Annotated in this window: 55 protein-coding genes (1 of these 55 cut by a window edge); 30 read left to right on the forward strand and 25 right to left on the reverse strand. The window is 69.1% G+C overall.

Annotation, left to right across the window (positions count from 1 at the left end; genetic code table 11):
• Positions 1-277 (forward strand): hypothetical protein (locus tag D187_RS34680; RefSeq protein WP_043432958.1); only part of this gene is annotated, 277 nt, incomplete at its 5' end.
• On the opposite strand, the gene D187_RS34685 is transcribed toward D187_RS34680, so the two are convergent.
• Complete coding sequence (locus tag D187_RS34685) at positions 257-1,738, reverse strand: hypothetical protein (protein WP_002624671.1); 1,482 nt, start codon at positions 1,736-1,738, stop codon at positions 257-259. The two genes, D187_RS34680 and D187_RS34685, sit on opposite strands and share 21 nt — an antisense overlap.
• A 187-nt stretch (positions 1,739-1,925) precedes the next feature.
• Between D187_RS34685 and D187_RS34690 the strand changes: the two genes are divergently transcribed.
• On the forward strand, positions 1,926-2,459 hold the full coding sequence (locus tag D187_RS34690) for a DUF6580 family putative transport protein (protein ID WP_043432963.1): 534 nt from the start codon (positions 1,926-1,928) through the stop codon (positions 2,457-2,459).
• 29 nt (positions 2,460-2,488) lie between these two features.
• Here the strand turns inward: D187_RS34690 and D187_RS34695 are convergent, their stop codons facing one another.
• From D187_RS34695 to D187_RS34710, 4 genes are all read right to left on the reverse strand, one after another.
• The gene (locus D187_RS34695) at positions 2,489-4,792 is read right to left on the reverse strand and encodes a serine/threonine-protein kinase (RefSeq protein ID WP_002624674.1); all 2,304 of its coding nucleotides are present in this window, start codon (positions 4,790-4,792) and stop codon (positions 2,489-2,491) included.
• A gap of 150 nt (positions 4,793-4,942) precedes the next feature.
• A complete protein-coding gene (locus D187_RS34700; RefSeq protein ID WP_002624675.1) occupies positions 4,943-5,788 on the reverse strand; it encodes a hypothetical protein in 846 nt (281 codons plus the stop codon).
• Positions 5,785-6,951 (reverse strand): endonuclease/exonuclease/phosphatase family protein, encoded by a 1,167-nt coding sequence (locus D187_RS34705; RefSeq protein WP_081713977.1) that lies wholly within the window; start codon positions 6,949-6,951, stop codon positions 5,785-5,787. Before D187_RS34705 ends, D187_RS34700 begins: the two co-directional genes overlap by 4 nt.
• 71 nt (positions 6,952-7,022) lie before the next feature.
• Entirely contained in the window at positions 7,023-7,727 is a 705-nt protein-coding gene (locus D187_RS34710) for a type 1 glutamine amidotransferase domain-containing protein (protein WP_002624677.1), read from the reverse strand.
• Positions 7,728-7,836: 109 nt separating this feature from the next.
• Here D187_RS34710 and D187_RS34715 point away from each other — a divergent pair, with 109 nt between their 5' ends.
• Positions 7,837-8,754, forward strand: coding sequence for a LysR family transcriptional regulator (locus D187_RS34715; protein WP_002624679.1), 918 nt, complete (start codon positions 7,837-7,839; stop codon positions 8,752-8,754).
• Between the two features lie 6 nt (positions 8,755-8,760).
• Here the strand turns inward: D187_RS34715 and D187_RS34720 are convergent, their stop codons facing one another.
• From D187_RS34720 to D187_RS34735, 4 genes are all read right to left on the reverse strand, one after another.
• Positions 8,761-9,999 (reverse strand): cytochrome P450, encoded by a 1,239-nt coding sequence (locus D187_RS34720; protein ID WP_002624680.1) that lies wholly within the window; start codon positions 9,997-9,999, stop codon positions 8,761-8,763.
• A 16-nt stretch (positions 10,000-10,015) separates the two neighbouring features.
• The gene (gene rd, locus D187_RS34725) at positions 10,016-10,180 is read right to left on the reverse strand and encodes a rubredoxin (RefSeq protein ID WP_002624681.1); all 165 of its coding nucleotides are present in this window, start codon (positions 10,178-10,180) and stop codon (positions 10,016-10,018) included.
• A gap of 73 nt (positions 10,181-10,253) precedes the next feature.
• On the reverse strand, positions 10,254-10,994 hold the full coding sequence (locus D187_RS34730; RefSeq protein ID WP_002624682.1) for a Mut7-C RNAse domain-containing protein: 741 nt from the start codon (positions 10,992-10,994) through the stop codon (positions 10,254-10,256).
• Complete coding sequence (locus D187_RS34735; RefSeq protein ID WP_002624683.1) at positions 10,991-11,335, reverse strand: hypothetical protein; 345 nt, start codon at positions 11,333-11,335, stop codon at positions 10,991-10,993. Before D187_RS34735 ends, D187_RS34730 begins: the two co-directional genes overlap by 4 nt.
• A 134-nt stretch (positions 11,336-11,469) precedes the next feature.
• Between D187_RS34735 and lspA (D187_RS34740) the strand changes: the two genes are divergently transcribed.
• From lspA (D187_RS34740) to D187_RS34775, 7 genes are all read left to right on the forward strand, one after another.
• On the forward strand, positions 11,470-12,090 hold the full coding sequence (lspA, locus tag D187_RS34740) for a signal peptidase II (protein ID WP_002624684.1): 621 nt from the start codon (positions 11,470-11,472) through the stop codon (positions 12,088-12,090).
• A gap of 10 nt (positions 12,091-12,100) precedes the next feature.
• Positions 12,101-12,718 (forward strand): signal peptidase II, encoded by a 618-nt coding sequence (lspA, locus tag D187_RS34745; RefSeq protein ID WP_002624685.1) that lies wholly within the window; start codon positions 12,101-12,103, stop codon positions 12,716-12,718.
• Positions 12,719-12,797: 79 nt separating this feature from the next.
• On the forward strand, positions 12,798-14,087 hold the full coding sequence (locus D187_RS34750; RefSeq protein WP_002624686.1) for a prolipoprotein diacylglyceryl transferase: 1,290 nt from the start codon (positions 12,798-12,800) through the stop codon (positions 14,085-14,087).
• A gap of 50 nt (positions 14,088-14,137) precedes the next feature.
• Positions 14,138-15,118, forward strand: a complete 981-nt coding sequence (locus tag D187_RS34755; RefSeq protein WP_051256675.1) for an MXAN_5187 C-terminal domain-containing protein — start codon at positions 14,138-14,140, stop codon at positions 15,116-15,118.
• A 12-nt stretch (positions 15,119-15,130) separates the two neighbouring features.
• Positions 15,131-15,640, forward strand: a complete 510-nt coding sequence (locus D187_RS34760) for a KdsC family phosphatase (protein ID WP_002624688.1) — start codon at positions 15,131-15,133, stop codon at positions 15,638-15,640.
• Positions 15,641-15,840: 200 nt separating this feature from the next.
• Complete coding sequence (locus tag D187_RS34765; RefSeq protein WP_002624689.1) at positions 15,841-16,179, forward strand: nucleotidyltransferase family protein; 339 nt, start codon at positions 15,841-15,843, stop codon at positions 16,177-16,179.
• A gap of 311 nt (positions 16,180-16,490) precedes the next feature.
• Positions 16,491-17,432, forward strand: coding sequence for a tetratricopeptide repeat protein (locus D187_RS34775; RefSeq protein ID WP_002624691.1), 942 nt, complete (start codon positions 16,491-16,493; stop codon positions 17,430-17,432).
• 1 nt (position 17,433) lies between these two features.
• On the opposite strand, the gene D187_RS34780 is transcribed toward D187_RS34775, so the two are convergent.
• The gene (locus tag D187_RS34780; protein ID WP_043432974.1) at positions 17,434-18,363 is read right to left on the reverse strand and encodes a DUF6929 family protein; all 930 of its coding nucleotides are present in this window, start codon (positions 18,361-18,363) and stop codon (positions 17,434-17,436) included.
• 384 nt (positions 18,364-18,747) lie between these two features.
• Here D187_RS34780 and hemL point away from each other — a divergent pair, with 384 nt between their 5' ends.
• The 9 genes from hemL (at position 18,748) to D187_RS34825 (ending at position 28,398) form a co-directional block, all read left to right on the forward strand.
• Positions 18,748-20,043: a glutamate-1-semialdehyde 2,1-aminomutase gene (gene hemL / locus D187_RS34785; RefSeq protein WP_002624694.1), complete on the forward strand. Its 1,296-nt coding sequence runs from the start codon at positions 18,748-18,750 to the stop codon at positions 20,041-20,043.
• Positions 20,027-21,403 (forward strand): serine/threonine protein kinase, encoded by a 1,377-nt coding sequence (locus tag D187_RS34790; protein ID WP_155893811.1) that lies wholly within the window; start codon positions 20,027-20,029, stop codon positions 21,401-21,403. The genes hemL and D187_RS34790 overlap by 17 nt, the downstream gene beginning before the upstream one ends.
• 178 nt (positions 21,404-21,581) lie before the next feature.
• Positions 21,582-22,445, forward strand: coding sequence for an STAS domain-containing protein (locus tag D187_RS34795; protein WP_002624697.1), 864 nt, complete (start codon positions 21,582-21,584; stop codon positions 22,443-22,445).
• Positions 22,446-22,460: 15 nt separating this feature from the next.
• A complete protein-coding gene (locus D187_RS34800) occupies positions 22,461-22,862 on the forward strand; it encodes an STAS domain-containing protein (protein WP_002624698.1) in 402 nt (133 codons plus the stop codon).
• 4 nt (positions 22,863-22,866) lie between these two features.
• Complete coding sequence (locus D187_RS34805) at positions 22,867-23,247, forward strand: anti-sigma regulatory factor (protein WP_002624699.1); 381 nt, start codon at positions 22,867-22,869, stop codon at positions 23,245-23,247.
• Positions 23,238-24,254 carry an ATP-binding SpoIIE family protein phosphatase gene (locus D187_RS34810; protein ID WP_043432980.1) on the forward strand — a complete coding sequence of 339 codons (1,017 nt, stop codon included), beginning with the start codon at positions 23,238-23,240 and terminating at the stop codon, positions 24,252-24,254. Before D187_RS34805 ends, D187_RS34810 begins: the two co-directional genes overlap by 10 nt.
• Complete coding sequence (locus D187_RS34815) at positions 24,251-26,014, forward strand: ATP-binding response regulator (RefSeq protein ID WP_002624701.1); 1,764 nt, start codon at positions 24,251-24,253, stop codon at positions 26,012-26,014. The genes D187_RS34810 and D187_RS34815 overlap by 4 nt, the downstream gene beginning before the upstream one ends.
• A 21-nt stretch (positions 26,015-26,035) precedes the next feature.
• Entirely contained in the window at positions 26,036-27,949 is a 1,914-nt protein-coding gene (locus D187_RS34820; RefSeq protein WP_002624702.1) for a hybrid sensor histidine kinase/response regulator, read from the forward strand.
• Between the two features lie 56 nt (positions 27,950-28,005).
• Positions 28,006-28,398, forward strand: a complete 393-nt coding sequence (locus D187_RS34825) for a hypothetical protein (protein WP_002624703.1) — start codon at positions 28,006-28,008, stop codon at positions 28,396-28,398.
• A 52-nt stretch (positions 28,399-28,450) separates the two neighbouring features.
• Here the strand turns inward: D187_RS34825 and D187_RS34830 are convergent, their stop codons facing one another.
• Positions 28,451-30,079, reverse strand: coding sequence for a fumarate hydratase (locus D187_RS34830; protein WP_002624704.1), 1,629 nt, complete (start codon positions 30,077-30,079; stop codon positions 28,451-28,453).
• Between the two features lie 235 nt (positions 30,080-30,314).
• Between D187_RS34830 and D187_RS34835 the strand changes: the two genes are divergently transcribed.
• Complete coding sequence (locus D187_RS34835; protein ID WP_002624705.1) at positions 30,315-32,009, forward strand: dipeptidase; 1,695 nt, start codon at positions 30,315-30,317, stop codon at positions 32,007-32,009.
• Positions 32,010-32,040: 31 nt separating this feature from the next.
• On the forward strand, positions 32,041-32,787 hold the full coding sequence (locus tag D187_RS34840; protein ID WP_002624706.1) for a PP2C family protein-serine/threonine phosphatase: 747 nt from the start codon (positions 32,041-32,043) through the stop codon (positions 32,785-32,787).
• Positions 32,788-32,801: 14 nt separating this feature from the next.
• On the opposite strand, the gene D187_RS56500 is transcribed toward D187_RS34840, so the two are convergent.
• From D187_RS56500 to D187_RS34850, 3 genes are all read right to left on the reverse strand, one after another.
• Positions 32,802-33,152, reverse strand: coding sequence for a hypothetical protein (locus tag D187_RS56500; protein WP_076606288.1), 351 nt, complete (start codon positions 33,150-33,152; stop codon positions 32,802-32,804).
• A 3-nt stretch (positions 33,153-33,155) separates the two neighbouring features.
• Positions 33,156-33,611, reverse strand: a complete 456-nt coding sequence (locus D187_RS34845; protein WP_051256677.1) for a hypothetical protein — start codon at positions 33,609-33,611, stop codon at positions 33,156-33,158.
• 107 nt (positions 33,612-33,718) lie between these two features.
• A complete protein-coding gene (locus D187_RS34850) occupies positions 33,719-36,094 on the reverse strand; it encodes an FdhF/YdeP family oxidoreductase (RefSeq protein WP_002624708.1) in 2,376 nt (791 codons plus the stop codon).
• 218 nt (positions 36,095-36,312) lie between these two features.
• On the opposite strand from D187_RS34850, the gene D187_RS34855 reads away from it, so the two are divergent.
• The gene (locus D187_RS34855; RefSeq protein ID WP_002624710.1) at positions 36,313-37,017 is read left to right on the forward strand and encodes an endonuclease V; all 705 of its coding nucleotides are present in this window, start codon (positions 36,313-36,315) and stop codon (positions 37,015-37,017) included.
• A 62-nt stretch (positions 37,018-37,079) separates the two neighbouring features.
• Here D187_RS34855 and D187_RS34860 read toward each other — a convergent pair whose 3' ends face one another.
• Positions 37,080-37,397 carry a hypothetical protein gene (locus D187_RS34860; RefSeq protein ID WP_002624711.1) on the reverse strand — a complete coding sequence of 106 codons (318 nt, stop codon included), beginning with the start codon at positions 37,395-37,397 and terminating at the stop codon, positions 37,080-37,082.
• A gap of 43 nt (positions 37,398-37,440) precedes the next feature.
• Entirely contained in the window at positions 37,441-39,006 is a 1,566-nt protein-coding gene (locus D187_RS34865; protein WP_002624712.1) for an SH3 domain-containing protein, read from the reverse strand.
• Positions 39,007-39,208: 202 nt separating this feature from the next.
• Here D187_RS34865 and D187_RS34870 point away from each other — a divergent pair, with 202 nt between their 5' ends.
• The 3 genes from D187_RS34870 to D187_RS34880 are packed head-to-tail and all read left to right on the forward strand — an operon-like array spanning position 39,209 to position 41,360.
• Positions 39,209-39,808, forward strand: a complete 600-nt coding sequence (locus D187_RS34870) for a TetR/AcrR family transcriptional regulator (RefSeq protein WP_002624713.1) — start codon at positions 39,209-39,211, stop codon at positions 39,806-39,808.
• A 35-nt stretch (positions 39,809-39,843) separates the two neighbouring features.
• Positions 39,844-40,884 carry a hypothetical protein gene (locus tag D187_RS34875; RefSeq protein ID WP_002624714.1) on the forward strand — a complete coding sequence of 347 codons (1,041 nt, stop codon included), beginning with the start codon at positions 39,844-39,846 and terminating at the stop codon, positions 40,882-40,884.
• On the forward strand, positions 40,881-41,360 hold the full coding sequence (locus D187_RS34880; RefSeq protein WP_002624715.1) for a hypothetical protein: 480 nt from the start codon (positions 40,881-40,883) through the stop codon (positions 41,358-41,360). Before D187_RS34875 ends, D187_RS34880 begins: the two co-directional genes overlap by 4 nt.
• A 55-nt stretch (positions 41,361-41,415) precedes the next feature.
• On the opposite strand, the gene D187_RS50825 is transcribed toward D187_RS34880, so the two are convergent.
• A complete protein-coding gene (locus D187_RS50825) occupies positions 41,416-42,027 on the reverse strand; it encodes a hypothetical protein (protein ID WP_002624716.1) in 612 nt (203 codons plus the stop codon).
• A gap of 418 nt (positions 42,028-42,445) precedes the next feature.
• Here D187_RS50825 and D187_RS55710 point away from each other — a divergent pair, with 418 nt between their 5' ends.
• Positions 42,446-42,847 (forward strand): hypothetical protein, encoded by a 402-nt coding sequence (locus tag D187_RS55710; protein ID WP_043432983.1) that lies wholly within the window; start codon positions 42,446-42,448, stop codon positions 42,845-42,847.
• Between the two features lie 195 nt (positions 42,848-43,042).
• Here the strand turns inward: D187_RS55710 and D187_RS34895 are convergent, their stop codons facing one another.
• On the reverse strand, positions 43,043-43,483 hold the full coding sequence (locus D187_RS34895) for a YbjN domain-containing protein (protein WP_002624718.1): 441 nt from the start codon (positions 43,481-43,483) through the stop codon (positions 43,043-43,045).
• Positions 43,484-43,829: 346 nt separating this feature from the next.
• Here D187_RS34895 and D187_RS34900 point away from each other — a divergent pair, with 346 nt between their 5' ends.
• Both D187_RS34900 and D187_RS34905 read left to right on the forward strand, forming a co-directional pair.
• Complete coding sequence (locus D187_RS34900) at positions 43,830-44,594, forward strand: hypothetical protein (RefSeq protein ID WP_002624719.1); 765 nt, start codon at positions 43,830-43,832, stop codon at positions 44,592-44,594.
• The gene (locus D187_RS34905) at positions 44,591-45,775 is read left to right on the forward strand and encodes an RCC1 domain-containing protein (protein ID WP_002624720.1); all 1,185 of its coding nucleotides are present in this window, start codon (positions 44,591-44,593) and stop codon (positions 45,773-45,775) included. The genes D187_RS34900 and D187_RS34905 overlap by 4 nt, the downstream gene beginning before the upstream one ends.
• 199 nt (positions 45,776-45,974) lie before the next feature.
• Here D187_RS34905 and D187_RS34910 read toward each other — a convergent pair whose 3' ends face one another.
• Positions 45,975-46,571, reverse strand: a complete 597-nt coding sequence (locus D187_RS34910) for an HD domain-containing protein (protein ID WP_002624721.1) — start codon at positions 46,569-46,571, stop codon at positions 45,975-45,977.
• A gap of 157 nt (positions 46,572-46,728) precedes the next feature.
• On the opposite strand from D187_RS34910, the gene D187_RS50830 reads away from it, so the two are divergent.
• Complete coding sequence (locus tag D187_RS50830) at positions 46,729-47,175, forward strand: hypothetical protein (RefSeq protein WP_002624722.1); 447 nt, start codon at positions 46,729-46,731, stop codon at positions 47,173-47,175.
• Positions 47,176-47,355: 180 nt separating this feature from the next.
• Positions 47,356-48,144 carry a hypothetical protein gene (locus tag D187_RS50835; protein ID WP_002624724.1) on the forward strand — a complete coding sequence of 263 codons (789 nt, stop codon included), beginning with the start codon at positions 47,356-47,358 and terminating at the stop codon, positions 48,142-48,144.
• A 93-nt stretch (positions 48,145-48,237) separates the two neighbouring features.
• Here D187_RS50835 and D187_RS34925 read toward each other — a convergent pair whose 3' ends face one another.
• The 6 genes from D187_RS34925 to D187_RS34950 form a co-directional block, all read right to left on the reverse strand.
• On the reverse strand, positions 48,238-50,007 hold the full coding sequence (locus tag D187_RS34925; protein ID WP_002624725.1) for a M1 family aminopeptidase: 1,770 nt from the start codon (positions 50,005-50,007) through the stop codon (positions 48,238-48,240).
• A gap of 104 nt (positions 50,008-50,111) precedes the next feature.
• Positions 50,112-50,954: a Hint domain-containing protein gene (locus tag D187_RS34930; protein ID WP_211241608.1), complete on the reverse strand. Its 843-nt coding sequence runs from the start codon at positions 50,952-50,954 to the stop codon at positions 50,112-50,114.
• A gap of 126 nt (positions 50,955-51,080) precedes the next feature.
• Positions 51,081-51,917 (reverse strand): Hint domain-containing protein, encoded by an 837-nt coding sequence (locus tag D187_RS34935; protein WP_002624727.1) that lies wholly within the window; start codon positions 51,915-51,917, stop codon positions 51,081-51,083.
• A gap of 57 nt (positions 51,918-51,974) precedes the next feature.
• Entirely contained in the window at positions 51,975-53,567 is a 1,593-nt protein-coding gene (locus D187_RS34940) for a M4 family metallopeptidase (protein WP_002624728.1), read from the reverse strand.
• Positions 53,568-53,793: 226 nt separating this feature from the next.
• Positions 53,794-54,666, reverse strand: coding sequence for a hypothetical protein (locus D187_RS34945; protein WP_002624729.1), 873 nt, complete (start codon positions 54,664-54,666; stop codon positions 53,794-53,796).
• Between the two features lie 53 nt (positions 54,667-54,719).
• Positions 54,720-55,960, reverse strand: the 3' portion of a protein-coding gene (locus D187_RS34950) for a M1 family aminopeptidase (protein ID WP_002624730.1). It continues 562 nt past the right edge of the window; the window shows 1,241 of its 1,803 coding nt (coding positions 563-1,803); the start codon falls outside the window, past its right edge — the gene reads right to left on this strand; it ends in the stop codon at positions 54,720-54,722.

Consider the following 55,960-nt stretch of genomic DNA (forward strand, 5'->3'; position numbering starts at 1 on the left):
GGTGGTGCTGCGCGGCCATGAGGGAGGGGTGAGGTCCGCCACCTTCAGCCCGGACGGGCAGCGGGTGGTGACGGCCTCCCTTGATGGGACCGCCAGACTCTGGACTCTGTCCATTGACAGAGTCCGCCAGCGGCTGCGCGAGGCCAACAATGATTGCCTCTCTGTCGGCGACAGGATGACCTACGTCGGCGAGACGGAAAACCAGGCCCGCGAGCACTACGAAGCCTGCGAGCGCTCCTACGGCCGCGTTCCACTGTCAGAGGCCAGCGCTCCGTAAACACAGACGTGCCGCTGGATCTCCCAGCAGCACGTAGCCACGCAAGTCATTGCGCTCCATCCAGCGAGCCGCGTGCTCGACCGGATCGACAGGGTCCGGCCTGCCCTCGAGCCGGGCATCCTGCCGTTCCTGGTACTCCGCCATCAGGCCGTCGTTCACCTCGCGGTACGCACGCATCAGCGCGTCCAGCGCCACGCCCGCCCGGCTGCCATTCACCATCACCTCCAGCGCTCCGGCAATTCGCGAGGCCCGGCTTCGGGTGGAGGCACCCGCGGCAGTGAAGCTGTAGGCCCAGGCCAGGTCGCTGTGGCCGATGACGGCCAGCGGGCCTCGTGGGTTGGCCAGGGCCGCTTGGGGGAGGGCTGCGAGGAAGGGACGCTCGCCTTCCCTGGGCAGGCTCTCCAGCACCTCCCGGGAGCGGTCCTTCTGGCCTCCCTCCCGAGCCAGGAGCGTCAGCCACGCATGGAAGGCGCTGCGCGGGGGCGTGGCCGCTCCGAAGCAGGCCAGGCAGAACCACATGCCGTCGGGGAGGAAGGGCGTGTCACGCAGTTCCTCCGCGGTGAGCACCTCTCCGCTCGTCAGAGACAGGGCCCCCTGCTGGGCGCGCTGCTGCTCCAGGGAACTCCACCCCTGGCGTGGCTTGCCGAGGCCATGGCTCACCGTGAGCATCACCCCCGAACGCGCCGCGCCTCCCCCATGCAGCAACTCCTCGCGGGCCACGCGCTCCTCTCGCCATACCCGCAGGCGCAGCGCGGGGTGGCGCCGCTTCCACCGCTCCTCCACCTGCCGTGCGCAGGGCTCCACCAGCAGCCAGCGCCCCAGGGCCGTGGCACGAGTGCCATCGTCCGCGCAGTACAGCAGCACCTCAGCGGCCTCGTCCGGCTCGGTCCGGCCCTCGCTGGCCAGCACCTTCTCCGCGTAGGCCCGGTAGCCCGCGAGGTCTGGCTCCCCCGAGGGGGTGGCCACGTGCAGCCGTCCGACGAAGGCCCCGTGGGCCAGCACGTGCTGCAACTCCATGGACACCTGGTGCAAGTCCCCGAGGAGCAGCAGGTACCTCGGCCGCTCCTCCTGGGGGACCGCCTCGTGCTGGTACACCTCCCGGCGCCAGGCCACCGCCTGTTTCGCGTCCATGTTCGCGGGCACCCGGTACACCCGCACGGGCGCGCCCTGTTGCCGCTCCCGGTGCTCCATCAGTGGCGCGAGGGCTCGCAGCAGCGCCTCTCCTTCCTCTCCCTCCGGTGCCACCACGCCCCAGCGCTGGGCTGGCAGGTCGTTCGGATTCGCATCCGGCGCTTCCATCGAGGGCACCTCGGCCCGGACTGGGAGTTTCTCGGGCTTGGGTGCCTCTCGGGCCGTCTCCTCGGGCAGGCCGGAGGGCAGCAGGGGTTGCCGGTCATCCGCCCTGGCCAGCAGCAGGTGCAACCCGCCCGGTACGCTCCCCGCTTGTTCCTCCCGCGCCATTGCTGGTGCCCCTCCCGCCTCGACCTTCGCACAGTCAACCCCACTCCACTCGTCGTCCTCTGCTTCCCACTCGGAAGCCAGGGAGTGTCGACTCCGGGGGTCAGGCGCTACGACGCATACCCAGGCTCAGTTGACCGGTAGGGAGACGGGGGATAAAAGTTCCAGGTTCGCACGTCTGGAGGAACTCATGAAAGCATGGATGACCGAGGTGGGGATGTTCTTGATGTTGGTGGCACTCGGCGTGGCCGGTCGCCTGCTCCCCCATGAGCCCAACTTCACGCCCATCGCCGCGACGGCCCTGTTCTCCGGCTACTTCATGCGGCACGTCTCGTTCGCCGCCTGCGTGCCCCTGGCGAGCATGCTCATCAGCGACGCGGTGCTGGGTGTCTATGATTACAAGGTCATGGGCGTGGTCTACCTGTGCCTCATGGCCCCCGTGCTGCTGAGCGCCGTGCTCAAGCGCCGCCTGGCGGTGACCACCGTGGGCGCCGGCGCCGTGGGCTCCTCGGCGCTCTTCTTCGTGGGCACCAACTTCGCCGTCTGGCTGTCCTCCGGCATGTACGAGTACTCCCTCTCGGGGCTCGTGAGCTGCTACGTCGCCGCCCTGCCGTTCCTGCGCAACTCGCTCCTGGGCGATCTCTTCTGGTCCGGGATGCTCTTCGGTGCCTGGGCGCTCGTCGGCTCCGCCCGGCGCTCGGCCGTCGCCCGCGCCACCGCCTGAGCCCTCACTGAATCCTCACGTCTGGGCCCTCACCCGGCCCAGATGGCCTCGACTCGGGCGCGCACCTTGCGGCGCCCTTCCATGAAGCCCGGCACGGCGCGCAGCGGCTCGAGTGCCGGGCAGTGCTCGATCCACTCCAGGTCGATGAGCACCGTGTCCGCGGCCCGCTGGAAGTAGCCCAGGGCCTTGTCCGGCTCGCCGCACAGGCACAGCACCTCCGTGGTGAGCTGGCACAGCAGGGCGACGAACCGCGGGCTGTTGTTTTGAAGCAGCCGCTCGTCCACCTGGGCCGCGACCTCGGAGACGGGCAGCTCGCCCAGCATCGCGGCGGTATAGAGGCTCACCAGGTGTGAGATGGGATGTCCTCCACCCGTGACGGAATCCCGGTGGCGCCGCAGCTCCTCCAAGTCCCGGTTCCACGCGGCGACGCGCAGCCGCAAGGCCGCCGTCGCGGAGTGGTGGGGTGGCGAGGCCGCCAGCCGTTCCACCGCCCAGTGGTAGTCCTCCATCCGTCCGCGCAGCGCACTGCAGCGGGCGAACTCGTAGAGCGACATCGTCAGGGAGGGGGACAGCTCGTGGGCGAGCCGCAATCGCACGAGCCCCTCATCCGCCTGGCCCGACTCGCACTGCATGTTGCCCAGGTACAGCATCGACGGCGCATGGTAGGGCGCGATGTCCAGGGCCTTGCGCACGCCGCGCACCGTCTGGCGCCAGTCATTCTCCTGGGCCGCGAGCATCGCCCGCGCCAGATGGGTCTCCACCATGTCGGGCGCCAGGTGCAGCGCCCGCTCGATGCTGTCACGCGCCGTCTGGCCCAGGTTGTCGCTGGAGTTCCTCGTCCCCATGAACCACGTGCGCGCGCTGGCGACGGCGTGCAGCGCCAGGGCGGGCGGGAAGTCCGGCGCCAGCTCCAGGCATGCGTTGATCATCGCCAGGGGGCCCTCGTTCAGGCTCCAGAACGAGCTGTAGAGCTGCTGGTTCGCCTGGCGGTAGAGCGCCAGCGCCTCGGGGGACAGGCTCGTGCTCCAGGTGGAGAGCACCCCCTCTACCCGGAGCTGCTCGGAGATGCGGGGCGCCAGCTTGTCCTGGAACTCGAACACATCCGTGGAGGGGAACTCGAACCGGTCGTTCCACAACTGCGTCCCCGAGCGCGCCTCGAGCAGCCGGATGGCGACACGCACCGCCTTGCCCGTGCTCTGCATCGTCCCATCCACCACCAGCTCCACCTTCAGCTCGCTGCCCACGGTGCGCGGGTCGCGCGTGTCGCGAAAGCGCGCCGTCACCCCGCTGCCGAGCACCCGGAAGCCCCGCGCGCGCGAGAGCTGATCGATGAGGGAGTCGGTCAGCGCTTCCGCGAGGAACTCGGACTCGCGAGGGCCCTGGTAGCGCAGGGGCAGGATGGCCACGCCTCGCATGACCGGGGTGTGAGCGGAGCGGGGCGTGGCGCGAGGCGTGGGCGGGCCGGACGTGGAGGGCCACTGCTGCACGGTGGGCTCGGGGCGGGTGTACCCCGGCTCGGCGAGCTGTCCCTCGCTGGCGAGCCAGTCGCGCAGCTGCCGCGCCGTCTCACTCGCGCTCTCGGGCCGATCCTCGGGGGCGCGCGCCAGGCAGCGGTTCACCAGCTCGGCGAGCGGCGCGGGGATGCCCGGGTGCTGGCGGAGATCGGGCGCGGGCTGGCGCAGGCGGGCCATGGCGACCGCCCAGGGCTCGTCCGAGCCGAAGGGCAGCTGGCCCGTGAGCATCTCGTAGAGCAGCAGTCCCACGGCGTAGAGGTCCGCGCGGGCATCCACCAGCTCTCCCGCCACCTGCTCCGGCGCCATGTACATGGGCGTGCCGATGGCGCCCTGGGTGCTCGAGGCGGCCTCCCGGGCCAGCGCGCGGGCGATGCCGAAGTCGGTGAGCACGACGCGTCCCTCGGACTCCAGCAGGACGTTGGCGGGCTTGAGGTCGCGGTGCACCACGCCGGCGGCATGGGCCGCGGCGAGTCCCTCGCAGACGGCGAGGGCGATGCGCGCGCCGTGGGGTGCACTCAGCGTGCGCTCGCGGGCGAGCCGCGAGCGGAGGTCCTCGCCCTGCACGTACTCCATGGTGAGGAAGGCCTGGCCCTCGTGGGTGCCCAGGTCGTGCATCCGCGCCACGTGGGGGTGGGTGATGCGGCGGGCGAGCCGGACCTCGCGGCGGAAGCGCTCCAGCGCCTCCGGGCCCGCGTGTTCGCCGAGTTGCAGCACCTTGAGCGCCACGAGGTCGCCCACCAGGCTGTCGCGTGCCTGGTACACCGTGCCCATGCCTCCCCGGCCCAGCGTCCGCAGGAGCGTGTAGCGTCCGGCGAACAACGTGCCCCCCCCTTCTTCCGGGGATGGGGGGCGGATGACGGTGCGGTCGCCTTCGTCAGGGAGGGGGCGGGGGGACGGAGGTGTCTCGGCCAAGGGGCGTGGAGCTTAACGTGTCCCCCCTCTGCTTCGCCATGGAGCCTCAGGGGTGCCTCAGGGCCCCGCCCAGATGAAGTCCAGCGTCGGCACGATGTTGTTGCCGCGCACCCGCTCACGCTCCGAGTATCCGTCCGGACCCGTCACCAGGCGGGTGGCGCCCTGGTCCGCGTTGGCCCACAACACACCCACGGTGAAACGGCTGTGTTTGAAGACGGCGACGTCGAGTCCCACGTGGGCGGTGACGATGAGCGGAGACAGCTCGGCGATGGGCCCCACGTCCGTTCCCGACACGGTGAGCCGGCCCTGGGGGCCGGTGGCGTAGATGTTGAGCTCACCGCGCAGGCGCAGCCGCTCGGAGAGGGCGTGGTCGTACGCTCCGCCCACGCGGTAGCAGGAGCCCGTGAGCGGCGCGGCGAGCAGGATGTCCATGGGGGCGAGGAAGGAGTGGAGCTGGGTGGCGCTGTTGGGTCCGAGCGGCGCGCGCCAGGCGCCATCCGCCTTGAGCGTCCACACGTCGTGCCGGCCCACGTCTCCGGACAGCAGCAGCCCCGCGCGCGGAATCAGCATCCAGCCGATGTCGTTCTCGCTCGTGGCCCATGCCGGGAAGAGGTAGCCCTTGGTGAGCCGCAGGCCGAAGGTGGGCAGCGACACCCCGGCCTCGACCGTGAGCCGCACCGACGAGCGCACCAGGGCGAAGCGGGCGTCCAGGTTGGGGGCCACGAGGAAGACGAGGGGATGGGTCTGGAGTTCGAGCCCGTCGAGGATCGCCAGGCGCAACGGGTTGAACACGCCCATGCTCCAGGAGCCCCGCGGGCCCACGTCCGCGGTGTTCCTCGCGGGACGGGGATCGGCGGCGGCGAGCGTGCCGGCCAGGAGTACGGAGAGAAACAGCGCCTTCATGGCAGCCTCCAGGTTCCGACGACGGGGGCATGATCCGACAGCCGCAGGGCGTCGCTCTGGATGCCAAACGAGCTGTTGGGCCCCTGGATGACGTCGGTGTCCGTCCACTGCTCGCCCTTGCGGATGAAGAGGTAGTCCAGCGTGCGGTTCCAGTACCCGGGCACGCCCTGGTCGTTCACGCTGTCCGGGCCGAGCACCGAGTGCGTGAAGTAGCGCCGCTGGTTGTCTTCGCCCACGCCGTAGCGGGAGAGGGGAATGGAGGGCTCGAAGTCGTCGTAGTACTGCTTCATGACGCTGGGCGTGTAGGGCGGCTGCTCGAAATCGGTGCCCCTGCTGCTCTCGCGCTCGTCGAGGAAGCCACTCAGCCGCAGCTTGCCCTCACAGGACTCGGGAGTGCCCGCGGCCGCGCGCTCGTCGCACACGGGCGGCAGCTCGTTGAAGTCTCCGCCGATGACCCACGGCAGCGTCTCCGCCTTCAGGACGTCGTGGATCTGCTGGATCTGCTTCTGCTTGGTGCCGTCCTGGTCATACGCCTCGGTGTGCACCACGTAGGCGGCGACCCTGCGCCCCTGGCCCACGTCCAGCTCCACCCGGCCGATGGCGCGCTTGATGTAGAAGGTCGACGTGAGCGGATCCTGATCCGTGCGGTCCTCCTGGCGGATGCGCTCGGCCTTGAGGATGGGGTAGCGCGAGAGGATGGCGTTGCCCAGGTCCATGCGGCCCACGCCCTCGGACGGCACGTAGCGGGCCTTCCAGGTGGACATGTAGCCCGCGTAGCGCAGGTTCGTGTTCTCCAGCAGGAAGCGCACCTGGTCGATGTAGGCGCTGCGCTTGGAGTCGACCTCGATCTCCTCCGTCATGAGGATGTCCGGGTCGTACTCGCGGATGAGCGCCGCGACCCGGGTGAGGCAGTCCGTCACCTCGGTGGAGGACATCTGGACGCGGTCGCCCCAGAAGTCGAACCAGAAGTCGATGCGGCAGGCACCGTACTTCACGTTCCACGACATCACCTTGAGTGACGTGGGGTTGTCCACCGGCGCGGGGTGGTCCGCGTGGGCCTTGAAGCGGGGGACTTCTTCCCGGGTGAAGGACAGGGGGTCGGCCACCCATTCGCAGCCGGCCAGCAGAGGCATCAGGAGGAGCAGCGGGCGGAGTCGTCTCATGCGCGGCGGATGCTACGACGGTACGGGGCGAGTGCCAGGGGGAATGCCGCTCCCCCTGGAAGAAGCGGGGGCTACTTCTTCTCGTTCTTCTCACGCAGCGCGGTGATGACCTCGCGCGCGGTGGCCACGGACGAGGCCGGGTTCTGGCCGGTGATGAGGTTGCCGTCACGCACCGTGAAGCTGCCCCACAGGGGGCCGGACTCGTGGCGGGCGCCCTGCTCGCGCAGCCGGGTCTCCAGGAGGAAGGGCATCACCGTGTCGAGCTTCCCCGCCTTCTCCTCCTCGTTGGTGAAGGCCGCCACGCGCTTGCCCGCCACGATGGGCTTGCCATCCGGGGCCTTCACGCCCACGAGCGCCGCCGGCCCGTGGCAGACGGCCGAGACCACCGCGCCCCGGGCATACGCCGTCGTGAGCAGCGAGTGCAGCGGCGTGTGCGTCGCCAGGTCCCACATCACGCCGTGGCCGCCCACCACGAAGTAGGCGTCATAGGTGTCCTTCACCTTCTCCAGCACGAGCGTGTTCGCCAGCTTCTTCTTCGCGCCGGCGTCCGCGAGGAAGGCGCGGGTGGCCTCGTTGGGCTCCTTCTCGCTCTTGGGATCCGCCACGGCCTTGCCGCCCAGGGGCGAGGCGATGTCCACCTGCGCGCCCGCCTGGGTGAACTCGGCGTAGGGCGCCGTCAGCTCCTCGAGCCAGAAGCCGGTGGGCTCCTTCGTGTTTCCCAGCTGCGTGTGGCTGGTGACGATCAACAGGATCTTCACGGCGGTCAGGGCCTTCATGGTGCGTGCTCCTTCATCGGGCCCACCGGGTTCGGGGGCCAACGGAACGAACAAGTACCGCCGCCCCGGGCTGAAGAAAATCGAGGGGCTCTTCGCATAATGTGAAGCCATGCTTGGCAATCACGAGGCGCTGTGGACGCTCTGGGAGGTGAGCCGCGCGGGGACCCATGCCGCGGCGGCCGCGCGCCTGGGCATCACCCCATCCGCCGTGGGACAGCAGCTCAAGGCGCTGGAGGCGCGCGTGGGCGTGGCGCTGTTCGAGCGGGTGGGGCGGCGTGCCCGGCTCACGGCCGCGGGGGCGGCGCTCGTCGCGCGGCTCGGGGAGCACCTGCCCGCGCTGGACGCGGCGCTCGAGGAAGCCTCCGAGGCCCACCGCGCCGTACGGGGCGAGGTGTCCCTGGGCGGGCCCTGGCCCTTCTTCCGGTTCTGGTTGCGTCCGCGCCTGCCAGGGCTGTTGGAGCGCCATCCGGAGCTGCGCTTGAACGTGCGCTTCGACGTGCCGAGCCTGCTCGTGCGCCGGCTGCTCGCGGGCGAACTGGACGTGGCCCTCGTGGGCGTGTTGCCCGAGGCGCCGGGGCTGGAGGTGCGGCGGGTGGGTCAGGAGGAGTTCGTGGCCGTGGCCTCGCCCGACCATGTGCGGCGGTGGGGCACGCCCCGCACGGCCCGGGAGTTCGCCGCCCAGCGCTTCATCGCGTTCGACGCGGACCTGGCGATGCTCGGCCCGTGGTGGCGGGCGGCCTTCGGTGCACGCGAGCCGCTGCCCACGCACGTGGTGTGCCGCATCGCCAACCTGGATGAGATGCTGGCGCTCGCCGAGGCGGGCAGCGGCATCGCGGTGCTGCCGGACTACCTGGTGGCGCCGGCGATCCGCGCGGGGCGCGTGGTGGTGCTCGCGCCGGAGTCTGGCCGGCGCTCGGGCCGGCGTCCCCGGGGGACGCTCTGGGTCGCGTGGCGCCGGGCCGCGGCGCCCACCGCGCGCTTCCTCGCCGTGCGCGACTGGCTCCTGGAGGGGACTCCAGGAGCTTGAGCCGCGTCAGCTCAGGGTGACCTCGAGCCGCGTCAGGGCGCGCATGATGGGGTGCGGCTGCAACTGCGGCTCCTGGCTCAGGCGCATGTGGGGGAAGCGCCGCACCAGGGTGCCCACGACGAGATCCAGCTCCTGCCGGGCCAGGGCGGCGCCGAGGCAGAAGTGCTGGCCCGCGCTGAAGGCGATGGTCTGGCTGACGTCGCGGCGGATGTCGAAGCGCTCCGGCTCGGGGAACACCTCGGGGTCGTGGAGCGCGGCGGGGATGAAGGGCATCACCATCTGGCCCTTGCGCAGCTTCGTTCCCGCGAACTCCATCTCCTCCCGGGCGAACTTGGGCAATCCGCCCTTGCCGAACAGGTCGTAGCGCAGGGTCTCCTCGATGGTGTTGCGGATGAGCGAGGGATCATCGCGCAGCAGGGAGAACTGGTCCGGATGCCGCAGGAGGCTGTAGAGCGCCCAGTTGGCCGCGTGCACCGTGGTGTCCGAGCCGGCGACGATGAGCGCGTGGACGAGGGAGATCATCTCGTCCTCGGTCAGCTTCTGGCCCTCGTCGCTCGCGGTGATGAGGGTGCTGAGCAGATCGTTCTCGAGCAGGTGCTCGCGGCGCTCGGCGATGACCTCGCGCAGCATGCGGATCCACCGGGGCATCGGGGCGATGAGTTCGAAGAGTTCCTCGGCCTTGTTGAAGAGGACGGAGCTACGGATGGAGGCCTGGCCGAAGGCACGGAACTCGCCGCGCAGGTTCTCGGGAATCTTGAGCATGTCGCTGACGACGCGCATGGGCAGCGGCTCGGTGATGGTCGTGAGATCGACCCGCTCGCCCTTCACGTGCTCGGCGATGATGTCGTCGACCGCCTTCTGGATTTCATCGCGCATGCGCTCGGCGGCGCGCGGCGTGAAGGCGGGGCTGACGAGCTTGCGCACCCGCAGGTGGTCGGCGTCGGCCAGGCCGAAGAGCCCGTTGTCCATGATGGACTTGTACTCGGCGTGCTCGGCGGGCCACTCCTCCTTCCGGGCGAACTCCCACATCCGGTAGTCGTTGCTGAAGCGGCGGTCGAGCACGAGGGCCCGCACGTCCTTGTGGCGGCTGAAGACGATGGCATCGCCGCGGGCCTTCCACCGGTAGGCGGGGGCCTTCTCCCGGAGCCACGCGTACGTGGGATAGGGATCGCGGACGAAGGCCGGGTCCTCCAGGTCGAGCACGAAGTCGGGCCCGTGGTCGGGCGTCGGTGTTTTCTGAAGCATGGGTCTCCCTTGCGTCTCAGCCGTCGTACGGCTCGAAATCATCCTTCGTCGCGCCGCAATCCGGGCAGTACCAGTCCGCCGGCAGATTCTCGAAGGCCGTGCCAGGAGGAATGCCGGTGTCCGGGTCGCCTACCGCGGGATCGTAGATGTGACCGCAGGGGATGCAGCGATACTTCTTCATGAGGACCTGCTCCTTGGGCGCGGCACCTGCCGGCGAGCCGCCGGGGGCCGAGAGGGGGGGCGGAGAGGGACTACTACACCCCGCGCAGTGAGTCGATCAGCGCCCGCATGCGCTCGTGGTGGGAGCCCGCCCAGAAGACGCGCTGGCAGCCGGGGCAGTGCTGGAAGCTCGAGAACGTCGCGAGCACCCGCTCGGGCACACGTCCGCGCACCTCCTCGGGGGACGCGCCGACGAGCGGCGTGTTGCAGGCGAGGCAGCGGGTGAAGGGGCGCATGCGCGGGACGAGGCCGTAGCGCCGCGCCACCTCGGGCAGTTGCCGCGAGGGGTCCGTCTCGCGGGGGAAGTAGCCGTGCACCACCTCGGAGCGCTTGAGCACGCCCAGGTCCCGCGTGAGGAGGATGCGCTGCTCGTCCCGCGAGCGCCGGGCCAGGACGTCATCCGCGAAGTCGTTGCGCCACACGGTGTCGAAGCCGAGCATGCGCAGCAGGGACGCGAGCCGGCCCAGGCCCACGTCGAGCAGGAAGCGGGGCTCGCTCAAGGCGGGCGGTCCCACGCGGAGGGAGGGCGTCTGGTCGGGAGGGCTGCCGGGGGGGTGGACGGCGATGCGCTGGCCGTGCTGGACCCGGTGGGAGAAGTTCACCGCCTCGCCCTCCACGAGCACCACGTCCACCTCGGGGTGGGGCGGCCCGAGCGACTCGATGAGATCCTTCACCGAGCACGGCGCGGGCAGGGGATGGGCGAACTCGACGCCCCGGCGCTCCGGGGCGAGGAAGTCGTTGAGGGGGCCGTGGAAGCGCAGCCAGAGAGGGCTCACGGCGCGGGGGGCGGTGGTTGCTTCTTCTGGCGTATCCGCTGGATGAGCCGGTCGATGAGCGGGGTGACGGCGAAGGTAAGGGCGAAGCGGGGAATCTTGATGGCCTGGCAGGCGAAGTAGGCGCCCATGAAGGTGCTCGCGGCGCCCGCGGCGCTCTCCACCTTGAAGCCCGCGTGGATGAGCAGCATGAAGCCCACGAGGAAGAGGCTGAAGAGGCCCCAGTGCACCACGATGGCCAGCATGCCATAGCGGGTGATGAACTCCTGGAGTCGCTCCATGAGCTTCGGCTTGGACTTCAAGGAGGCCGGGGGAGTGGGCGTCGCGTCTGGATTCGGAGTCACGGGAGGTTCAACAGTCGCCATTGCCCCCACCATGCCCCACTTCAGGGAAGCCAGCGAGCGAGCCCGACGTCGTCCGGCTCCAGGGGGGCGCGGATTGTCAGGATCCAGGCGGCCGGGGTAGAGGTAGGGGCCTCATGGTGAAACGCTTTCGTGTCCTCATCCTCGTGGGCCTCGCCACCCTCGCCGCCGACCAGGTGACCAAGTACCTGGCCGTGGCCCATCTGACGGAGGCGCTCGACGGGCGCACGGGCCTGGCTCGGTTGGAAGGCTTCGTGTCCGAGCAGAACCTGGACAACGATCCGCCCGTGGAGGGAGCGTTCCGCCGCTCGACCCGGCCCTACCGCTTCATCGAGGACTACTGGCACTTCCGCTACGTGGAGAACCCCGGGGCGGCCTGGGGGATGTTCGCCAACCTGCCCGACGGGGTGCGCCGGCCCTTCTTCCACGGGGTGAGCCTCATCGCGCTCGGCTTCATCCTCTACATGTACCTGAAGCTGACGCCGGATCAGGCCCGGTCGCGCTGGGCGCTGGCGCTCGTCACCGGCGGCGCGCTGGGCAACTTCGTGGATCGGCTCCTGCGCGGCTACGTCATCGACTTCATCGACTGGCACTGGCGCAACCAGCCGGGGATGCGCTGGCCCACCTTCAACGTGGCCGACGCGGCCATCTGCGTGGGGGTGGGGCTGCTGCTGCTCGACTCCTTCCAGACGCGCCAGCCCGTGGAATCCGTGACGCCGGGGGGCCAGGTGGTGTAAGCCGGCTGCCGTGCCCCGTAAATACCTTCTCCTGTTGTCGGTGGCGCTCGGCGTCATCGTTCTGGATCAGTGGACGAAGTACCTCGTCGTGCGCGAGCTCACCACGCGCTTCGATGACCGGCCCACGCTGGGCGAGCGGTTGTCGGCGATGTATGGAGATCCGCCCCCGCAGGGCTATGACGGACTGCACTACCGGTCCAAGCGGCACATCGAGATCCTCCCCTCGTTCTTCCGCCTGCGCTACGCGGAGAATCCAGGCGCCGCCTGGGGCTTGTTCCGCTCCCTGCCGCCCCACATCCGGGGACCGCTCTTCCACGTGGTGAGCCTGGGGGCCGTGGTGTTCATCACCTGGTACTTCAGCAAGCTCAGTGGGAAGGATCCGAAGGAGCGCTGGGCGCTGTGGGGCCTGCCGCTGGTGCTCGGCGGCGCGTTGGGCAACTACATCGACCGGATCGCCCGGGCCTTCGTCATCGATTTCCTCGAGGCCCATTGGTACGACAAGGCCGCGTGGCCCTCGTTCAACGTGGCTGACTCGGCCATCGTGGTGGGCGTGGGGCTGCTGCTGGTGGATGCCTTCGTGCGCAAGGAGACGCCCGAGGAGCGCAAGTCCGCGGAGCTCGGCTCCTGAGTCACCGGGCGGCCCTTTTCTTCCGGGCGCCCTGACCGGCTAGGCTGTCGGGCCGCGCGCTTCCCGAGGCTCCCCCATCATGCTTCCCGTCCTCCTCCACTTCACCTTCACCTCGCTCGCCTCGCAGCTCCTGCTGTTCGCGGTGGCGCTCGTCATGGTGGTGTCCATCGCCCGGAACGGCTGGCTCGGCGCCGAGGGTCCGTCGCCCACGTCCGGGCAGCGGCTCACGCGCGCGCTCGGCTATGGCGCCGTCGCGGGGGGGCTGGCCTTCGTCGGTCTGCGCTACGCCCTGCCCGCGGACGCCATCCCCGGAGGTCAGGGCCAGGGCATCCCCGTGCACTCCTACGGGTTGCTGCTGGCCGCCGGTTTCCTCACGGCGATGTCGGTGGCGTCGCGGCTGGCCCAGGACGAGTGGCGCTCGGTGTCGTGGGTGCCGGACGCGTCCGGGGGCGGCCAGTGGGTGGACACCGAGGGGCCGCGCAAGCGCGAGGCGGTGTTGGACCTGGGCTTCCACGTGCTCGTGGGCGGCCTGGTGGGCAGCCGCGTCCTCTTCGTGCTCGTCAATTGGAAGGACTACGCGCGCGACTGGACGCAGGTGTTCTCGCTGGGCGGCGGGCTCGTGTTCTACGGCGGCCTCATCGGCGCGGCCCTGGCGGCGTGGCTCTTCGCGCGCCGCCACGGCATGGACTTCCTGCGTCTGGCGGACGTGGCCATTCCCACGGTGTCGCTCGGCCAGTGCCTGGGCCGGCTCGGGTGCTTCTCCGCCGGGTGCTGCTGGGGCGATGTCGCCGCGTCCGGCGCGCGTTTCATGGCCCGCTTTCCGGGCGCCGGGCTCGCCCAGGACTTGTTCGGCCGGCTCTCGGGCTCCGCCAGCCTCGCCTTCCAGTCCCAGGCCCAGGATGGGCGCTTCGTCCTGCCGGACTCCGGGCTCATCCTCCACTACCCCGTCCCGGGCGCGGTGCGCATCTCCGAGTGGGTGGCCCAGCACGGCACCACCCTGCCGGTCCATCCCACGCAAATCTACGAGTCCGTCGGGCAGCTCGTGCTCTTCTGTGTGCTCCTGTACGCGCGGCGCTACCGGCGCTTCCATGGGCAGATCTTCGCCCTGTGGCTCATGTGCTACGCGGTGCTGCGCACCACCGTGGAGCTGTTCCGCGGGGACACCGAGCGCGGCACCCTGCACGGCCTGCTCGAGTCGCTTGGCGCGGCGCGTCTGGCTGACGCGGTGCCCCTGGAGGCCTGGTACAACATCTCCACCAGCCAGTTCATCTCGCTGTGCATGTTCACTTTTGGCGCTACTTTGTTGTACCGGCGGATCCGCCAGTCCGGTGAGCTGCCGGGCGTGGGACCGACTCCCAGCCCCGCGTGAGGCTGCGAGGTTGATCGGAAAGCGCGTCTTGGGGACACTCGTGGGTGCCCATGGCGTACGAGTCCGCGAAGTCATCCACGAAGAATCAGGCCACGAAGGTCGGTACCTCGGCCAAGTCCGCCGCCAAGTTGGCCGCCACCAGCGGCGACACGAAGTCCGGCATGCCCACGATGTCGGGCAGCGAGGTGACGTTCCAGGAGTGTGACGCCATCGAGGAGGAGATCGCGGCGCTCAAGGTGGCCTATGAGCACTACTTCCTGGGCACCGAGCGCGTCCCGCCGACGCGGCAGTACGAGGACCTGAAGAAGCGCGTGATGCGGCTCAAGGGCAGCTTCGTGCGCAACACCTCGGCGAAGTTCCGCGTGCAGTCCATCCACGGCAAGTTCGTCACCTACGAGCGGCTGTGGCAGCGCACGATCCAGGAGATCGAGAACGGCACCTACAAGCGGGACGTGGTCAAGGCCCGCCGCCGCATCGAGAAGAAGCCGGGCGACAGGCCGCGCACCCAGGGCTCGGTGGAACTGCCCGACGACGAGCTGGACTCGCTGGACGGGCCGTCGCTGCCCGTGCGCGGCGTGCCGTCGGTGGCCCCGTTGGTGCCGTCGGTGGCGCCCCTGGTGCCGTCGGTGGCGCCGGTGACGCCCGCGGTCAAGCCCCTGGTGCCCTCCGTGGCGCCCGTCATTCCGGCCATCGCGCCCCTGGTGCCGTCGGTCAAGCCGCTGGTGCCCTCCGTGGCGCCCGTGGCGGCCCGCCCCGCGGGGGCTCCCCGTGCCGCTCCACCCGCGGCGCGTCCCGCCGCCGCGTCCGGGAACAACGACCTGTCCGACGCCCGGCTCAAGTCCGTGTACGACGCCTACGTGGCCGCCAAGCGCAACAACAAGGAGGACACCTCCAAGATGAACTACGACTCCGTGGCCGCCTCGCTGCGCAAGCAGGTGCCGGAGTTGATGAAGCAGCACAAGGCGAACTCGGTGGAGTTCAAGGTCGTCATCAAGGATGGCAAGGCCGTGCTCAAGGCCGTGCCCAAGTAGGCGCCCGCGCGGATGAACCAGGATCTCGAGTCGCTCAAGGCGCGGGTGAGCCAGTTGTCGGTGATGATCTTCGACATCGACGGCACGCTCACGGACGGACGCATCTTCTGGGTGCCCAACTCGGGCTGGACGCAGATGTACAGCGTGCGCGACGGCATGGGCATCAAGCGGCTGCAGGAGGTGGGCATGGAGGTGGCGGCCATCTCCGGCGGCGACAGCCTCTCGGCGCAGATGCGGATGCAGTCGCTGGGCATCAAGCACGTGCACTTCGGCAGTCAGGACAAGGTGGCGCACTTCGAGACGCTGCTGGAGCTGCTCGAGGTGACGCCGGAGCGGTGCGGCTACATGGGGGATGAGCTGGTGGACCTGCCGCTGCTCCAGGCGGTGGGCTTCTCGGCGGCGCCCCCCGAGGCCCCGGACGAGGTGCGCTCCCGGGTGCACTATGTCGCGCAGCGGGCGGCGGGCTTCGGCGCGGCGCGTGAGGTGTGTGAGTTCATCCTCCGACACCGCCGCGTGCCCTGATTCTGTCGGGTGTTGAGCCTTCTCCCCTCCCAAAACGTCAACCCCCCGCACGAAGTGGTTCCCCCCAGGCGGGGGCATCCCTAGGTTGCGCGCCGCGCGAGGGGCCTCCCGGCCTTCGCGGACGCGAACGGGCAGTTGGACCGGACAACCTGAGGTGGGAGATGGCTGGAGGGACACGACGCTGGAGGCTCGCGGGGGCGATGGTGGTGCTCTGGCTGGCGAGCGGATGCGTGGTCGACTTCCCCCCGGACGAGGCCCAGGCGCGGCTCGCGTTGCTCGAGGAGGATGATCGGCGCATGGACGCGGCGTTCGATGCCGTGGAGGTCCGGTTGCTGGGCAATCAGGCCCGGATGCACCTGTGGCAGGAGCTGGAGCAGCGGCACGGCCAGGTGTCCGCCATCCAGTGCCAGGTGTCCGAGGAGCATCTGAGGGGCATGGCGAACCTGCTGAAGCGGCAGGAGGAGAAGGCGCGCGCTCAACGCATGGCGTCAGCCGGCACGGTCCTCTCCTCGGCCTTCCAGGGAGCGATGAGCCGCTAGGCCCCTGGCGGGTGTCGCGCGCGTGACGGAGCGGCTGAATCCGGCTAGAACTCCGGCCTCGTGAGAACCCGGATCACAGCGCTCCTCCTCGCCACCGTGATCGGGCTCGCGGGCTGTGGTCCCTCCGACTCCGCGGCGTGCCAGCCCGTGCACGTGTCCGATGAGCAGGGCGGGGTCTACCGCTGTGTCGCCTCCGAGGACTGTCCCCGTTCCCCGACCATGACGCTGTGCGTGAGGGACATCCCGGGCCCCTTGGAATGCATCCGTTGTCAGGACACCTACTGTGTCCGCGTCCCGCCGGAGACCTGCTAGTGCGGCGTTCCCTTCTCCTCCTGGCCCTCGTGCTCGCCCCGGGTTGCTCCCGGGATGGCGCCACCGATCACCTGCAGCGCGCCCGCGACTCCATCTACGAGAAGCGTCCCGACGAGGCGCTCGTGGAGTACCGCAAGGCGCTGGACGCGCTGCGGCTGGATGACTCCCCGCAGGCGCCGGTGCTCAAGGCGCGCGCGCTCAAGGGCGCCGCGGACGTGTACTGGCTGGAGCTGCGCAAGGTGAAGGAGGCGGTGAGCGTCTACAAGGAGCTCATCACCCAGTGCCCCGAGTCCCCCGAGGCCCAGGAGTCCCGGGTGGTGCTCGCCGAGCTGCTGCGGGTGCACTTCCGCGACCCCCGCGGCGCGATTGATCAGCTCACCGCCGCGCTCGCGCGCAATCCGCCCCAGGGCGCCGAGCTGCACTACCAGGTGGCCAAGCTGTACTTCGAGCTGCAGGACTACAGCCAGTGCGTGCTGGAGTCGCGCAAGCTCGTCGAGCGCTTCGCCACCAGCGCCTTCGTGGACGACGCGCTCTTCCTGCAGGCCCAGGCGCTGCACATGCGGTCGGTCCAGGGCACTCCGAGCACCGCCGACGTGCAGCGCTTCCGGCAGGAAGCCTCGCTCGCCTACGCGGCCCTGCTCACGCGCTTTGGCGACTCGGAGCTGGCCCCGCACGCCATGTTCGAGGCGGGCAAGCTCAAGGCCGAGGCGGGCGAGAACGAGAAGGCCATCGAGATGTGGGTGCAGGCGCTCAAGAGCCACCCGGACCCGGCCATGGTGCAGGACGCCATCGCCCGGGCGCGCCGCCGCCTCGCCGCGACGACGCCGGAGAACATCGGCTCGCGCGTGTCGGCCTTCGCCAAGGTGCCCGCGCGGCCCGCGCGCACCTCGGTGGAGGCGGTGGGGGGCTCGGCCGCGGAAGCCGCGAGGGATCACGACTGAGCTAGCCGGCGACGCCCTCCAGCACGGCCTCGAAGAGGGGCGCGGCCCGGGTCGGGTCATCCGCGTCCGACACGAGCAGCAGGTGGATGCGGCCCGACTCCACGCGCGCGTCCACGCCCTCCAGCTTCACCTTCGCGTCCACGCCGTCGAGGAACACGGGGGTGCCATCCGGCGCGAGCACGCCCACCGCCGAGCCCGTCACCGCGCCATCCGCGTACGCGTCGCGCGTGTCCTCGGCCGCGGCGGTGAAGACGACGCGCCCGTCTGGCAGGGGGGAGGCGTCCGTGAAGGACAGGCGCACCGGACCCGCGCGGCCCAGCTCCCACCGGCGCACGGCGCGCACCACGTCCGGCAGGGCCGGTCGTCCCGCCTCCAGCGCGCGCAGCACCCGGTCCAGGTCCAGGTCCACCACCGCGTCCGTGCCCGCGTCCCCATTGCCCCGGTTGAGCAGGCGCAGGCGCGCGCCCGTCACCGCGGCCCCCTCGAGGTTGAGCGGCCCCAGCTCCCGCTCGAGCTGCGCGTAGAGGGGCTGGAAGTCCACCTCGCGCACCGGGCCTTCCGGGCTCCCGTTCGCCCCGAGCGGCACCAGCGCGCCCCGCACGCGCCCCGGCGTGCTCCCCGAGGGCACCGCCAGCAGCGCGCCCCAGGGCGCTCCCGTCAGCGCTCCCAGCAGGCAGAGCGCCTCGAAGTCCGGCTTGCGCGCCTTGCGCTCGCGGTGCTCGAGCGGCAGCTCCCCCGGCAGCAGGCGCACGAGCGCTCCCGGCTCCTCTCCCTGGAGGGGGAAGGAGGCCAGGGCCAGCGAGTCATCCGCGATGACGTGGAGCCAGCCTCCCACGCGCACGAGGCCACTCGCGGCGGAGACATGCGCCGCGGCTCCGGGGCTCTCGGGCGCGCGCAGGGTGAGGGTCCGTCGGGGGTGGAGGTGGATCATGCCCAGAGGGCTTACTCCAACCCCCTTCGCCCGTCCCCTGGGAGAGAGCCGGGGTGGGGGACTTCCCCCGGATACCCCCACCCCAGCTCTCGTTCAGCGCTCCGGCCCGGGCCTCCTGGTGCGATCCGCGGAGGTCCGGTGCTCTCGCTCGACCGCGGCGTCCGCGTGGACGCGGGGAGCGGGAGAGCCGCCGGTGCTGCCCATTCCGGTGCCCCGCGCGCGGGCGGAGTTCAATCCCGGTACCTTGGAATTTTTCTTTCTACTTATAATCAAGACCACGAGTGTAAGCAGAGATAATCTGTAAACGATTACACGTTGAGAATCAAGCGATCCACCTGGAGTGAAGAGAGCCGACGGGATGGGGGCGCGTGGTATGGAGCGCTCATGAACCACTCGCAGAGCAAGGCCCTCTTCTCGCGTGCGCAGGAGCTCATTCCGGGAGGGGTGAACTCACCGGTGCGCGCCTTTCGTGGCGTTGGTGGCGAGCCCGTCTTCTTCAAGGAGGGCGCGGGCGCGTGGCTGACGGACGTGGACGGCAACCGGTACGTGGACCTGGTGGGGAGCTGGGGTCCGCTCATCCTCGGCCACGCGTGGCCGCCGGTGGTCGCGGCCGTCACCGAGGCGGCGCGCCGGGGCACGACGTTCGGGGCGCCCACGGACGCGGAGGTGCAGTTCGCCGAGCTCATCTGCGCCACGGTGCCGAGCGTGGAGAAGGTGCGGCTGGTGTCCAGCGGCACGGAGGCCACGGTGGCGGCCATCCGGCTGGCGCGGGGCTTCACGGGCCGCGATCACATCCTCAAGTTCGAGGGCTGCTTCCACGGCGCGGGCGACCCCTTCCTGGTGAAGGCGGGCAGCGGCGTGGAGACGCTGGGACTGCCGGACTCGCCGGGGGTGCCCGCGGCGGTGGCGGGGCTCACGCTGACGGTGCCCTTCAATGACCTGGGGGCGGTGGAGCGGCTGTTCACCGAGCGCGCCAAGGACATCGCCTGCGCCATCATCGAGCCGGTGGTGGGCAACATGGGCGTGCTCATCCCCGAGGAGGGCTACCTCCAGGGGCTCCAGGCGCTGTGCCGGGCGCACGGGGTGCTCTTCGTGCTGGACGAGGTGATGACGGGCTTCCGGCTCGCGCGCGGTGGCGCCCAGGAGGTGTACGGGCTGCGGCCGGACCTGAGCACCTTCGGCAAGGTGGTGGGCGGCGGCATGCCGCTGGCGGCCTACGGCGGGCGGCGCGACGTCATGGCGAAGGTGGCGCCCGAGGGGCCGGTGTACCAGTCGGGCACGTTGTCGGGGAACCCCGTGGCGGTGGCCGCCGGCCTGGCGACGCTCCAGGCCCTGCGCTCACCGGGCGTGTACGAGCGCCTGGACGCGATTGGCCGGGAGCTGGAGGCGGGTCTGCGCGCGGAGGCGGAGGAGGCGCGCGTGCCCGTCACCATCAACCGCGTGGGCAGCATGATCACCGTCTTCTTCACCGAGGGGCCGGTGTTCGACTACGCGAGCGCGAAGAAGAGCGACACGGCGCGCTACGGCCGCTTCTTCCACCTCATGTTGGAGGAGGGCGTGTACCTGCCGCCCAGCCAGTTCGAGTCGGCCTTCCTGTCGCTGTCCATCAACGAGCCCGAGGTGGCGCACATCCTCCGGGCGTCTCGCCGGGCGTTCCGCGCGCTTGGACAAGGTTCCTGAGCCACAGGCCCCAGGGCCCGTCTCCTTCGGCCCCTATACCCTGGTGCGGCGCATCGGGTACGGGGGCATGGGAGAGGTGTTCCTCGCTCGCGAGGAGGCGTTGGGCCGCGCCTGCGTGGTGAAGAAGGTGCTGCCGGGGCTCGCCGGCAACGCGCAGTTCCTCGCCCGCTTCCGCGACGAGGCGCGCGTGGTGCGGCGGCTGAGCCACCCCAACATCGCCCGCGTGTGGGACATGGGCGAGGTGGCCGGCGAGCTCTACCTCGCCATGGAGTACGTGGCCGGCAAGACGCTCAACCGGCTCGCCTGGCGCCTGCGCAAACAGGGCCGGGTGCTGCCCGTGGGGCTCGCCCTGCTCGTGGCCGAGCGCATGTGCCAGGGCCTCGCCCACGCGCACGACGTGACGGACGAGCAGGGCCACCCGCTGCACCTGGTGCACCGGGACCTGTCACCGGCCAACGTGTGCATCTCCTACGCGGGCGAGGTGAAGATCATCGACTTCGGCGCGGCGCAGTCCACGCTCAAGGAGGCCCAGACGGCGCCCAGCGTGGTGATGGGCAGCCTCGCGTACATGGCGCCGGAGCACGCGCGCAAGCAGCGCGTGGACCGGCGCGCGGACGTGTACGCCACGGGGGTGGTGCTCTGGGAATTGCTCTCCTGGCAGCCCCTGGCCCAGCAGGGCGACGTCGTCGAGCGCTGGCGCCGCGCGGCCTACCCCGAGTGGCCTCCTCCCAGCCAGCACCGCGAGGGCCTGTCCTCGCGCGTGGACACGGTGGTGATGAAGGCGCTGGCCACCGAGCCCGACGCGCGCTTCCAGGACGCCACGGCGTTCGCCCGCGCGCTGCGCTCGGTGCGCGAGGAGCTGTCGCCCGGCCTGGGCGACTCGGACCTGGCGCGGCTCATGAGCGATGCCTTCGCGCGCGAGAAGCGGGTGGAGGATGGCGTGCTCGGCGAGCTGCTCCGGGGCCGCTCCTCCCTGCGCCGCCCCCTCACCGAGAAGGAACTGCCCGCCTTCGCGCCTCCCACCGCGCTCGCCTTCGAGCACCGCGCGCTCGATGCGCCCGCGGACTTCCTGCCCTCCTCGGCGGTGACCCTGGTGGAGGAGCGGCCCGGGCCGTCCCTCGCCCGATCGCCCACCTCGCGCGAGGTGCGCGTGGCCTTCGACGTGGACCTCACCACGCACGAGTCCGCGGTGGGGCGGCGCGACGAGGGCTCCGGACTGGTCCGCGCCGTCGTGGAGGACGACGAGGACGAGGTGCTTGCCGCCGCCCCGGCAGCTGCGTTCTGGACAGGGTGGCGCGCGGGCGCGCTGTTCCTCGCCGCGCTCGTGCTGGGTTTCCTCCTGGTGTGGCTGCTGGCCTGATAACCCCGCCGCCGCGTGTGTGTCGCTCCACCAGAAAGAAGGAAGGGGGGAAATGGCCTGCCTGCTCCCAGGGGTTATCGGACACTGAACAGTCGTCTCCGAGCCGGCTGTCGCCCGGTCCGCGGGCCAAGTCCCGGTGTGGCCCCTGTGGTACAGGCTGCCCCTCAGGAGGAGTTTGTTGACTACCCGTATCCACGAGATCCTCAAGAACCACTCGTCCGAGCTGTTGACGGAATGGTTTGCCAATCTGTCCAACAGCGGTGTTCGTCGCGATGCCCTGATGAAGGAAGGCGAGCTGCGTGAGCAGTGCGCGGAGTTCCTCCGCCTGCTCACCCAGCTGAGCCAGCATGGCAACCTCACCGACTTCAATTCCTCGGTGTTCACGCCCATCCGCGAGCTGCTCGAGCGGCTGTCGCGCTCGCGCAGCCTCCAGGGCTTCTCCCCCGCGGAAACGGCCACCTTCATCTTCAGCTTCAAGCAGCCGCTGTTCGACTGGCTGCGCCGCGCGTCCGTCAGCCAGCCGCATCAGGTGGCCGAGGACATGTGGAGCGCCACTCAGCTGCTGGACAAGCTCGGCCTGTTCACCACCGAGGTGCACCAGCGCACGCGCGAGGAAGTCATCATGCGCCAGCAGCAGGAGATGCTGGAGCTGTCCACGCCCGTGGTGCAGCTGTGGGATCGCATCGTGGCCCTGCCGCTCATCGGCACGCTGGACAGCGGGCGCACCCAGACGGTGATGGAGACGCTGCTGCAGCGCATCGTCGAGACGGGCGCGGAGATCGCCATCGTCGACATCACCGGCGTGCCCACCGTGGACACGCTCACCGCGCAGCACCTCATCAAGACCGTCACCGCCACGCGCCTCATGGGCGCCGAGTGCGTCATCAGCGGCATCCGTCCGCAGATCGCCCAGACCATCGTCCACCTGGGTGTGGACCTGTCTGGCGTGGTGACCAAGTCGAGCCTCGCGGGAGCCTTCCGCTGGGCCCTGCGGCGCCTCAACCAGAACGCCCCCGGCTCCCAGGCCCCGGGCAAGGTCTAGCGGGGGCCCCAGCTCATGGAGCGTATTTCCATCCTCCGCATGGGGCAGGTGCTGATCGTCACCATCCAGATGGACATGCACGATCAGGTCGCCGTCAACCTCCAGGACGACCTGACGTCGAAGATCGTCGAGACGGGCGCTCGCGGCGTGCTCATCGACATCTCCTCGCTCGAGGTGGTGGACTCCTTCATCGGCCGCATCCTGGGCAACATCGCGACCATGTCGCGGGTGCTGGACGCCCAGACGGTCGTGGTGGGCATGCAGCCCGCGGTGGCCATCACCCTGGTGGAACTGGGCATGTCCCTGCCCGGCATCCGCACCGCCCTCAATATCGAGAAGGGGATGGCGCTCCTGCGGGCCTCCCTGGAGGAGGACGAGGCTCGAATCGAGGTCTCGGATGATTATCTTGAGGAATGAGAGCATGCCCATCCGCTCCTCCCAGGACCTGGTGCTCGTGCGCCAGGCGGTCCGTACCTGGTCGGCTGAACTGAAGTTCAGCCTCGTGGAGCAGACGAAGATGGTGACGGCTGCCAGCGAGCTGGCGCGCAACACCCTGGATTACGGGGGGGGAGGCAACGTCACCCTGCAACAGGTCCAGGATGGAATCCGGCGCGGTCTGCGGTTGTCTTTCGAAGACCAAGGGCCAGGGATTCCCGATATCGAACTGGCGCTGCGTGATGGCTACACGTCGGGAGGCGGAATGGGACTCGGGTTGGGTGGCTCCAAGCGGCTGGTGAACGACTTCGAGATCGTCAGCAAGGTAGGGGAGGGCACACGGGTCACGGTGACGAGATGGAAGTGAGCACCACGGCGCTTCCCGTCACGGAGAGCAGCCAGGCGGGACACGCCCGCCGGACCGCCGCCGCGCTCGCTTCCAAGCTGGGCTTCAACGAGGAGGCCCAGGGCAAGGTGGCGCTCGTGGCGAGTGAGGCGGCCAAGAACCTCGTCGCCCATGCGCGCGAGGGACAGCTCCTCTTGCGCGCCCTGCATGCCGGCTCCCACGTGGGCGTGGAACTGCTCGCGCTCGACAAGGGGCCCGGCATGGCGGACGTGGACCGCTGCATGCGCGATGGCTACACGACCGCTGGCACGGGCGGCTCGGGACTGGGCGCCATCCGGCGCATGTCCACCGTCTTCGACATCTACTCCCAGCCAGGCGCGGGCACGGCGCTGCTCGCCCAGCTGTGGCTGAGCAAGCCGCCGCGCTCCGAGGTGGAAGTGGGCGCGGTGTGCGTGCCCATGGCGGGCGAGGAGGTATGCGGGGATGCCTGGAGCCTGGACACCAAGGACGGCCGCTCCGTGCTCCTCGTCGCGGATGGTCTCGGCCATGGGCCCGAGGCGGCCCGTGCCTCGCGCGCGGCCGTGGTGTCCTTCCTCGAGCAGGGCACCCCGGACGTGACCGCGTTGCTCAAGGGCGCCCATGGGGAGCTGCGCAGCACCCGGGGCGCGGCGGTGGCGCTGACCTCCCTGCGTCCCGGGGACGCGCGGCTCGACTTCGCCGGGGTGGGCAACATCGCCGCCTCCGTGCTCTCCCCCCAGGGAGGCATGCAGCGCATGGTGTCCATGAATGGAACGTTGGGCCACCAGATGCACCGCGTGCAGTCGTTCTCCTATACGTGGAGCCCGGACTCGGTCCTGGTGATGTGCTCGGACGGTCTGCTCACCCAGTGGCGGGTGGATGGCTCCCCCGGGCTGCTCCACCGGCATCCCTCCCTGGTGGCGGGCGTGCTCTACCGGGATTTCTCCCGGGGACGGGACGACGTGACGGTGCTGGTGGCTCGAGAAGCCCCGCGGAGCAACCTCCCTTGAGCCTCTCCCTCTTTCAATCCGAGCTGCGCACCGGGCAGGATGTGGTGAATACCCGGCAGCGGGGCCGCCATATCGCCCAGGTGCTCGGCTTCGAGGGGCAGGATCAGGTGCGTATCGCCACGGCCATCTCCGAGGTGGCCCGGCTCGCGGCCTCCCAGGCCAACGGCCATATCGAGTTCCTCCTGGAGGAGTCGCAGTCGCCCGCCCTGCTCGTGCTCGTCCGGGCTCCCTCGTCCACCGAGGGGCTCGTGTCGGGAGTGCCCCCGGCGGCGCCACGGCCCGGTCCCGCGCTCGCCCCCGCGCAGCGCTTGATGGATCGGGTGTCCTTGCGCATGGAGGGGGAGGGCTGGCTGGTGCTGGAGCTGGCCCATCGCCTGCCGCGTGCCGCGCCTCCCGCGCTCGTGTTGCAGTCGCTGCGCTCCGAGCTGGAGCGGCAGCGGCGCTCCAACGCCGTGGACGAGCTGTCGCGGCAGAACGAGGAGCTCTTGCGCACGCTGGAGGAGCTCCACGCGCGCAAGGCCGAGGTGGATCGGCTCAACCGGGAGCTGGAGGAGACCAACCGTGGCGTCGTGGCGCTCTACGCCGAGCTGGAGGAGAAGGCCGAGGCGCTGCGCCGCGCGTCGGACATGAAGACGCGCTTCATCTCCAACGTGAGCCACGAGCTGCGCACGCCCATCAGCTCCGTCGTCAACCTGTCGCGGCTGCTGCTGGACCGGCTGGACGGGCCGCTCAACGACGAGCAGGAAAAGCAGGTCACCTTCATCCGCAAGTCCGGCGAGGCCCTGCAGGAGCTCATCGACGACCTGCTCGACCTGGCGAAGATCGAGTCCGGCCGCTCGGAGGTTCTCCCCACGCGCTTCTCCGTGGGGGAGCTGTTCGGCTCGCTGCGCGGGATGCTGCGCCCCCTGAAGGTGAACGAGGGCGTGGCGCTCGTCTTCGACGAGCCCAAGGGCCTGCCGGAGCTGCACACCGACGAGCGCAAGCTGTCGCAGATCCTCCGCAACCTCATCTCCAATGCCCTCAAGTTCACCCCGCGGGGCGAGGTGCGGGTGTCGGCGGCGCCAGGTCCTCGCGGCACCGTGGAGTTCTCGGTGAGCGACACCGGCGTGGGCATCGCGCCCGAGGACCAGGAGCGCATCTTCGAGGAGTTCGTGCAGGTGGAGGGCCCGCACCAGCAGGGCGTCAAGGGCACGGGGCTCGGTCTGCCCCTGTCGCGGCGTCTGGCGGAGCTGTTGGGGGGCTCGCTCCTCGTGGAGAGCCAGAAGGGCCAGGGCAGCACCTTCCGGGCCTGGGTGGCGCTCGACTACACCCAGCGGCAGAAGCCCCTGGGGGATGACGAGCCGGTGGAGCCCGAGGAACCGCGGGACGCGTCGCGTCCGCGCACCGTGCTGCTCGTGGACGATGACGAGGTGGTGCGCTACCTGCTCAAGCGCCTGCTGGCGGACGCCTCGCTGCAGTTCCGCGAGGCCACCACGGGCGTGGAGGGCGTGCGTCTGGCCAACCAGCTCCACCCTTCCGCCATCGTGTTGGACCTGTCGCTGCCGGGGATGGATGGCTTCGAGGTCCTGGAGACGCTGCGGCGCGAGCGCACCACGCGCGACATCCCCGTCATCATCCACACCAGCCGTTCGTTGACCGAGCAGGAGCGTGGACGCCTGCTCCCCCACGTCATGGGTATCCTCTCCAAGAGCGGACTCACCCGGGACGCCGCGTTCGACCTTCTGCAACGTGCCCTGTCCGGCCCGGAACGGCGGTCCTGACGCCTCTCTGGAGATCGCCTCGTGCCTCACCGCGAACCCATCCTGCTCAACATCAACGACAACGAAGCGAATCGGTACGCGGTGACGCGCATCCTGCGCGCGTCGGGCTTCCAGGTCGCCGAGGGGGGCACGGGCTCCGAGGCCCTCCATCTCGCCGCCGAGCTGCGCCCGGACCTCATCATCCTCGACGTGAAGCTGCCGGACATCAACGGCATCGAGGTGTGCCGGCGGCTCAAGTCGGATCCCCACACGTCCAACATCGTCGTGATGCACCTGTCGGCCAACTACATCCGCACCGAGAACAAGGTGGAGGGGTTGGAGAGCGGCGCGGATGGCTACCTGACGCAGCCGGTGGACACCGCGGAGCTGCTGGCCACGGTGCGCTCGCTGTTGCGCCTGCGCCGGGCCGAGGAGGACGCGCGCAGCGCGGCCGTGCAGTGGAAGACGACCTTCGACTCGCTGGGCGATGGCGTGTGTCTGCTGGATGGGCGGGGCCGGGTGATGCGCGCCAACCGCTCCTTCGAGTCGCTGTTCGGCGGGAGCGAGGCGGCGGTGCTCGGCCAGTCCTTCGCGGCGCTGATGCGAGAGGCGGCGAGTGGCGAGGCGCTGCCCGCGAGCTGTGGCGAGGCGTTGGACTGCCGCGAGGAGGCCACGGTGTGCCTGGGCTCGCGCTGGTACCGCGTGGCGGCCAACCCCGTGGAGGGTGATGCGGGCCAGGTGACGGGCGCGGTACGCATCCTCACGGACATCACGCCCCACCGGCAGCTCCAGGAGGAGCTGCGCCAGCGCGCCGCGGAGCTGGCGGAGGCGGACCGGCGCAAGGACGAGTTCCTCGCGATGCTGGCGCACGAGCTGCGCAATCCCCTGTCCGCCATCGTCAACTCCCTGCACCTGGCCGAGGCCACCCAGCCCCAGGGCGCCGAGTCCCGGGCCATGCGGGTGTTGGCGCGGCAGAGCCAGCACATGGCGCGCATGGTGGATGACCTGCTGGACGTGTCGCGCTTCAACCGCGGCCACATCGAGCTGCGGCGCGCGTTGGTGGACCTGCGCCAGGTGGTGCAGCACGGCGTGGAGGCGCGCCGTCAGTCGCTGCTGGACAAGGGGTTGCACCTGGAGCTGACGCTGCCGGCCGAGGCGCTGTGGCTGGAGGGAGACGCCACGCGGCTGGAGCAGGTGGTGTCCAACCTGCTGGACAACGCGCGCAAGTACACCCCGGTGGGCGGCCACGTCTTCGTCGGTGTGACGGTGGAGCAGCAGGCCCAGGAGCGCCAGGTGGTGCTGCGCGTGAAGGACACGGGCATCGGCATGAGCGCGGAGCTCCAGTCCCGGGTGTTCGAGCTCTTCGTGCAGGGCGAGCAGCAGTTGGATCGCTCCCGCGGGGGCCTGGGCATCGGGTTGACCCTGGTGCGGCGTCTGGTGGAGCTGCATGGGGGCAGGGTCCGGGCGTACAGCGAGGGCGAGGGCAAGGGCAGCGAGCTCATGGTGACGCTGCCGCTGGCGGCACAGGTGGTGGCCTCCTTGCCCGTCGAGACGCGGATCGCTCCCCCCGAGACGAGCGCGGCGCGGCGGGTGTTGCTGGTGGAGGACAACGAGGACACGCGCGAGGTGCTGCGCGAGCTGCTGGAGATGTGGGGCCACGAGGTGGCGGTGGCCGAGGACGGCTTCCGGGGCGTGGAGCGCTTCCCCGCGCTGCGGCCGCACGTGGCCCTGGTGGACCTGGGCCTGCCGGGCATGGACGGGTTCCAGGTGGCGCGCAGGATCCGCGAGAGCGAGGGCGGCCAGGACGTCTACCTCGTGGCGCTCACGGGCTACAGCGGCGAGCACCGTTCACGCGCGGTGGAGGCGGGCTTCGACCTGCACGTGGTGAAGCCGGTGAAACCGGACGAACTGGAGCGGCTGCTCAACCAGCTCCCGGCGCGCAAGTCCAGGGCCTGAGCCTCCCGCCGATTGGCCATGCCCCCCACGGCCCGACCTGCGCTATGTGGAGGGCCATGGCGATCGAGACGGAATCGGGAGTGACGCTCCCCTTCGAACGTTTCTGGGACTGGATCCTGGATCACACCAACTGCCTCCTCAGTGTCGGCACGGAGGAGTCCTGGCTGTACGACACCGAGGCGCTCCACTGGGTGTTGTTCTCGGAGGACAACGGCACGCCCGTGGTGCAGCTCATCATGGGCAAGCGCCTGGTGGGCGAGATGGTGCTCGACACCACGGACTTGATGCACGTGCAGGTGCTGGCGGACCCGGAGAACGTGGACCGGGGCTACTTCCTCTTCAAGGTGCTCGGCGGGACCAAGTCCGCGCCGCGCGTGCGCTACACCTTCCAGCTCACCCACGGGCTGGAGAACATGCCCACCCAGCACGTGGCCGGGCTCAAGCACTGACGTCCCTGACGTCACTCTCGAGGGGCCCTCCCGGCGGAGGGCCCCGGGCCGCTCACTTCTTCGTGGGCTTGTTGATGTGGGCGAAGAAGTCGTTGCCCTTGTCGTCCACGACGATGAAGGCGGGGAAGTCCACCACCTCGATCTTCCAGACGGCCTCCATGCCCAGCTCGGGGTACTCGAGCACCTCCACCTTGGTGATGCAGTCCTTGGCCAGCCGTGCCGCGGGGCCGCCGATGGAGCCCAGGTAGAAGCCGCCGTGCTTCTTGCAGGCCTCGGTGACGGCGGGCGAGCGGTTGCCCTTGGCGAGCATCACGTAGCTGCCCCCCTCCGCCTGGAACTGGTCCACGTAGGCGTCCATGCGGCCCGCCGTCGTGGGGCCGAACGAGCCCGAGGCGTACCCCTCCGGCGTCTTCGCCGGGCCCGCGTAGTACACCATGTAGTCCTTGAGGTACTGGGGCATGCCCTCGCCCTTGTCCAGCCGCTCCTTGAGCTTGGCGTGCGCGATGTCACGCGCCACCACCATGGGGCCCGAGAGCGACAGGCGCGTCTTGATGGGGTAGCGCGACAGCTCGGCGCGGATGTCCGCCATGGGGCGGCGCAGATCGATCTTCACCACCTCGCCGGACAGGTCCGCGTCCGCCGTCTCCGGCAGGTACTTCGCCGGGTCCGTCTCGAGCTGCTCGAGGAAGACGCCCTCGCGGGTGATCTTCCCGAGCGCCTGCCGGTCCGCCGAGCACGACACGGCGATGGCCACCGGGCAGGAAGCGCCATGGCGGGGCAGGCGGATGACGCGCACGTCATGGCAGAAGTACTTGCCGCCGAACTGGGCGCCGATGCCGGTGCGCTGGGTGAGCTTGAGCACCTCCTGCTCCAGCGCCACGTCGCGGAAGCCCCGGCCGAGCGCGTTGCCCTCGGTGGGCAGCGTGTCCAGGTAGCGCGCCGAGGCGTACTTGGCCGTCTTGAGCGCGAACTCGGCCGAGGTGCCACCCACCACGATGGCCAGGTGATAGGGCGGGCACGCCGCGGTGCCCAGCGAGCGGATCTTCGCGTCGAGGAAGGACAGCAGGCTCTGCGGGTTGAGCAGCGCCTTGGTCTCCTGGAAGAGGTAGCTCTTGTTGGCCGAGCCGCCGCCCTTGGCCATGAAGAGGAACTTGTAGGCGTCGCCGTCGGTCGCGTACAGCTCGATCTGCGCCGGGAGGTTGTTGCCGGTGTTGACCTCCTTGTACATGTCGAGCGCGGCCATCTGCGAGTAGCGCAGGTTGGCGGTGCGGTACGTGTCGAACACGCCCCGGGCGATCGCCGCCTCGTCGCCACCCTCGGTGAGCACGTACTGGCCCTTCTTGCCCATCACGATGGCGGTGCCGGTGTCCTGGCAGGAGGGCAGCACGCCGCCCGCGGCGATGTTGGCGTTCTTGAGCAGCTCCACCGCCACGAAGCGATCATTGGGCGAGGCCTCGGGGTCCTTGAGGATGTTCGCGAGCTGCTGGAGGTGCCCGGGCCGCAACAGGTGCGAGATGTCGCGCATGGCCTCGCGGGTGAGGAGCGAGAGCGCCTCGGGGGCCACCTGGACGAAGCTCTTGCCCCCGGCCTCGAAGGTGGAGACGCCATCCTGGGTGAGCAGCCGGTAGGGCGTCTCGTCCTTGCCGAGCGGAAGCATGTCCTGGAACTGGAAGTCGTTCATCGTGGGCCTTCTCCAAGATGGGGGGCGGGGCCGCTGGGGCCCGGGTTGCCATGCCCTGATTGTCCACCGGGTGCTACCCCTCCGGGGGACGGGCGCGGACGCGCCGAGAACCTGCCCTCATGCGAGTCACGAGCGATTGTAGCGCCAGGCCGGGGCTCCTGGCTCGCCCGAGTGCCGGGGAAGCGCGCCTCTGGGGCCCACCCGGACGCGGAGCTCCCTGGTAGCATCCGCCGCCATGATCCGGTCCTTCTCGAAGTTCCTCCCCCCCCTGGCCGTCGCGGCGGGGCTGGCGGCGCCCGCGGCCCTCGCCTGTACCAGCCTGCTGGTGAGCAAGGGGGCCTCGGCCGACGGCTCCACCTTCATCACCTACGCGGCGGACTCGCACGAGCTGTATGGCGAGCTGTATTACACCCCGGCGCGCCGCAACGCGCCCGGCGCCTGGCGCGACATCTTCGAGTGGGACACGGGCAAGTTCCTCGGCCGCATCAAGGAAATCCCCGTCACCTACTCGGTGGTGGGCAACATGAACGAGCACCAGCTCTCCATCAGTGAGTCCACCTTCACCGGGCGTAAGGAGCTGGAGGAGCCCGCGGGCATCATCGACTACGGCTCGCTCATCTACACGGCGCTGGAGCGCGCGAAGACGGCCCGGGAGGCCATCCAGGTGATGACGGACCTGGTGGCCGAGTACGGCTACGCCTCCACGGGCGAGTCCTTCTCCATCGCGGATCCCAAGGAGGCGTGGATCCTCGAGATGATTGGCAAGGGCGCGGGGCAGAAGGGCGCGGTGTGGGTGGCCCGGCGGTTGCCCGAGGGGACCATTTCGGCGCACGCCAACCAGGCGCGCATCCGCCAGTTTCCGCTCAACGATTCCGCCAACGCCCTGTACTCCAAGGACGTCATCTCCTTCGCGCGCGAGAAGGGCTGGTTCAGCGGGGCGGACAAGGACTTCAGCTTCGCGGACACCTACCACCCGCTCGACTTCGGCGGCATCCGCTTCGCCGAGGGGCGCGTGTGGAGCATCTTCCGCCGCGCGGCGCCGTCGCTCGGGCTGGGGGTGGAGTACGCGGACGGCTCGCAGCCCGACAAGCGGCTGCCCCTGTGGGTGAAGCCGGACCGCAAGCTGTCGGTGCAGGACGTGATGGGGCTGATGCGCGACCACTTCGAGGGCACGCCGCTGGACATGTCCAAGGACGTGGGAGCGGGGCCCTACGCGGTGCCCTACCGCTGGCGGCCGATGACGTGGAAGGTGGATGGCAAGGAGTACGTCCACGAGCGCGCCATCTCCACGCAGCAGACGGGCTTCTCGTTCGTGGCGCAGATGCGCTCGTGGATGCCGTCGCCGGTGGGCGGGGTGCTGTGGTTCGGCATGGATGACACCTTCACCACCGTCTACACGCCGATGTACGCGGGCGTGCGCCGCGCGCCGGCCAACTTCGCCCAGGGTGTGGCCAGCCGGGGCCAGTTCTCCTGGGACTCCTCCTTCTGGGTGTTCAACTGGGTGTCCAACCAGGCCTATGGGCGCTGGAGCGACATGATCGTCGACGTGCGCAAGGCGCAGGGCGAGCTGGAGGGCCAGTTCCTCGCGGACCAGGGCGACATCGAGAAGGCGGCGCTGGAGCTGTACAAGAGCTCGCCCGAGCAGGCGCGGGCCTATCTCACCGACTACTCCTCCCAGCAGGGCGCCAAGGTGCACACCCGCTGGCGCAAGCTGGGCGAGCAGCTGCTGGTGAAGTACATCGACGGCAACGTGCGTGACGAAGCGGGCAAGGTGAACCATCCCAAGTACCCGGACTCGTGGTACCGGACCATCGTGCGGGACGCGGGCCCCAAGCTGGCGGTTCCCGAGACCCCCGCTCCCGCGGCACCGGACGTCAAGCCCCCGGTCTCCGCCCCCCAGTCGAAGCCCCCGGTCGCTCCTGCCCCCTGAGGGGCGTCATCTCGTCTAAAAGGCATTCTCAATGCCCGTCACACCACGAATCGACAGTGGCGCCGCGACCCACATCGGCCGCCGCTCGAACAACGAGGACTCCTTCTGTCAGCGGCCCGACCTGGGCTTCTTCGCGGTCGCCGATGGCCTGGGTGGCCACGAGGGCGGGGAAGTGGCCAGCCAGCTCTTGCTGCGCACGGTGACGGAGTTCCTGGACTCACGGGAGGATGCCACGGCCCCGCTCGAGGCCGAGACCCCCGAGCAGATGCTGCTCCACGGGGTGCGGCTGGCGCACGAGGAGGTGCGGGGCCAGCAGCGCGGCAAGCTGTCCATGATGGCCTCGACGCTCACCGGGGTGCTGCTGCTCGAGGACGAGGCGGTGGTGTGCAACATCGGCGACAGCCGCACCTTCCTGGTGCGCGACGGGGCGGTGCGGCGGCTCACGCGCGACCACACGGTCATCGCGGAGATGGAGGCGGCGGGGCTCGACACGAAGACGCCGTTCGCGTTGCGTCACCGCAACTCGCTCACGGGCGCGGTGGGCATGGAGGACAGCGTGGAGCCGGACTGCGGCCGGGTGCCGCTGAGCTCCGGCGACGTGCTGCTCCTGTGCAGTGATGGACTGTACGAGCTCGTGCCGCCGGAGATGATGGTCGAGCTGCTCGCCCAGGGCGGCTCGGCGCAGGAGATCGCCGAGCGGCTCGTGGCCCGGGCCTATGAGCGGGGCGGCACGGACAACATCACGGGCATCGTGCTCCGGGTGTTGGACAACGGCTAGACGTTCGACGCGCGCTACTCGGTCGCCTTTGGGTGCTTCGTTGATGCGAGCACGAGGATCACCCTCCTGTGCGCATCATCGATGCAGTACCAGATGCGCCCACCGCTGGTGACCTCGAACTGCCACTGCTCGAGCGTCTCTCCAGCAACCTTGCGCGAGGCGAGTGAGCCTTTCAGCCGGTGCTGACGACCGGGCCGGGATGAGTCACGCGGATTCTTGACGATCGCATCGTAGGCATCCCGGGTGGCTCCAGGTGCCTGCGCGCAAAGGTCATTCCACCCGTCCACCGCGTCGCTATCGCCGAAGCGAATGTCCCACTCGTCACTCCTGGGCGGTGGGGCAACACGATCTCCCCTCTTTGGCATCGCCTACCGACCTGGGCGGGGTACACGACCGCCCACTGCTTTCACGGGCCGTTTCAACGCTGGGGCAACACCGTCCGCGTATGCAGCCGCGGTGTTCTTCCACTCCTCGAGGAGCCGTCCGAGTGCGGTGAAATCACCGAGGTCGGCACACGCCTCCAAGTGGTCGATGAATTCCGTGACGAACGCGAGCCGGTCTTCCTCGGGAAGGAAGCGCGTCCAGGGAAGGCGGTTCGTGACACTCCGGTCGGGTCCCCGGATGGGGGCGGTGGATGGGTCGGCCCTCAAGAGCCGCACCGCATCGATAATCGCTTGCCGCGTGTTGGCATCCCTGGACTCCCGAGAGAGACGGAGGGCCTCGCCATCACGACGCTTCAGGAGGACGTCGCCCTTTTCGAGCATCGGTTCGACGCGCGTTGGCTCTCGAAGGAAAGCGCTCCAGGTCAGCTCATGGGTCGCCATGCGGAAACAATGCAGAACAAGTTCAGAAGTTTCAACCCCCTCTGCCTGTCCGTCTGCTCATCGGGGCCCTCGGGTTGGCCAGTCAACCCGAGGGCTTGCCTGAGGGCTCAGGCCCCGGACGCCAGGGCGGGTAGCTCCACGGAGGGGGCGAGGCTGATGACGACCGACTTGGACGTCGGCGTGCGGCTCTTCTCCGCCACGCTGCCCAGGGGCACCAGCACGTTGGCCTCGGGGAAGTAGGTGGCGGCGCACCGCCGGGGAATGTCGTACGCGACCACGACGAACTTCCGCGCCACGCGCCGCTGGCCCTCGAAGTGGCTGGTGAGGTCCACCTCCTGCCCGGCCTTCACGCCCAGCTCCTTCATGTCCTCGGCGTTGAGCAGCACCACGCGCCGGCCGTCGTGGATGCCCCGGTAGCGGTCATGCAGCCCGTACACCGTGGTGTTGTACTGGTCGTGCGTGCGGATGGTCATCATCAGCAACTGGCCCGGCTCCAGCGCCAGCCGTGGCATCTCGTGCACCGTGAAATGCCCCTTGCCGTCGCGGGTGGTGAAGCGGCCCTCGCGCGGGCCGTTGGGCAGGGCGAAGCCTCCCCGCTCGCGCACCCGGCGGTTGAAGTCCGTGAAGCCGGGAATCGTCCGCGCGATGAGGTCGCGCACCCGATCGTAGTCCTCCACCAGCGCTTCCCAGGGGAGCGCATCGCTCGGCCCGAGCACCGCGCGCGCGAGCCGGGCCACGAGCGTGGGCTCGCTCAGCAGGTGCTCGGAGGCGGGGGGCAGGGTGCCGCGCGAGGCGTGCACCACGCCCATGGAGTTCTCCACGGTGACGAACTGGGCGCCGCCGGCCTGGCTGTCTTTCTCGGTGCGGCCCAGGCACGGCAGGATGAGCGCCCGTCGCCCGGTGACGAGGTGGGCCCGGTTGAGCTTGGTGGACACGTGCACGGTGAGCCGGGTGCGGCGCAGCGCCTCGGCGGTGAGCTCCGTGTCGGGCGTGGCCGACAGGAAGTTGCCTCCCAGCGCGAAGAAGACCTTCACCTCGCCGGCGTGCATGGCCTGGATGGCGCCCACCACGTCGTGGCCGTGGTGCCGGGGCGGGGTGAAGCCGAACTCCCGCTCCAGCGCGTCGAGGAACGCGGGCGGGGGCTTCTCCCAGATGCCCATGGTCCGGTCCCCCTGCACGTTGCTGTGGCCGCGCACCGGGCACAGGCCCGCGCCCGGCTTGCCGATGCTCCCGCGCAGGAGCGCCAGGTTGACGATCTCCTGGATGTTGCCCACCGCGTTGCGGTGCTGGGTGAGCCCCATGGCCCAGCACCAGATGACCTGGTCCGTCTCCGCGAGCCACCCCGCGGCCGTTTCAATCTGCTCGCGGGGGATGCCGCTCTGCTCCACCACGTCGTCCCAGGACACGCCCGCCAGGTGCGCCGCGTACGCCTCGAAGCCGAGCGTCTGGCCCTCCACGAAGTCGCGCGCGAGCACCGAGCCCGGCTGCTTCGCCTCGCGCTCGAGCAGCGCCTTGCCCAGGCCCTGCAGGAGCGCCACGTCTCCGTTGATGCGCACCTGGAGGAACAGGTCCGCGAGCGCCGTGCCCGAGCCGAGCACGCCGCGCACCGTCTGCGGGTGCTTGAAGCGCTGCAGGCCCGCCTCGGGCAGCGGGTTGATGCTGAGGATGCGGCAGCCCTGGCGCTTGGCGGCCTCGAGCGCGGTGAGCATGCGCGGGTGGTTGGTGCCCGGGTTCTGCCCGATGACGACGATGACGCGGGCCTTCTCGAAGTCCTCGAGCGTCACCGTGCCCTTGCCGATGCCGACGGTCTCGTTCAGGGCGGTGCCGCTCGACTCGTGGCACATGTTCGAGCAGTCCGGCAGGTTGTTGGTGCCGAAGCGCCGCACGAAGAGCTGGTAGAGGAAGGCGGCCTCGTTGCTCGTGCGGCCCGAGGTGTAGAAGCACGCCTCGTCCGGCGAGCCGAGCGCGTGCAGCTCGCTGGCGATGAGCGCGAAGGCCTCGTCCCAGGACAGGGGCGCGTAGTGCGTGGCGCCCTCGCGCAGCACCATGGGGTGGGTGAGCCGGCCCTGCTTGCCCAGCCAGTGGTCCGTCTGGGCGGCCAGGTCCACGAGGCTCCACTGCTGGAAGAATTCGGGTGTCACCCGGGCGGTGGTGGCCTCCTCGGCCACGGCCTTCGCGCCGTTCTCACAGAACTCGAAGGCCGAGCGGTGGGCGGGGTCGGGCCACGCGCAGCCGGGACAATCGAAGCCGTGCGGCTGATTGACCCGCAGGAGCGTCTGGGTGCCGCGCGCCACGCCCATCTCCTCCCAGGCGTGCTTCATCGAGGAGAGCACCGCCGGCACGCCGCCCGCGGACGTCGAGGGGGGGCCGATGCGCAGCGGCTCGGGGACGATGGGGGGCTGGGCGCTCGGAAGCGGCTCGGAGGGTGTCGGGCCGTGCTCGTGGGACTGCGCCGTCCGTGCCGAAGGGGGTGTGACCGCCATGCGCTCCTCCTCGCGGGTCCGGGACAGGGACGACGACGGACCCAGGGGGCTGGGAGTCTACCGCTCCCCGCGTGGCGCGAAGGGGCTTGCCCGCCTGGCTGCCAGGAGCGGTTTCCCTGTCCATCAGCGGGTCTTCACCGAGGGACGGCTGTGCGCCGGCGGGGGAAGGACTAATCTGGGAGGTAGTGCGAGCGGGTTGACCTCACGAGGAGGGTGGGATGGAACGGCATTCCCTGCATGGCTGGGACCTGACGCCGACCCAGGCGGTGGCGCTGCAGCGGGAGTTGAAGGAGCGCGTGGTGTTGCGCCCGCCGAGGGGGTGGAAGGTGGAGCGGGTGGCGGGGGCGGACATCTCCATGAGCCGGGGGGAGGACTGGGCGTCCGGGGGCTTCGTGGTGCTGGACGCGGAGACCCGGGAGCCCGTGGCCCGGGCGAGCGCGGTGACGCGGCTGGGCTTTCCCTACGTGCCGGGGCTGCTGTCCTTCCGGGAGCTGCCCGTGCTGATGGAGGCGTGGGCTCGGCTGGAGGTGCGGCCGGATGTGATTATCTTCGATGGCCAGGGCACGGCGCACCCCCGGCGCCTGGGGCTGGCGTGTCACGGGGGCCTGTTGTTTGGGGTGCCGTCCATCGGCTGCGCCAAGTCCCTGCTGGTGGGCAAGCACGGGCCGCTGGGGGAGGAGCGCGGCGCGGTGGCGGACATCCTCCACCAGGGCGAGGTGGTGGGCCGGGCGGTGCGCACGCGGCGCGGCGTGTTGCCCGTCTACGTATCGCCGGGGCACCTGATGGATCTGCCCACGGCGGTGGAGTGGGTGTTGAGGATGACGTCGCGCTACCGGGAGCCGGAGACGACGCGGCACGCGCACCGGCTGGTGAACGAGGTGCGGCGCGAGGCGCTCGCGGCGCGGGCGTCCTCGCGCGAGTGAGATCACCTGGAAGTGACCTGGAGGTGGGGCGGTGCTTCGGCGCGGGTCCGGACTGGGGGCCACTAGCCGATGAAGATCCTGGATATCTCTTCGGGGGGCACCTCGCCCAGGCTCTCCAGGATGAAATCCATACGTTCCACGGTCGCGGCCTTCTTGGGATTGCCGACCAGTCTGGCGCGCAGTTGCTGAATCTCGTTCACGACCGCAGGCAGATCCGCCACATCCACGGACGTCCCAGCCTGAAAGAGCGGCAGCCAGCGCAGGCCCAGTTTCTCCGCATTCTCAACCCATTCCGTGCCGTATTCCCCCTCGGTCGCTACTGGGATGTAGAGTTCCTTGCGGCCCTGCTCCTTGAACTCGATGAGGATCGCCACCGACATCATCTGCCTCCCTATGTTCCGGTGACGAATCTATCACTGCCCGTCACCTGGCCTGCGTCACGGCGTCAGGCAGGGGCGGCAAGAGCAGATTGACCCCGTAAGTCGCATCGAAGCTCCAGCCCGGGAATTGGGTGCGGAGCGCCTTGAGCTGCGCGGCCACGGCCGCCCGCAGCATGGGGGTGTTTCCATCGATGCGGAATTGGATCTTCTGAAAACCCTTGATCTCCTCAAGCGTTGGGACGGTGGGGGAGCCATCGCTTTTCGGCCGGGTCGCGGTCGCCTCGTGAAGCAGGATGGAGATCCGCTTGAGCGTCTTGGTGTAGATCTGGTCCTTCGCCCAATTCTCGGGAGTCTTATCCCCTTTGAAGAATTTCCGGGCCGACTTGTACTCGATGAACAATTTCTTGCTCATGTCGATCCCGTCAAACTCTCCCCTGGACTGAAGTTTGTTTTTGGCGGTCTTCGTGACAAGCTCCACCCGTCGATAGAACGAGCCGAGCACTTCCCGAGGCCGTCCCTTCATTCCCTCTTTGAAGTGATCCAAGCGTTTGCCCAGCCACTCTCCAATCTTACCCTCACCGATACAGCGGCCAATCGGTGTCCCGCGCAGCGCATTGGCGGCCCAGCTCACCCCTTTCGAGGCCGCGACCATCAGTGCCAGTTCCAGCAACTTCCCCAGCAGTGCAGCCAGGGCCTCGGCGAACTGCTGTGCTGCCTGTTCCAGCTTGGACACCCGTCCTTTCGCTTCCCAGACGGCGCTGAAAAACTTGGCGAACTCCCCTCCCACTGTGGCGAGAGACTCCGCCACCCAGCCCACGAACATCGCCAGCCCCATCCACTCGAGTATCAGGAGGCCCAGCTCGAAGCCGTAAGCGGCGCCAGAGCCGCCAGTCACCACCCCCACCACCACGGTGGTGGCCCCCAGGATGGCGATAGAGACAAGGGCCATCATCGCCAGCGACTCGAGGACCTCAACCACCTCCTTCTCGCCATGTTTCAAAATGGCTTTTCCCAGATAATTCTTCGACAACCGGATGGCTCGATCGAGATCCTCGCAGAACTGGGCGAAGCGCAGCATCGGCGAGGCAAGCCGTTCGAGAAACTCGTAGGAGATCGATCCAGAATCGACAACCGACACCAGCGACTGGGCATAGCGGCGGCTTGGAATCCAGATCAGGTCCCTCTCATTGAACTTCACGCTTTTCCACCCCGTCACGCCCTTGGGAATCGCTTTCTTGTTCGCTAACCCGAGGACATTCACGTAGAAGCGCAGATCCTGTCCCCAGCAGATCTGATCGCCATAGTAGGCCTCGCTGATGGCGATCGCGGTGCCCGCCAAGTCCTTTTCCACACGGTGCAACCGTGCGGTCGGTTCGGGAAGGTTCGTCCAGATGTAGGCCGATGAGACATAGCCTTCTTGTCCGCCGGGTGTAGCGACGTAGGACCAGCCGTCTGTGGAGCGCTTGATGACTTGCACGTGCGCGCTGAAGGGTAACGTGCGAATGGGATTTCCATTCGTGCTGGGTGAGGGGCGCAACCGCACTTCAGGATCGCCATCCCAGTTGATGATGCCCACCTTGCCCACGAACTCCCATTTGCCATCGGGCATCACGCCCCCCTATGGTTGGCAGGGCTCCCCGATGGGGCCCCCGCTCTGGCAAGGTATCGGAGGACCTGGCGGAGACGTCCTGGCAATGGCACCGACAGCCCTCCTCCGTCTGGACGCAGGCGCTGGATGTGCGCCCCGCGGGCGAGAAGTCCTGAACCCGTGGAACTTGACGAAGCACGACCGGTCGTGCTTTTTCTGGCGCATGGCGAAGCGCGCCCCCAAGACGAACGAGCGGATCCTCCAGGAAGGCCTGGCCCTGATGAGCCAGGAAGGCCTGGCGGGAGTCACGATCGGCCGGCTGGCGGAACAGGTGGGGATGTCGAAGAGCGGGCTCTTCGCCCACTTCCGTGGCAAGGAAGACATCCAGGTGGGACTGCTCGAATACGCCGGCCGCGTCTTCCTCCCGTGCGTCCTCGAGCCCGCGATGAAGGCGCCCGAGGGGCTGCCCCGCTTGGAATCCCTGGTCCAGCATTGGCTGGGATGGGCGAAGCGGGCGGGACTCCCGGGGGGCTGCGCCGTGGCCGCCGCGATGTTCGAGCTCGACGACGTGGAGAGCCCCGTCCGGGAGTATGTCCTCGGCCTCGAGGCGCAGTGGCGCGCCACGCTGGGGCAGTTCGTCCAGCGGGCGGTTGACCTCGGGCACCTGCGCGCCGGACTCGATGTCGAACAGTTCGTCTGGGAACTCTGTGGCATCTACCTGAGCCATCACACCTCGAGCCGCTTCGTGCGGGACCCGCGCGCCGATGAGCGGGCCCGCGTGGCCTTCGAGGCGCTCGTGAACCGGGCCCGTCCCGGGAAGTAGTCGCGCTGTCCTCGCATGCCTTCAGGTGTCTGTTCATGCTCTCCGCACGCGCTGGTGCAGTCCTGCTCATTCTGGGCCTGGAGATGGGGTGTACCCGGAAGCCCCCGGACACGTGGACCGAGGTGGACGGAGGCGTGCGCTGCGAGGGCGATCCGCGCCACCTGGCCTGCACCGGCCTGTATGGCGAAGGAGGGACGGGGTGGGCGGCGAGGCAGCCCGGTCCGGGTGTCCGTGCCTTCACGCCCGGGCTCCAGCTGTGGAGCGATGGCCTGGAGAAGTCCCGCTTCGTGTGGCTGCCTCCGGGGACGCGGGTGGACACCTCGCGCATGGACGAGTGGCGCTTCCCGGTGGGCACGAAGTTCTGGAAGGAGTTCCGCTGGAAGGGCCGGCGCATCGAGACCCGCTTCATGTGGAAGCGCGCCGAGGGCTCCTGGCTGCGGACGACCTACCGCTGGAGCGAGGACGAGCACGTGGCGCTCGAGCTCACGGAGGGCGAGCGCGACGTGCCCGGCACTCCGGGCTTCGAGATTCCCAGTCAGCTGGACTGCCAGGCCTGCCATCGGGGCCGGGAAGACGGCGTCCTCGGCTTCGAGGCGGTGGCGCTCGCGCATGAGGCGGCCTCGGGGCTGACGCTCGGGCAGCTCGCCGAGGAGGGACTGCTCACGCACCCGCCCGGCCAGGCGCCACTCCTCCCGGGAACGCCCGTCGAGCGCGAGGCCCTCGGCTGGTTGCACATGAATTGTGGCGTCTCGTGCCACAACGCGAACGAGACGGCCCTGGCGAGCTTTTCGGGCCCGCGGCTCCGGTTGGAATCGCAGGAGCTCGCGTCCGTCCAGGCCACGGGGGCGTTCCGCACGGGCGTGGGAGTGCCTTCCCAGTTCCGGCCCTCGCTCGGGGCTGGCGGGAAGTTCCTGCGGGTCGCCCCCGGAGATGGGTCGCACAGCACGCTGCTGTACCGGATCGGCAGCCGCGAGCCGGCGGTCCAGATGCCGCCCCTGGGCACGCATGTCGTGGACGAGGTCGGCCGCGCCGCCGTCCGCCGTTGGATCGAATCGATGCGAAGGACAAACCCGTGAAGGACCTGCTCTATCAAGGCGTTCTCTTCCTGCACTCCTGGCTGCGCTGGGGCGTGGTGCTGCTGGGCCTCGTCACCTTTGTCCGGGCGGTGCGGGGCTGGGCGGGCGGCCTCGAGTGGACCCGGACGGATCAGCGCGTGCGGCTGCTCTTCATCACCCTGCTCGACAGCCAGGTGTTGCTCGGACTGTCGCTCTACTTCGTGCTCAGTCCGCTGACGCCCCGGAGTCTGGAGGGCCTGCGGTCGGTCATGTCCATCTCCGTGCTCCGCTTCTTCGGCCTCGAGCACGCGACGACGATGCTGACGGCGCTCGTCATCGCGCATGTCGCCTCCGTCGCGAGCCGCAAGGCCCGGGACTCCAAGGCGAAGCATCGCCGGTGGGCGGTGGGACTGCTCATCGCGCTGGTGTGCATCGTGGCGGGAATCCCCTGGCCCGGACTGCCCTACGGAAGACCGCTCCTGAGGATCTTCGGATAGCCGAAGGTGGCATCATCGCCCCATGTCCACGCCTCCGCGCGAGTTGCTGGGTTCCTCAGCCCTTGATGATGTACGTCTGACGCAGCAACCGCCCGCCGCGCTCCAGTTCGAGTTCGACGCGGGAGGCCTTCATCACGAGGGCGTAGGCCTCGAGCGCGCCCTCCGGGCTGTTCAGGGGGATGCCGTTGAGACGCAGGACGAGATCCTGATCGCGCAGGCCGAGCTGGAAGAAGAAGGAGTTCGGGTGGACGGAGAACAGCGTCATGCCCTGTGCCACGCCGTTCTTGAAGAAGGGGCCGCTTTGGGGCGGCTCGGCGACGCAGTGTCTGTCGGGCGGGCCGTTGCGGCGGGACACCTCATGGAGAGAGGGACCGACCTGCCGGATGTCCAGCGCGCAGAGTGAGGCGAGCGCGGACGTCTGCTCCTTGGGAAAGGGTGGTGGGACGGTCGGCGGCCCGATTTGGCGGGAGAGCGTGTCCAGTGCCAGGGGCGTGGGCTGCTCGCCGGGGCTCGGGGCGGGAGGTACGGTGGTGAAGGCGGGCGCGTAGCGGAGGGGTGGTTGGCGCAGGACGTCCGCCACCGTGTTCAGGGAGTACGCGAGGGCCAGGACCGAGACGGTGATGCAGAGAGGGTATAGGGCCTGTGCGGAGGGACGGACGAAGGGCATGGGCGGGCTCCGGAGGCGCGATGGCGGGCTGCTCCTCACACAAAGCAAGGACGGGACCAGGGGAGGGGCGGACGGGGACCACGAGAGCGGGACGCCCGGGCTGTCCGGGAGCCAGCACTGCCCGTGCGCCAGATTGTCCGCGCACCGCGTGCGGGAGGTGACAGCGTGTCTCCATCCGCTGGCGTTTCCGGGGCCATGGCCTGTGGGGCCGCGCTTTCCGCACGCTCTCTCCCGCGTGGTGTTGAGGCTCAATCCGCCAGGGCCAAGCGGAGGGACGCGCGAGTTTCAGCGCCCTTTTTCCCGTTCGGGGGTGAGCAGGCAGGGGAGGGGGCTCAACCCCGTCCCCTGGTCGGCGGAGGCCTCAGTCTCCAGGGTAGGGGGAAGACAGATTCGCCACGAGGAGGGGAACGTGGACCGATTGAAGCGGGACGATCGTGAGCAGGCGCTGTACTTCGTCACGAGCTTTCTCGGCTCGGTGACCCTGTCCTATTACCTGTCCCGGCTCATGGGCAGTGGCACCGTGTCCGCGGGACGCATGCTCCTGATGCTGCCCGTTATGGTGGCGGGCTTCTGGCTGTTCTACGTCTTCGGCAAGCGCCGGCCCGCGACCCTCTTCATGATGAACGCCGCCTTCGCCTTCCTGTCGTTGATTGCCCTGTTCCTGACCTTCCAGTTCCTGAGTGGACTTCGCGGCCAGGCCGCGCTCAAGTCCCCGGATGCTCACGATCCATGCGTTTGGCCGTGTCCATTCGAAGGTGATTGGCGTCACGCGCGACCTGCGCCCCCTTTGAATGTTGGAGGAGTGCGGCCTGCCCTATGAGGTGCGCGGCCTCGACCACTCCGCGTGCGCGCCTACCAGGAGCGGTGCGAGGCCCGGCCTGCCTGGCAGCGCACGCTGGATGCGTACGAGCAGCGGCTGGGCGCGAAGCCCGGCAGCACCCGATAAGCACCCATCCCCTCGTTGGCTCGCTCGCCGTCCGGACCGACTGCCATACAAGACGGAGACGGCTCCGTGTCAGCCTTCGAGCGCGAGGCGGCTGGAGAGCGTGGGGACGTAGGCATCCAGCATCGAGATGACGTGGTCCACGAGCCGCGCGTAGACCACGGGGTCCAGGACGGTGCCCGTCACGTCGATTCCGTTGGAGAAGCGCAGCTCGCCATCCGTCAGGTCGAGCTCGAACTTCCCCACGGCGAGGCCGTAGTTGATGGCGGTGATGGCGACCGCGGCGTCGGTCCGTGCCGGCTCCGGCACCGTCCCGGGAACGACGCCGTAGAAGACCGTGCGTCCCTCTTCGGGCTCGATCTGGATGTAGCACGCGTAGGTCCGCTCCCCCCGGAGCGCCAGGGACCAGATCAACTTCCCCGGGAGCTGGGTCAGCGCCCAGCCGCGCTCGAGGACGACCTGGGTGATGGCTTTCTGAATCGATTCGACCGTACGTCCGAGGGCATCGCTCACGGAGTGGAGACTAGCGCGAGCCATCGCCGTGGAGGCAGGCGGCGGGTGTTGGCGGGTTCTTCCCGCCCGACTGGCCCCGGCGACTCGTGGGCTGGTGGCGGCGCGCGCCGCGGGTGGAAGCACCGCCCGAGCCCCCTCCCCCACCGGGCTGGAGTGGGGTGGGCCCGGCGCCCCCCTGACATTGCCTTCGACACATCCAGTCTTGTCTTGAACGGATCCGGGATTCACGTCGGTGGCCCCTGGAACTCCGGGGCAACATATTCGCCTTCTTTCAGGCACCGGTGACGCCGTCTCGCTCCCCTGTGCACGGGGTTCTCCCTACGTGAGCTGCCTTCTGAGACATCCCATGGGTTTCCGGACGGTGGCGCTGGTGCTGGTGCTGGCGCTCCCACTTCCGACCCTGGCCGCGCGTGAGTCCATCCGCAATCACCTCCTCGTGATCCAGCAGTTGCTGGGCACCACTCAATACGAGCGCGCGCTCGATCAGCTCCAGGTGGCCCGCCAGGAGCGCCATGGGACGGACGAGGACGTCACGCTCTCGCTCTATGAAGGCATCCTCCTGTACGAGCTACGCCGCAAGGACGAGGCGAAGGCGGCGTTCCGCCGGGGCTTCCTGCTGCGGCCCAAGGCGGAGCTGCCCGTGCCGGTGTCTCCCAAGATCCAGGCGGATGTCGACGCTGTCCGTCAGCAGGTCGAGGCCGAGCTGAAGGCCATGCCCAACCCTCCGGCCCAGCCGGAGGACTTGAAGGCCGAATCCACGGCGACCCCGTCCGAGAAGACGCCCTCCGGGCTCCGCCGGCACGCGCTGATTCCCGCCCTGGCGGGAGGAGCCCTCGTGGTGGCGGGAGGAGTCTCGCTGGGCATCTCCCGCGCGCAGGCGAACATCCTGCGCGATGACGATCCCCGCATCGTGAGCCGGGCGGATGCGGAGCTGGTCGGCAGACGCGGCCAGAACTGGCAGACCGCGGGCTTCAGTCTGCTGGGCGTGGGCGCCGCGGGCCTGCTCACCGCGGCGGGCATGTACCTGCTGGGAGCCCCCGACGACGCCGCCCCATCCATCGGTGTGGGCACCAACGGGACCTCAGCGTTCCTTTATGGGAGGTGGCCATGACTCGGAATCCCGCGGCACCCGGTGGACACGCCCTGCTCCTCTTGCTGGCCGGACTGCTCGGCGCATGGGGGTGCGTGGACTTCGATAAGGACGTAGAGGCGTATTGCCAGCGCAATCCCAGCGTCTGCCTGACGTCGCTGCCAGATGGAGGCTCCCAACCTGCCCCCATCACCCACGTCTCCTCGCGAGGACAGCACAGCCTGGCGCGCCGGAGCGATGGCTCGGTGTGGGCCTGGGGAGAAAACACCACGGGACAGTTGGGAGACGGTACGACCACACTCCGCTCGACGCCGACGAAGATCGCCACGCTGAGCAACATGGAGCGAGTGGCCGCGGGCCATGGCCACTCCCTCGCACTGCGCGCCGGCAAGGTCTGGGCGTGGGGTAAGCCAGACTCAGGCGCGATCAAGACTGCTCCCGTGGAAGTTCCTGGCTTGAGTGATGTCGTCGCCATCGCCGCGGGCTTTTCACACTCCCTGGCGCTAAGCCAGTCAGGTCAGGTCTGGTCCTGGGGGAATGACAACGCGGGCCATGCGAATAACACGCCCGTCCAGGTGGAAGGACTGCCGGGCATCAAGGCCATTGCCGCTGGAGTCAGCTACTCACTGGCACTGGGCACGGATGGATCGGTCTGGGCTTGGGGCGACAACACCCTGGGTCAGCTGGGCTCGGACACTCCGTCCAGCGCCACGCCCGTGAAGGTGGCGGAGCTGCCAATGATCACGTTCATCGCGGCAGGCAGCACCCATGCACTGGCGCTGGACACGGCGGGCGGGGTCTGGACCTGGGGAGCCAACGACCACGGCCAGCTGGGGGATGGAACAACGAGCACCAAGAGGTCCCAACCCCAACAGGTGAGCGGCTTGGCGAACATCCAGGCGCTGGCTGGGGGCAACGGCCACTCCCTGGCACTCAACAGCGCCAATGACGTCATGGCCTGGGGCAGGGACTCCGCGGGGCAGCTGGGAGATGACTTGTCGTTGAAGGATCAATCCAGGCCCGTGAAGACCTCCTCCTTGACCAATGCCACCGCCATCTCCGCGGGCCACTCCCACTCCCTGGCCGTGCTCAGCGACGGCAGTCTGTTCGCGTGGGGCTCCAACGAGAACGGCCGACTGGGTGTCATCCTCCCGTTGCCGTCCGAGACCATTCCCACGCCTCTGCCCGTCGCATTTCCGTGAAGGCCCTGCTCACTCCTCCTGCGCGGTGACGCTGAGAGGCGTCGTCTTGCAGGCGAGCGCCTCGCTGAGGGCAACCCCCAACTGCCCCCGCCGACGAGCGCGTCGGGCGAGCGCGGTGACACGGCTGGGCTTTCCCTGAACGAGGTGCGGCGCGAGGCGCTCGCGGCGCGGGCGTCCTCCCCCGAGTCAGTCCGCTTGCTCAGCGGGCGGGCCGCAGGGTCTCCAGCTCGGCGAGCAGTGCCTGGAGCTCGGGCGTCTCCAGCACCTTGTGCACCGAGGCGAAGAACTGCGACAGGTCTCCGGCGCCCTGGTGCTCGTAGACGGTGGCCTGCAGACCCATCTCCAGCCGGTCCACCTGGCGCACGAGCCGGGCCTCGAAGGACGTGCCCTGCTCGTACTCCTCCCACAGGGCGAGGTAGTCGGAGCCGCGGGGCAGCTCGGAGAAGATGCGCTGCACGGCCTCGCGCTCGCGCCGCTGCTTCTCCTCGCGGCTCACGCCGTCATGGGGGGTGATGTCTCCGGCGCGCGCCTCGCCCACGTCGTGCAGGAGCGCCATGCGCACCAGCTTCGAGGCGTCCGCCTCGGGAAAGGAGCTGTCGGCGAGGAACAGGCACAGGAGCGCCACGAAGAAGGAGTGCTCGGCCACGCTCTCGCATCTCTCGCGGGGGATGCCCACGCGCAGCCAGCCCTGGCGGTAGAGGTGCTTGAGGTGGTGCAGCTCGAAGTAGGCCTCGAGCAGGGGCAGGGTGCGCCGGCCCCGCAGCAGCGCGATGGATGGAGCGGCCTTGGTGTGCATGGGCCCGAGGCTAGCCGCGCGCTGGAAGCGGCGTGAGGGGAGGAGACACAAACCTTTCGGCCTCAGGGGGTGCTTTCGTTCCCCTCCCTCCCTTGAATTCCGTTATTTTCCGGGTAGAATTTGATTCCCGTACTGAAATTCCCAGGGAGACGGCGGCATGAAAGATATTCGGCTCGTGGTGGTGCTCGCGTGTGTGGGTGCATCGGGCGTGGCGCAGGCCCAGCTCGCCCTCCGCTGCACTTCGGATGACCGGCTGACGACGTTGGAGCAGAAGAGGGGCCGCAACGCCTGGGCGCGCAAGTGTGGCTACATCAGCACGACCCGGGAGGCCAATCTCAACAGCTTCAGCGAGTATCAGGTGTTCGCCAACGGCTGCTTCACCCAGCCGTGCGCGCCCAAGGGCAACAACTGTGTGTACTTCGTTCCCGCCTCGGAGTACGCGCCCTGCATCGGAGGACTGACACCGGTCGGCTCGTGCGATGCGCGCCTGGAGGGGGAGCCGTCGGATTCCCTGCTCGCGGCCATTTCCTCTCCGTCCACGCGCTATCTCTGGGCCTCCGCGCCGAGCCTGGACTCCCTGCTCGGCGCTCACCCCTCCTCTTGAGTTGAGTGGGCCCTCGGGCCACGGACGGGCCGGGTATTCGTCGAATCCACCCTTCATGCGGTGGGCTTGGCCGCGCGGTCGCCCTGTCGGTTTTTGTCTTCACCTTTTTTAGATTTTTCACGTTTTTGTTTTTCATGCCTGATGGTGTGGAGGATCTCCACCCCCATCCAGGAGGGACTCATGACGGCGTGGCTCGCGATGACACTGGCCCGGATCTCTCATTCTCATTCCCAGTCCATGAAGAGGACGAGGTCGGGCGGGCTCGTGCTCGCCCTGACGGGCCTGCTCCTGGGATGTGGCTCCAGCCTGCCAGGAGAGGATTTGGAGCCAGATGGCCTGGCCCGCTCCAGCGACGCGCTGGTGGAAATGTGCCCCGCCATTCCGCTCGCGGCGGGTGAGCAGAGCGCGCTGCTGCCGTCGTACTGCTACTACTGCGGTGACGGCATGTGCCAGGGGGGGGAGTCCCAGTACAGCTGTCCGGATGACTGCGGCTACCCCTCGTACTGTGGAGATGGGGTGTGCAGCGCGGCGGCCGGCGAGAGCGATTTGAACTGCGCCACGGACTGCTACTGCGGCGACAATCTCTGCAATGGCAGCGAGAGCGTCAACACGTGCCCGCGCGACTGCGGCTGCCCCAACCTGTGCGGCAACGGGGTGTGCAACAACAACGAGACGACGGGGACGTGCTGGACCGACTGCGGCACCCTGTGTGGGGACCGGGTGTGCAACGGCGGCGAGAACGCGAGCAACTGCGCCCAGGACTGCGGCTACTGCGGTGACGGGATGTGCGCCGGAAGCGAGACGCTGAGCAACTGCTACACCGATTGTGGCTTCTGCGGCGACGGCCTCTGCCGCTCTCCGGAGACGCGCTACAACTGCCCGGACGACTGCGGCACCGTCTACTGCCTGTCGGGGAGCGACTCGGGCAACAGCATGTTGCCCGCGTGCCCGATGGAGCCGGTGCGCTAGCTCGCTCGGCCCCGGCCCCGGCCGCTGATGCCGGGGCTGGTCCTTCCGGCTGGAGCGCTCCTCCACTCCAGCCGGTTCTCGCCAGGCCGGGGACTACAGCCTCCAGCGGATGGGCTCCGGCTCCGCGGTGAGGCCCATGAGCTTGCTGTTGACGAACTTGCTGTTGGGGTCCACCACGAAACCCGAGGGCTCCCAGCCGTCACCCACGGGCACCTCCACCGTCACCTCCTTGTTCTGTCCCGTGAGCTCGAACTTCGCCAGTCCGATCCTCTTGTCGCCGCGGTTGTGGAACGACACCTCGACCTCCACGTAGCCGGGGTAGTAGATGTCGGAGTGCTGCGCCACCTTGAAGGTCAGCTTGCCATTGGCGCGATTCCAGCCGTCCGACTCGACGTACTCGTAATAGGGCCAGTTCGGCTCGCCGCTGCGCTTCACCCAGGCGTTGAAGTAGGGCGCGAGGTCCTTTCCCGACGCGATCTGCATCTCCGTGCGGAGATCGTCGATGCTCCGGGCCGTGGGCGAGGACAGGAATCTCTTGATGCCGGCGAGCACCTTGTCCTTGCCGATCAGCGGCTCCAGTTGCAGGAAGAGGATCATCGGCCCCGAGCCATACACGTTGTTGACGAAGGTGATGTAGTTGGGGGCGGGGTTGTCTTGCGGCTGCAGGTAGTAGGCCGCCCCCCGGGCCAGACGGTCCCAGTACACGCGCGTCTGCCCGGCCTCGCCACCGCGGTACTGCTCCTCATAGAGGTAGGTCATGTAATCGGCCAGGGCTTCCTTCCAGGCGAAGTCCCACTTGCTGGCCAGCGTGGTCCGGTTGCCCGCCCACTGATGCACCACCTCGTGCATGAGCGTGTGCAGGGTCATGTTGGCGTAGTCCTTGCGCAGCAGGGGCAGATCGTCGCGGAGGATGATGTTGGCCGGGTGCTCCATGCCCAACCAGTCCGTGGGCCCGCTCGCGATCCGCAGCTCCGAGCCGTAGGGCAGCGCACCCAACTGACCGGTGATCCACCCGAGGAAGTGCGAGACGTCGTCCCGGTTGAGCGCGGGGAGGAGCCGGCCGTTGGGGACCTCGTAGAACTTCACGCTCACCGGTGAGGTCAGGAACTGGGTCTCCACCCAGTTCGGGTTGGAGGCGACGGCGAAGGACGAGTAGGTGGGGGCCTTGACGTTCGCCGGCAGGTCGCACCGGGTCTGACGGTTGCTCGGCGTGGTGCGCACTCCGGGACAGAGCACGAGCTGATTCTCCGGGTGATCCACGGTGAAGGAGACGCGCGTGAGTTGATCCGCGGCGTCGTCGCACGGTCCGAACAGGTCGCACGACTCCACCCATCCCAGCAGGTACGTGAACTGGCCTCCCGAGAAGTCCTGGCGCCTGGAGAAGCCGACCTGGCTGTAGTCGTACGTCGCTTCGGGGACGGTGTAGGTGCTCTTGATGATCGACGGCCCCCGGGTGCCGTCCACATCCGAAGTGGAGCAGATGTTCAAGTGCTCATTGGACCAGTTGAAGCCCTGCAGCACGGAGGTGCCACCCCATTGCCAGGAGACGTTCTGGACGCTGGCGGGCCCGGGAATGCTGAGGCAGTCAATGGTCTCGCTCGGTTGGACCACGAGTTCCGAGCTGGCCTGCCGGCTCGTGAGATCGATGCCATATTTATACTGGAGGACGTTGTACTGGCGATCGCCGATGATCTCCTGTCCCTGGGCACCGGGCTCGCATGTCGTGTTGGAACACCCATCTCCAGGAGTGGGCTCCCTGTTTGGATCTCCGCATCCCGTGCCCAGCACGCCGCCGAGGAAGAGAACGGTGGAAAGACGTCCCCGTGCGCGGGGCTTGTAATCAGTGCTGGCAACGACCCTCATGGGTGAGTCCTTTTGAGATGGGGAAGGGTTCAGGGACTTCAAAACAGACCACCCGCCCGGGAAGGCGCACCGGGCGGGTGGGGGAACAGGAGACAGGGATGGGACTAGAGGCCCTGGACGTCGGCTTCCTCGCGGGTGGCGAGACGGTAGTGGATGTCGGCCCACTCGTTCTGGAAGCGGACGGAGCCGGTGAGCAGGCCTTCCACGTCGAAGATGTTCTCGGCCTTGTCGTGGCTGGAGGGCTGGACGTTCCAGACGTAGCCCTTGAAGCGGAAGACGTTGATGTCGGAGATGGAGACCTTCTGGCCATCGGAGGCGAGGAGGAGATCTCCGGCCTTGAGGGACTTGGCCTTCACGAGGTTGCCCTCGCCATCGACCATGGGGTGCTCGGAGGTGACCTCGAGGGTGATGCCATTGGTGAGGTGGAGGGCGAAGACATCCTCGATGGTGTCACCGGCGATATACGCCCGGATGGGCTGCTCGGAGTAGGTGGGGGCGAGCATCGTGGCCGAGGGGGTGAGGGCGGTGACGGTGGGTGCACCGGACGCGAGGGCCTCGGGGATGGGCATGTGCTTGCCGCCGAAGGACACCTTCTGGGTGGGGGTGAGGCAGCCGGTGACGCAGGTGCCCAGCTTGCTGATTTCAGTCAGGCCAATGCAGGCGGCATTGACGTCGGCGGGGATGAACCTGCTGCAGGACGAGCCGGGGATGACGCTGGGGTAGGCGTAGCAGCCCTCGAGGAAGACCTGATACTCGCCCTCGGAGTTGAGATAGGCCTCCTTGGCCGCGGAGATGAAGCCGCACTTGCGTGCCCAGGCGTTGCGGCCCTGGGCGAGGGTGGCGTTGGTGAGCTGGTCGTCCAGGGTGCAGCGGGTGGCGAGCTGGGCCATCGCGGGAGAGGAGATGCCCACGAAGGCCAACACGGCGACGAACATCGATGCTCTCATCTTGTATCTCCTTTGATTACGAATTACTCGATTTACTGTTTTTGTTTTTTAGACGGGGAAGGAGCCGGTCCGGGGTGCCGCCGGCCCCGGCGGCGAGGCCGGGGCCGGTGGACGGGGGGCGGGGGACTACAGGCCGCCGACCTCGAACTCGTCACGCAGGGACAGACGGTAGTCGTCCGCCGCCCACTCGTTCTGGAAGCGCACCGAGCCGGTGAGGAAGCCCTCGGCGCTCATGACGTTCTCCGCCTTGTCGGTGCTCTGCGGACGCACGTTCCAGACCTGGCCCTTGAAGTTGAACACGGTCACCTCGGAGAGGGTGAGCGCCTTACCATCCGCGCCCATGAGCGTGTCGCCCGCCTTCAGGGTCCGCGCCTTCACCATGGTGCCATCGTTCAGGAGCATGGGGTGCTCGGCGGTGACCTCGAGGCTGCGCCCCTCGCGGGTCTTGAGCAGGAAGATGTCCTCCTGCGTGTCACCCGCCACATAGGCGCGGATGGTCTGGTTGGCGAAGGACAGCAGGCCCGGCTGCGCCGCGGGCGTGAGGGCCGTCACTTCCTTCATGCCGTTGGCGTAGGCCTCGGGCACGGGCAACTGGCGGCCCGCGAAGTCCACGCGCTGGGTGGGGGTGAAGCAGCCGGTCACGCAGCTGCCCAGCTTGACGAGGCCGGCGATGCACGCCGCGGCTTCGTTGTCGGGCACGTACTGGGCACACGTGGAGCCGGGCTGCACCGTGGGGTAGCTGGCGCAGGCGTTGGTGTAGACCTGATACTCGTTCTCCGAGTTGAGGAACGCCTCGCGCGAAGCGGAGATGTACCCGCACTTGCGGGACCAGGCGTTGCGGCCCTGCGCCGAGGTGGTGGTGGTGAGCTGGTCATCCAGCGAGCAGCGGGCGCTGAGCTGGGCCACGGCGGAAGTCGAGAAGCCCGTGACGACGAGCATGAGCGCGGAAAGGATGTTCTTCATGTCTCTTCCTTGTGTGGGTGTTGGGTGTGGGGTGTTGCACTTCGTCCGAGGCGCCGCCTACTGCACGCCCGCGGCGCTCCAGGCGTCACGCACGGCCTGCACCACCGTGGCGTCGTAGCGGTCCTGCGCCGCCTGGACGGTCCAGGCGCGCGCCTGGGACATGGTGGTGGTGGAGGTGAAGTAGTTGGCGTTCGCGTGGTACCAGGTCTGCGCCGCGCGGTTCATGCCCACGCCGGTCACGTTGACGCCCGTCTTGCCGCGCGGGTGCGTGCCACCGGTGACCAGCAGCTTGAACACCAGGTTGGGGATGCCGGAGTTCCAGTGCACGCCCCCGTTGTCGGAGGTGCCCGTGTAGCGCTCGGGGTAGTAATCCTTCGACGAGCCGTCCTGCGTGGGGTTGTTCATGTAGCGCAGCGCGTCCCCACCGATGCCCGGCGTCCAGATGTACTCGCCGATCTTCCAGATGTCCGCGTCGACGGCGCCCCCGCGCGACCAGCTCGAGCAGAAGGCCGCGGCGACGTCCGACATGCTCTCGTTGAGCGCGCCCGACTCGTTGCGGTAGGCGAGGCCCGACTCGTACTGCGTCACGCCGTGGGTGAACTCGTGCGCGACCACGTCCAGGTCCCGGCCCAGCTCGCCCGAGTTGGCGTTGTCGCCGTCCCCGAAGGTGATCTGCACGCCATCCCAGTACGCGTTGACGTAGCCCTGGCCGTAGTGGACGGTGCTCTGGATGCGCGAGCCGCGGTCGTCGAACGAGTCACGCCCGAACAAGGTGTCGTAGCAGTTGTAGGTCGTCCCGATGTGGTTGTAGTTGGTGTCGACGTGGTTGTCGCCCGTGGCGCCGCCGCCCTCGCTGCGGCGCAGCGTGCCCGGCGTGCTCCAGTCGTTGTTGGCCGAGTAGAGCGCCCGGTTGATGGAGTGCAGCTGCGGGCGCACGTCGAGCACCTCGCCGGACAGGGCGCTCACATAGACCAGGTCGCGCGCGGGCTGGCCCTCGCGCATTCCCACCACCGTCACCTCGTAGGCCGGGGACAGCTCGCCCTGGGCGCTCAGGAAGTAGACCGGGCCGGGCGTGCCCTGCGCGGTGAGGGTGGCCGTGCCGTCCACGGCGGCCCGCGCGGCGGCCTCGGGGGACACCCGCTTGAGGGTCGTCGGCTCGCTGGCGCCGCGCGCGTTGCCATTGGCCGCGAACACCTCTCCCGCCTTGTTGACGTGGAGCAGGAGCTCTCCGCCCACCACGCGCAGGCCGTTGCGCGTCTGCTCATAGCGCGCGTGGGTGAAACCGAGGTCATCCGTGCGCACCGAGCGGAGGTTCAGCTCCTTCGTGCTCAGGCGGAACGCCGGGGCGACCCGGTCGAGCACGGGCCGCAGCGCCTGGTGGGCGAGCTCACCCGAGACGCGCAGCCCCGGGGCGGTGAAGGAGGTGTCCACCTTGCCGAAGTTGCCGCGGATGAAGGTGGGCACGTTGCCCGGACCCATGTCCACCACTTCCACCTTGCCCAGCGCGCTCAGGGCCGCCTGGACGTCGTCACCGGCCTGCTGCTGCACCGGATCGGCCGGGCTCGCGTCCTTCTCCGGGGCGCCCCCACACGCCGCGCTGAAAGCCACACAGCAAGCTCCGATGAGTCCCTGCTTCCAATTCTGGATCACTGACTGCTCCTTGCGTCGAGAGGTACAACGTTGCCTTGCCGCCACGACGAACTCGTGAAACGGGCGCACCCGTGCCGTCTCCGGCCCGACCGGTGTGCGCCCGAGTGTTTTCAAGGGGGAATCCGGTGCATGTCTCCCTTTCGCCCCGGACCGGGGCGGACGAGCGGAGACAAGAGGGGACCGGCTTACAGCTGCGTCTACACGACTTCGACTGCCAGATGCGTCCTCAGAGGTGCCGCGTCAGCTGTTTCACCTCGTCCATGCTCGCGCCCGACTCGGACAGTCCCGCGAGGAGGGCCTCGCGCAGGAGGCTCTTCAACTTCGGGTTGTCGAGCTGGGCGTAGGAGTCCACCGCGAGCTGCCGATCCAACTGGGCCAGCCGGAAGAGCAGATCGAACTTCTCCCCCACCAGCCCCTTCTTCGCGGTGTCGGACAGCGAGCTGTCCACCGGCTCCATCAACAACGCCACCATGGTGTCGCGCGCGCTGGCATCCTTGGGGGCCAGCGAGTGGAGCATGTCGATCATCGACATGCGCTCGAGCACCGCCTCTGGCTTTCCATGCATGAAGGAGGTGCCCGCGGGCAGCTCGGCCAGGGGCGTGGGGTCCGTCAGCTCCTCCTTCAGCGCGGCGAGCTGCGCCGGGCCGCCGTGCGCGAACTCCTCCAGGAACTTCTCCTCGCGGAAGAAGGCATTGAAGCGCCCGTGGCGGAACTTGTTCGCCGCCTGGCGCACCGCCTCGCGGCGCTGGGCCATCGTCGGCTCCTGCCCCGCCGCCACCTCCGTCGTCGGGGACGCCGTGGCCAGTGAGGGGACGGTGTTTCCCGGGGAGGAGGCGCTTGCCGCGGAGGCGGCCGGCGAGACCGGAGCGGAGCGGGCTCCCGTGGCCGTGCCCCGGGCGGCGTTCGTGGCCCGTGCTCCGGGGGTGGACGGCGTGCCGGACTCGCCGGCGGCCGGAAGCTCTCCGGACGTCGGCGCCAGCCGGGTGAAGAGGGCATAGGAGCCCGCGCCCGCGAGGACGAGGATCGCGAGGCCCGGACCGCCCCAGCGGCTCCAGCGCAAGCGCGGCGTGGCGTTCTGGTTGTCGTGTCGTGCGTTCACCTGGACAACTCCTTCTTCAATGGCTCGAGCGCGGGGAGGGAGTCGCGTGGAAGTCAGAAGTGCCAACGGGGCGGCGCGGCCTCTCTGAGCGCGCCGAAGAATCTCCGATTGACCACCCGGTTCTCGGGATCCACCGTCACCTGGACCACGGGCTCGGGGAAGGGCTCCGGGGGGGTGACGAGCGTGGCGCTGGTGGGCGCGAGCCCGTAGTCGACGAGGATGTCCCGGGTTTGCGTCGCGCCCTGGACCCGCACCTTCACCTTCACCGGGTAGATGCCGCCCTCGTAGGTCTGCTGGGTGACGGCGAGGGTGAGCTGCCCCGTTTCCTCGTCCCGCGTCGGCTCCACGTCGAAGTAGGGCCAGTCCGGCTCGTTGCTGCCGTGGATCCACGCGTCGAAATAGACGTCCAGTGAGCCCGGTGCCAGGTGGGCGCCCTGCTCCAGGGACTCGTGCAGGTGCTGGGTGGTGCGCGCGCCGGGCGCCGCGAGGAAGTGCTGGATGCCGCGCAGGACGTCCTCCTGGCCCCCGGGCAGCAGCTCCTCGAGCTGCAGGAAGAGGAGCATCGGCCCGGTGCCATACACGTCCGCGGCGAACGTCAGGAAGGGGGCGGGCTGGTCCTCCGGCCTCGGATAGAACATGGCCGAGCGGGCCAGCCGGTCCCAGTAGGCGCGCGTCCTGGCCGCGTCCTGGGGCCAGTGCCGCGCCTCGTAGACATAGGTCAGGTACTCGGCGATGGCCTCCTTCCAGGCGAAGTCATAGGCCTCCGCCATGGTCGTGCGGTTGCCCGCCCACTGGTGGGCGATCTCGTGCATCAGCGTGTGCCGGGTCTGGTCGGCGTACTCGCTGCGCAGCTCGGGCAGCGCCTCGGACAGGATGATGTTGCCCGGGTGCTCCATTCCGAGGAACTCCGTGGGGGCCCCCGCGACGCGCAGGGTGTCTCCGTACGGCAGCGGGCCGAGCAGTCCGGTGATCCACTCCAGATAGTCCGCGAAGACGGTCGGCTGGAGCGCGGGGGCGAGCAAGCCCCCGGGCCCCTCGAAGAACTCGAGCCGGTAGGGGCCGGCTTCCGCGAACGTCGTGCGCACCCAGGAGGGATTGGAGGCGATGGCGAAGGAGGAATAGGTGGGGGCCTGCTGCAGGAGACTCCCGCAGCGCGTCAGGGTATCACTGACGTTCAGCCGCGTGCCCGGGCACAGGACGACGTCCGCGGCGTCGTGCTCCACCTCGTAGCTGAAGGTCGCGAGCTGGCCGGGGGCGTCGTCACAGAGCCCCAGCCGGTCACACTGCTCGACCC

The sequence above is a fragment of the Cystobacter fuscus DSM 2262 genome (assembly GCF_000335475.2).
GTDB classification, from domain to species: Bacteria; Myxococcota; Myxococcia; order Myxococcales; family Myxococcaceae; genus Cystobacter; species Cystobacter fuscus.

Bases quoted from the DNA above. Each gene is read 5' to 3' on its own strand.
- rd (WP_002624681.1), bottom strand. From the start codon at position 10,180: ATGAAGAAGTATCGCTGCATCCCCTGCGGTCACATCTACGATCCCGCG.
- D187_RS34875 (WP_002624714.1), top strand. From the start codon at position 39,844: ATGCTCTCCGCACGCGCTGGTGCAGTCCTGCTCATTCTGGGCCTGGAG.
- D187_RS34755 (WP_051256675.1), top strand. From the start codon at position 14,138: ATGGCGTACGAGTCCGCGAAGTCATCCACGAAGAATCAGGCCACGAAG.
- D187_RS34865 (WP_002624712.1), bottom strand. From the start codon at position 39,006: ATGCCCGATGGCAAATGGGAGTTCGTGGGCAAGGTGGGCATCATCAAC.
- D187_RS34760 (WP_002624688.1), top strand. From the start codon at position 15,131: ATGAACCAGGATCTCGAGTCGCTCAAGGCGCGGGTGAGCCAGTTGTCG.
- D187_RS34835 (WP_002624705.1), top strand. From the start codon at position 30,315: ATGATCCGGTCCTTCTCGAAGTTCCTCCCCCCCCTGGCCGTCGCGGCG.
- D187_RS34810 (WP_043432980.1), top strand. From the start codon at position 23,238: ATGGAAGTGAGCACCACGGCGCTTCCCGTCACGGAGAGCAGCCAGGCG.
- D187_RS34720 (WP_002624680.1), bottom strand. From the start codon at position 9,999: ATGCTTCAGAAAACACCGACGCCCGACCACGGGCCCGACTTCGTGCTC.
- D187_RS34750 (WP_002624686.1), top strand. From the start codon at position 12,798: ATGCTTCCCGTCCTCCTCCACTTCACCTTCACCTCGCTCGCCTCGCAG.
- D187_RS34685 (WP_002624671.1), bottom strand. From the start codon at position 1,738: ATGGCGCGGGAGGAACAAGCGGGGAGCGTACCGGGCGGGTTGCACCTG.
- D187_RS34935 (WP_002624727.1), bottom strand. From the start codon at position 51,917: ATGAAGAACATCCTTTCCGCGCTCATGCTCGTCGTCACGGGCTTCTCG.
- D187_RS34925 (WP_002624725.1), bottom strand. From the start codon at position 50,007: ATGAGGGTCGTTGCCAGCACTGATTACAAGCCCCGCGCACGGGGACGT.
- D187_RS34840 (WP_002624706.1), top strand. From the start codon at position 32,041: ATGCCCGTCACACCACGAATCGACAGTGGCGCCGCGACCCACATCGGC.
- D187_RS34780 (WP_043432974.1), bottom strand. From the start codon at position 18,363: ATGATCCACCTCCACCCCCGACGGACCCTCACCCTGCGCGCGCCCGAG.
- D187_RS34930 (WP_211241608.1), bottom strand. From the start codon at position 50,954: ATGAGAGCATCGATGTTCGTCGCCGTGTTGGCCTTCGTGGGCATCTCC.
- D187_RS34825 (WP_002624703.1), top strand. From the start codon at position 28,006: ATGGCGATCGAGACGGAATCGGGAGTGACGCTCCCCTTCGAACGTTTC.
- D187_RS34690 (WP_043432963.1), top strand. From the start codon at position 1,926: ATGAAAGCATGGATGACCGAGGTGGGGATGTTCTTGATGTTGGTGGCA.
- D187_RS34855 (WP_002624710.1), top strand. From the start codon at position 36,313: ATGGAACGGCATTCCCTGCATGGCTGGGACCTGACGCCGACCCAGGCG.
- D187_RS34845 (WP_051256677.1), bottom strand. From the start codon at position 33,611: ATGGCGACCCATGAGCTGACCTGGAGCGCTTTCCTTCGAGAGCCAACG.
- D187_RS50830 (WP_002624722.1), top strand. From the start codon at position 46,729: ATGAAAGATATTCGGCTCGTGGTGGTGCTCGCGTGTGTGGGTGCATCG.
- D187_RS34765 (WP_002624689.1), top strand. From the start codon at position 15,841: ATGGTGGTGCTCTGGCTGGCGAGCGGATGCGTGGTCGACTTCCCCCCG.
- D187_RS34850 (WP_002624708.1), bottom strand. From the start codon at position 36,094: ATGGCGGTCACACCCCCTTCGGCACGGACGGCGCAGTCCCACGAGCAC.
- D187_RS34700 (WP_002624675.1), bottom strand. From the start codon at position 5,788: ATGAAGGCGCTGTTTCTCTCCGTACTCCTGGCCGGCACGCTCGCCGCC.
- D187_RS56500 (WP_076606288.1), bottom strand. From the start codon at position 33,152: ATGCCAAAGAGGGGAGATCGTGTTGCCCCACCGCCCAGGAGTGACGAG.
- D187_RS34830 (WP_002624704.1), bottom strand. From the start codon at position 30,079: ATGAACGACTTCCAGTTCCAGGACATGCTTCCGCTCGGCAAGGACGAG.
- D187_RS34860 (WP_002624711.1), bottom strand. From the start codon at position 37,397: ATGTCGGTGGCGATCCTCATCGAGTTCAAGGAGCAGGGCCGCAAGGAA.
- D187_RS34905 (WP_002624720.1), top strand. From the start codon at position 44,591: ATGACTCGGAATCCCGCGGCACCCGGTGGACACGCCCTGCTCCTCTTG.
- D187_RS50825 (WP_002624716.1), bottom strand. From the start codon at position 42,027: ATGCCCTTCGTCCGTCCCTCCGCACAGGCCCTATACCCTCTCTGCATC.
- hemL (WP_002624694.1), top strand. From the start codon at position 18,748: ATGAACCACTCGCAGAGCAAGGCCCTCTTCTCGCGTGCGCAGGAGCTC.
- D187_RS34910 (WP_002624721.1), bottom strand. From the start codon at position 46,571: ATGCACACCAAGGCCGCTCCATCCATCGCGCTGCTGCGGGGCCGGCGC.
- lspA (WP_002624684.1), top strand. From the start codon at position 11,470: ATGGTGAAACGCTTTCGTGTCCTCATCCTCGTGGGCCTCGCCACCCTC.
- D187_RS34870 (WP_002624713.1), top strand. From the start codon at position 39,209: ATGGCGAAGCGCGCCCCCAAGACGAACGAGCGGATCCTCCAGGAAGGC.
- D187_RS34800 (WP_002624698.1), top strand. From the start codon at position 22,461: ATGGAGCGTATTTCCATCCTCCGCATGGGGCAGGTGCTGATCGTCACC.
- D187_RS34705 (WP_081713977.1), bottom strand. From the start codon at position 6,951: ATGAGACGACTCCGCCCGCTGCTCCTCCTGATGCCTCTGCTGGCCGGC.
- D187_RS34710 (WP_002624677.1), bottom strand. From the start codon at position 7,727: ATGAAGGCCCTGACCGCCGTGAAGATCCTGTTGATCGTCACCAGCCAC.
- D187_RS50835 (WP_002624724.1), top strand. From the start codon at position 47,356: ATGACGGCGTGGCTCGCGATGACACTGGCCCGGATCTCTCATTCTCAT.
- D187_RS34715 (WP_002624679.1), top strand. From the start codon at position 7,837: ATGCTTGGCAATCACGAGGCGCTGTGGACGCTCTGGGAGGTGAGCCGC.
- D187_RS34805 (WP_002624699.1), top strand. From the start codon at position 22,867: ATGCCCATCCGCTCCTCCCAGGACCTGGTGCTCGTGCGCCAGGCGGTC.
- D187_RS34900 (WP_002624719.1), top strand. From the start codon at position 43,830: ATGGGTTTCCGGACGGTGGCGCTGGTGCTGGTGCTGGCGCTCCCACTT.